55 protein-coding genes (1 of these 55 cut by a window edge) are annotated in these 52678 nt (G+C 64.3%); 15 read left to right on the top strand and 40 right to left on the bottom strand.

All coding sequences use genetic code 11. From position 1 onward, the window contains the following. Window positions 1-240 precede the first annotated feature (240 nt). From AC1RR3_RS37040 to AC1RR3_RS37030, 3 genes are read left to right on the top strand one after another with little or no spacing between them, the layout of a single operon-like run. Window positions 241-1455 carry an ABC transporter substrate-binding protein gene (locus AC1RR3_RS37040; protein ID WP_492830007.1) on the top strand — a complete coding sequence of 405 codons (1215 nt, stop codon included), beginning with the start codon at window positions 241-243 and terminating at the stop codon, window positions 1453-1455. A gap of 8 nt (window positions 1456-1463) precedes the next feature. Next, window positions 1464-3197, top strand: coding sequence for an FAD-dependent oxidoreductase (locus AC1RR3_RS37035; protein ID WP_492830005.1), 1734 nt, complete (start codon window positions 1464-1466; stop codon window positions 3195-3197). Between the two features lie 22 nt (window positions 3198-3219). Then, window positions 3220-4014: an IclR family transcriptional regulator gene (locus AC1RR3_RS37030; RefSeq protein ID WP_492830003.1), complete on the top strand. Its 795-nt coding sequence runs from the start codon at window positions 3220-3222 to the stop codon at window positions 4012-4014. A gap of 146 nt (window positions 4015-4160) precedes the next feature. On the opposite strand, the gene AC1RR3_RS37025 is transcribed toward AC1RR3_RS37030, so the two are convergent. From AC1RR3_RS37025 to AC1RR3_RS36985, 9 genes are all read right to left on the bottom strand, one after another. Continuing rightward, window positions 4161-4943, bottom strand: coding sequence for an SDR family NAD(P)-dependent oxidoreductase (locus AC1RR3_RS37025; protein ID WP_492830001.1), 783 nt, complete (start codon window positions 4941-4943; stop codon window positions 4161-4163). 56 nt (window positions 4944-4999) lie between these two features. Continuing rightward, window positions 5000-5590, bottom strand: a complete 591-nt coding sequence (locus AC1RR3_RS37020) for a thiamine pyrophosphate-dependent enzyme (RefSeq protein ID WP_492829999.1) — start codon at window positions 5588-5590, stop codon at window positions 5000-5002. 5 nt (window positions 5591-5595) lie between these two features. Continuing rightward, window positions 5596-6138, bottom strand: a complete 543-nt coding sequence (locus AC1RR3_RS37015; RefSeq protein ID WP_492829997.1) for a phosphonopyruvate decarboxylase — start codon at window positions 6136-6138, stop codon at window positions 5596-5598. 302 nt (window positions 6139-6440) lie between these two features. After that, on the bottom strand, window positions 6441-7145 hold the full coding sequence (locus tag AC1RR3_RS37010; protein ID WP_492829995.1) for a GntR family transcriptional regulator: 705 nt from the start codon (window positions 7143-7145) through the stop codon (window positions 6441-6443). A 108-nt stretch (window positions 7146-7253) separates the two neighbouring features. Next, window positions 7254-7997, bottom strand: coding sequence for an aspartate/glutamate racemase family protein (locus AC1RR3_RS37005; protein ID WP_492829993.1), 744 nt, complete (start codon window positions 7995-7997; stop codon window positions 7254-7256). A 9-nt stretch (window positions 7998-8006) separates the two neighbouring features. Continuing rightward, entirely contained in the window at window positions 8007-9272 is a 1266-nt protein-coding gene (locus tag AC1RR3_RS37000) for an NAD(P)/FAD-dependent oxidoreductase (RefSeq protein ID WP_492829992.1), read from the bottom strand. A 3-nt stretch (window positions 9273-9275) separates the two neighbouring features. Continuing rightward, the gene (locus tag AC1RR3_RS36995) at window positions 9276-10937 is read right to left on the bottom strand and encodes a thiamine pyrophosphate-binding protein (protein ID WP_492829991.1); all 1662 of its coding nucleotides are present in this window, start codon (window positions 10935-10937) and stop codon (window positions 9276-9278) included. Window positions 10938-11066: 129 nt separating this feature from the next. Continuing rightward, window positions 11067-11420, bottom strand: a complete 354-nt coding sequence (locus AC1RR3_RS36990) for a RidA family protein (protein ID WP_492829989.1) — start codon at window positions 11418-11420, stop codon at window positions 11067-11069. An 11-nt stretch (window positions 11421-11431) separates the two neighbouring features. Next, entirely contained in the window at window positions 11432-12349 is a 918-nt protein-coding gene (locus tag AC1RR3_RS36985) for an NAD(P)-dependent oxidoreductase (RefSeq protein ID WP_492829987.1), read from the bottom strand. Window positions 12350-12586: 237 nt separating this feature from the next. Between AC1RR3_RS36985 and AC1RR3_RS36980 the strand changes: the two genes are divergently transcribed. Genes AC1RR3_RS36980 through AC1RR3_RS36965 form a run of 4 tightly spaced genes read left to right on the top strand, consistent with a single transcriptional unit; the run spans window position 12587 to window position 15621 of the window. Beyond that, window positions 12587-13426 (top strand): transporter substrate-binding domain-containing protein, encoded by an 840-nt coding sequence (locus tag AC1RR3_RS36980; RefSeq protein WP_492829985.1) that lies wholly within the window; start codon window positions 12587-12589, stop codon window positions 13424-13426. Window positions 13427-13435: 9 nt separating this feature from the next. Beyond that, window positions 13436-14098, top strand: a complete 663-nt coding sequence (locus AC1RR3_RS36975; protein WP_492829983.1) for an amino acid ABC transporter permease — start codon at window positions 13436-13438, stop codon at window positions 14096-14098. Beyond that, entirely contained in the window at window positions 14095-14853 is a 759-nt protein-coding gene (locus AC1RR3_RS36970; protein ID WP_492829981.1) for an amino acid ABC transporter ATP-binding protein, read from the top strand. The genes AC1RR3_RS36975 and AC1RR3_RS36970 overlap by 4 nt, the downstream gene beginning before the upstream one ends. A 39-nt stretch (window positions 14854-14892) precedes the next feature. Beyond that, window positions 14893-15621, top strand: a complete 729-nt coding sequence (locus tag AC1RR3_RS36965) for an aspartate/glutamate racemase family protein (protein WP_492829979.1) — start codon at window positions 14893-14895, stop codon at window positions 15619-15621. 60 nt (window positions 15622-15681) lie between these two features. On the opposite strand, the gene AC1RR3_RS36960 is transcribed toward AC1RR3_RS36965, so the two are convergent. From AC1RR3_RS36960 to AC1RR3_RS36945, 4 genes are all read right to left on the bottom strand, one after another. Continuing rightward, window positions 15682-15840, bottom strand: coding sequence for a hypothetical protein (locus tag AC1RR3_RS36960; protein WP_492829977.1), 159 nt, complete (start codon window positions 15838-15840; stop codon window positions 15682-15684). Between the two features lie 127 nt (window positions 15841-15967). Next, window positions 15968-17644, bottom strand: a complete 1677-nt coding sequence (locus tag AC1RR3_RS36955) for a carboxylesterase/lipase family protein (protein ID WP_492829975.1) — start codon at window positions 17642-17644, stop codon at window positions 15968-15970. Beyond that, entirely contained in the window at window positions 17641-19140 is a 1500-nt protein-coding gene (locus tag AC1RR3_RS36950; RefSeq protein WP_492829973.1) for a carboxylesterase/lipase family protein, read from the bottom strand. Before AC1RR3_RS36950 ends, AC1RR3_RS36955 begins: the two co-directional genes overlap by 4 nt. 17 nt (window positions 19141-19157) lie before the next feature. Continuing rightward, a complete protein-coding gene (locus AC1RR3_RS36945) occupies window positions 19158-20498 on the bottom strand; it encodes an MFS transporter (protein WP_492829971.1) in 1341 nt (446 codons plus the stop codon). 206 nt (window positions 20499-20704) lie between these two features. Between AC1RR3_RS36945 and AC1RR3_RS36940 the strand changes: the two genes are divergently transcribed. Continuing rightward, window positions 20705-21352, top strand: a complete 648-nt coding sequence (locus AC1RR3_RS36940) for a TetR family transcriptional regulator (RefSeq protein WP_492829969.1) — start codon at window positions 20705-20707, stop codon at window positions 21350-21352. A 202-nt stretch (window positions 21353-21554) separates the two neighbouring features. Here the strand turns inward: AC1RR3_RS36940 and AC1RR3_RS36935 are convergent, their stop codons facing one another. The 6 genes from AC1RR3_RS36935 to AC1RR3_RS36910 form a co-directional block, all read right to left on the bottom strand. Then, window positions 21555-22340, bottom strand: a complete 786-nt coding sequence (locus AC1RR3_RS36935; RefSeq protein ID WP_492829967.1) for an ABC transporter permease — start codon at window positions 22338-22340, stop codon at window positions 21555-21557. Beyond that, complete coding sequence (locus tag AC1RR3_RS36930; protein ID WP_492830022.1) at window positions 22337-23149, bottom strand: ABC transporter permease; 813 nt, start codon at window positions 23147-23149, stop codon at window positions 22337-22339. The genes AC1RR3_RS36935 and AC1RR3_RS36930 overlap by 4 nt, the downstream gene beginning before the upstream one ends. A gap of 86 nt (window positions 23150-23235) precedes the next feature. Then, window positions 23236-24273, bottom strand: coding sequence for an ABC transporter substrate-binding protein (locus AC1RR3_RS36925; protein WP_492829965.1), 1038 nt, complete (start codon window positions 24271-24273; stop codon window positions 23236-23238). A 28-nt stretch (window positions 24274-24301) separates the two neighbouring features. Then, complete coding sequence (locus tag AC1RR3_RS36920; protein WP_492829964.1) at window positions 24302-25609, bottom strand: NAD(P)/FAD-dependent oxidoreductase; 1308 nt, start codon at window positions 25607-25609, stop codon at window positions 24302-24304. Window positions 25610-25624: 15 nt separating this feature from the next. Beyond that, entirely contained in the window at window positions 25625-26341 is a 717-nt protein-coding gene (locus AC1RR3_RS36915; protein WP_492829962.1) for an HAD family hydrolase, read from the bottom strand. Between the two features lie 35 nt (window positions 26342-26376). Further along, a complete protein-coding gene (locus AC1RR3_RS36910; RefSeq protein WP_492829960.1) occupies window positions 26377-27456 on the bottom strand; it encodes an ABC transporter ATP-binding protein in 1080 nt (359 codons plus the stop codon). Window positions 27457-27666: 210 nt separating this feature from the next. On the opposite strand from AC1RR3_RS36910, the gene AC1RR3_RS36905 reads away from it, so the two are divergent. Then, window positions 27667-28605, top strand: coding sequence for a LysR family transcriptional regulator (locus tag AC1RR3_RS36905; protein WP_492829959.1), 939 nt, complete (start codon window positions 27667-27669; stop codon window positions 28603-28605). Here AC1RR3_RS36905 and AC1RR3_RS36900 read toward each other — a convergent pair. From AC1RR3_RS36900 to AC1RR3_RS36870, 7 genes are all read right to left on the bottom strand, one after another. Beyond that, window positions 28599-29513, bottom strand: coding sequence for a lipase family protein (locus AC1RR3_RS36900; protein ID WP_492829957.1), 915 nt, complete (start codon window positions 29511-29513; stop codon window positions 28599-28601). The genes AC1RR3_RS36905 and AC1RR3_RS36900 overlap by 7 nt on opposite strands. Before the next feature lie 259 nt (window positions 29514-29772). Further along, window positions 29773-30963, bottom strand: coding sequence for a mannonate dehydratase (gene uxuA / locus AC1RR3_RS36895; protein ID WP_492829955.1), 1191 nt, complete (start codon window positions 30961-30963; stop codon window positions 29773-29775). Window positions 30964-30976: 13 nt separating this feature from the next. Continuing rightward, complete coding sequence (locus tag AC1RR3_RS36890; protein WP_492829953.1) at window positions 30977-32026, bottom strand: L-idonate 5-dehydrogenase; 1050 nt, start codon at window positions 32024-32026, stop codon at window positions 30977-30979. Next, on the bottom strand, window positions 32023-33429 hold the full coding sequence (locus tag AC1RR3_RS36885) for a TRAP transporter large permease (protein WP_492829951.1): 1407 nt from the start codon (window positions 33427-33429) through the stop codon (window positions 32023-32025). Before AC1RR3_RS36885 ends, AC1RR3_RS36890 begins: the two co-directional genes overlap by 4 nt. A gap of 4 nt (window positions 33430-33433) precedes the next feature. Further along, window positions 33434-34012 carry a TRAP transporter small permease gene (locus AC1RR3_RS36880; RefSeq protein WP_492829949.1) on the bottom strand — a complete coding sequence of 193 codons (579 nt, stop codon included), beginning with the start codon at window positions 34010-34012 and terminating at the stop codon, window positions 33434-33436. A gap of 116 nt (window positions 34013-34128) precedes the next feature. Beyond that, window positions 34129-35088 (bottom strand): sialic acid TRAP transporter substrate-binding protein SiaP, encoded by a 960-nt coding sequence (locus AC1RR3_RS36875; protein ID WP_492830020.1) that lies wholly within the window; start codon window positions 35086-35088, stop codon window positions 34129-34131. 90 nt (window positions 35089-35178) lie between these two features. After that, window positions 35179-35991, bottom strand: coding sequence for a FadR/GntR family transcriptional regulator (locus AC1RR3_RS36870; protein WP_492829947.1), 813 nt, complete (start codon window positions 35989-35991; stop codon window positions 35179-35181). 143 nt (window positions 35992-36134) lie between these two features. Between AC1RR3_RS36870 and AC1RR3_RS36865 the strand changes: the two genes are divergently transcribed. Beyond that, a complete protein-coding gene (locus tag AC1RR3_RS36865; RefSeq protein ID WP_492829945.1) occupies window positions 36135-37619 on the top strand; it encodes a mannitol dehydrogenase family protein in 1485 nt (494 codons plus the stop codon). Window positions 37620-37728: 109 nt separating this feature from the next. After that, window positions 37729-38136, top strand: a complete 408-nt coding sequence (locus AC1RR3_RS36860; RefSeq protein ID WP_492830019.1) for a nuclear transport factor 2 family protein — start codon at window positions 37729-37731, stop codon at window positions 38134-38136. 24 nt (window positions 38137-38160) lie between these two features. On the opposite strand, the gene AC1RR3_RS36855 is transcribed toward AC1RR3_RS36860, so the two are convergent. Beyond that, window positions 38161-38916, bottom strand: coding sequence for an HAD family hydrolase (locus AC1RR3_RS36855; RefSeq protein ID WP_492830017.1), 756 nt, complete (start codon window positions 38914-38916; stop codon window positions 38161-38163). A 141-nt stretch (window positions 38917-39057) separates the two neighbouring features. On the opposite strand from AC1RR3_RS36855, the gene AC1RR3_RS36850 reads away from it, so the two are divergent. Together AC1RR3_RS36850 and AC1RR3_RS36845 are read left to right on the top strand one after the other, a co-directional pair. Further along, complete coding sequence (locus tag AC1RR3_RS36850; protein ID WP_492829943.1) at window positions 39058-39906, top strand: SDR family oxidoreductase; 849 nt, start codon at window positions 39058-39060, stop codon at window positions 39904-39906. A 121-nt stretch (window positions 39907-40027) separates the two neighbouring features. Next, window positions 40028-41296 (top strand): serine hydrolase domain-containing protein, encoded by a 1269-nt coding sequence (locus AC1RR3_RS36845; RefSeq protein ID WP_492829941.1) that lies wholly within the window; start codon window positions 40028-40030, stop codon window positions 41294-41296. Between the two features lie 54 nt (window positions 41297-41350). Here AC1RR3_RS36845 and AC1RR3_RS36840 read toward each other — a convergent pair whose 3' ends face one another. Continuing rightward, window positions 41351-42238, bottom strand: coding sequence for a dienelactone hydrolase family protein (locus AC1RR3_RS36840; RefSeq protein WP_492829939.1), 888 nt, complete (start codon window positions 42236-42238; stop codon window positions 41351-41353). A 601-nt stretch (window positions 42239-42839) separates the two neighbouring features. Between AC1RR3_RS36840 and AC1RR3_RS36835 the strand changes: the two genes are divergently transcribed. Next, window positions 42840-43418 (top strand): MarR family winged helix-turn-helix transcriptional regulator, encoded by a 579-nt coding sequence (locus AC1RR3_RS36835; RefSeq protein ID WP_492829938.1) that lies wholly within the window; start codon window positions 42840-42842, stop codon window positions 43416-43418. 13 nt (window positions 43419-43431) lie between these two features. Here AC1RR3_RS36835 and AC1RR3_RS36830 read toward each other — a convergent pair whose 3' ends face one another. Continuing rightward, window positions 43432-44361: a hypothetical protein gene (locus AC1RR3_RS36830; protein WP_492829936.1), complete on the bottom strand. Its 930-nt coding sequence runs from the start codon at window positions 44359-44361 to the stop codon at window positions 43432-43434. An 824-nt stretch (window positions 44362-45185) separates the two neighbouring features. Between AC1RR3_RS36830 and AC1RR3_RS36825 the strand changes: the two genes are divergently transcribed. Next, the gene (locus AC1RR3_RS36825; protein WP_492830015.1) at window positions 45186-45959 is read left to right on the top strand and encodes a response regulator transcription factor; all 774 of its coding nucleotides are present in this window, start codon (window positions 45186-45188) and stop codon (window positions 45957-45959) included. Window positions 45960-46176: 217 nt separating this feature from the next. On the opposite strand, the gene AC1RR3_RS36820 is transcribed toward AC1RR3_RS36825, so the two are convergent. The 11 genes from AC1RR3_RS36820 to AC1RR3_RS36770 all read right to left on the bottom strand — a co-directional run. Continuing rightward, window positions 46177-46635, bottom strand: coding sequence for a hypothetical protein (locus AC1RR3_RS36820; protein ID WP_492829934.1), 459 nt, complete (start codon window positions 46633-46635; stop codon window positions 46177-46179). Further along, on the bottom strand, window positions 46632-47144 hold the full coding sequence (locus AC1RR3_RS36815; protein WP_492829933.1) for a flagellar biosynthesis protein FlgN: 513 nt from the start codon (window positions 47142-47144) through the stop codon (window positions 46632-46634). Before AC1RR3_RS36815 ends, AC1RR3_RS36820 begins: the two co-directional genes overlap by 4 nt. Before the next feature lie 39 nt (window positions 47145-47183). Further along, a complete protein-coding gene (locus AC1RR3_RS36810) occupies window positions 47184-47660 on the bottom strand; it encodes a rod-binding protein (RefSeq protein WP_492829931.1) in 477 nt (158 codons plus the stop codon). Continuing rightward, window positions 47657-48076 carry a hypothetical protein gene (locus AC1RR3_RS36805; protein ID WP_492829929.1) on the bottom strand — a complete coding sequence of 140 codons (420 nt, stop codon included), beginning with the start codon at window positions 48074-48076 and terminating at the stop codon, window positions 47657-47659. The genes AC1RR3_RS36810 and AC1RR3_RS36805 overlap by 4 nt, the downstream gene beginning before the upstream one ends. A gap of 6 nt (window positions 48077-48082) precedes the next feature. After that, window positions 48083-48835 (bottom strand): flagellar biosynthesis protein FliR, encoded by a 753-nt coding sequence (fliR, locus tag AC1RR3_RS36800; protein ID WP_492829927.1) that lies wholly within the window; start codon window positions 48833-48835, stop codon window positions 48083-48085. Beyond that, window positions 48832-50913: a flagellar biosynthesis protein FlhA gene (gene flhA / locus AC1RR3_RS36795; RefSeq protein WP_492829925.1), complete on the bottom strand. Its 2082-nt coding sequence runs from the start codon at window positions 50911-50913 to the stop codon at window positions 48832-48834. Before flhA ends, fliR begins: the two co-directional genes overlap by 4 nt. 77 nt (window positions 50914-50990) lie before the next feature. Next, on the bottom strand, window positions 50991-51257 hold the full coding sequence (gene fliQ / locus AC1RR3_RS36790; RefSeq protein ID WP_492829924.1) for a flagellar biosynthesis protein FliQ: 267 nt from the start codon (window positions 51255-51257) through the stop codon (window positions 50991-50993). Beyond that, window positions 51254-51676 (bottom strand): flagellar hook assembly protein FlgD, encoded by a 423-nt coding sequence (gene flgD, locus AC1RR3_RS36785; RefSeq protein WP_492829922.1) that lies wholly within the window; start codon window positions 51674-51676, stop codon window positions 51254-51256. Before flgD ends, fliQ begins: the two co-directional genes overlap by 4 nt. A gap of 16 nt (window positions 51677-51692) precedes the next feature. After that, on the bottom strand, window positions 51693-52103 hold the full coding sequence (flbT, locus tag AC1RR3_RS36780; RefSeq protein ID WP_492829920.1) for a flagellar biosynthesis repressor FlbT: 411 nt from the start codon (window positions 52101-52103) through the stop codon (window positions 51693-51695). Next, on the bottom strand, window positions 52103-52447 hold the full coding sequence (gene flaF / locus AC1RR3_RS36775) for a flagellar biosynthesis regulator FlaF (RefSeq protein WP_492829919.1): 345 nt from the start codon (window positions 52445-52447) through the stop codon (window positions 52103-52105). The genes flbT and flaF overlap by 1 nt, the downstream gene beginning before the upstream one ends. A gap of 69 nt (window positions 52448-52516) precedes the next feature. Further along, a protein-coding gene (locus AC1RR3_RS36770) for a flagellar hook-associated family protein (RefSeq protein ID WP_492829917.1) crosses the window boundary here: on the bottom strand, window positions 52517-52678 show its end. 885 nt of this gene lie beyond the right edge of the window; the window shows 162 of its 1047 coding nt (coding positions 886-1047); its start codon lies beyond the right edge, outside the window — the gene reads right to left on this strand; the stop codon is at window positions 52517-52519.

Genomic DNA, 52678 nt, shown 5'->3' with positions numbered 1-52678 from the left:
GTGTTGTCTCGCATCGGAATCCTCCCTGAACAGGATGAATTCGATCAGCGAATTAGTGAACATGCACAGCAATGACGGGTGTTGAGGCGGTTGCGCGCAAGTTTCCGCAATGTCTTCCCGGCGGTCACGGAACCCGCCCCAGAACTAGTTATTCGCTATTGACAAATTTATTCGTTAATATCTAACTTGCCTCACAATAACTAACCGCGCCAAGCGGCCCATAAAAGAGAGGGAACGACGATGAGAGGGCTTTTGGCCTGCGCCATGCTCGCGGCCATGACTTCGGTTGCCATGACCAATGTTGCGCGCGCGCAGGTCTCGGACGATGCGGTGCGGATCGGCGTGCTGACCGATCTGTCGAGCTGGGGCCGCGACAACAGCGGGCCGGGATCGGTCGAGGCAGCCAAGATGGCGGTGGAGGAGTTCGGCCCGACGGTGCTCGGCAAGCCGATCGAGATCATCAGCGCCGATCACCAGATGAAGACCGACGTCGGCGTGCAGATCGTGCACGGCTGGTTCGACAACGGCAAGGTCGACGCCGTGGTCGACATCCCCAATTCAGGCATCGCGATCGCCGTGCACAACATGGTGCGGGAGCGCAACAAGATCGCCCTGCTCTCGGGTCCCGGCGCGAGTTCGCTGACCGACGAGCTTTGCAGCCCGAACACCGTGCACTTCACCTATGACACCTACGCGCTGTCGAAGGTGACCGCGTCCGCCGTGATCAAGGAAGGCGGAAAGTCCTGGTACTTCATCACCGCCGACTACGCCTTCGGCCAGCAGCTCGAGAAGGACGCAACCCGCTTCATCAACGAGATGGGCGGCAAGGTGCTGGGCGGCGTCAAGCACCCAACCAACACCGCGGACTTCTCCTCCTTCGCGCTGCAGGCGCAAAGCTCGAAATCCGACGTCGTCGCCTTCGCCAATGCCGGCCAGGACACCGATAACGCGATCAAACAGTCCGGCGAGTTCGGGCTCGTCCAGGGTGGCCAGAAGCTCGTCGGCCTCCTGATGTTCGACACCGACGTGCACGCGATCGGCCTCAAGGCCGCGCAAGGCACCTACATGACCACGGCATCGTACTGGAACATGGACGAGGCCACACGGGCCTGGTCCAAGAAGTTCTACGAGCGCACCAAGGTGATGCCGACCATGATCCAGACCGGCGTCTATGGCTCGGTGCTGCATTATCTCAAGGGCATCAAGGCCGCCGGCACCGACGATCCAGCCAAGGTGATGGCCAAGATGCGCGAACTGCCGATCGAGGATGTCTTTGTCCACGGCGGCAAGTTGCGCGAGGACGGCCGCGTCATCCGCGACATGTATCTGGCCAAGGTGAAATCGCCCGAGCAGTCCAAAGAGCCCTGGGATTACCTGGAGATCATCAAGACCGTGAAGGGCGAGGACGCGTTCCGCCCAGTCTCCGAGTCCAAATGTCCGCTGCTGAAGAAGTGAGGTGAGAGATGACCGGCAACGAGCATAACGCAATGGAGACTTACGAGTGCGATGTGCTCGTGGCCGGATCGGGCGCCTCCGGCATGTCGGCCGCGATCACCGCGCGTTATCGCGGCCTCGACGTGCTGATCGTCGAGAAGGAACCGCGCTTCGGCGGCACCACCGCCCGTTCCGGCGGCTGGCTGTGGATCCCCGGGACGTCGCTCGCAAAAGCCTACGGCATCGCGGAGACACCGGAGCAGGCCCGCACTTACTTGCGGCACGAAGCCGGCAACAACTTTGACGCCGCGCGAGTCGATGCATTCCTGAGCGCCGGTCCCGAGGCGGTGGATTTCTTCACCAGCAAGACCGCGCTGCGCTTCGATATGCCGCTGGTGTTCCCGGACTATCACGCCGAAGCACCTGGTGGCGCGCAGGGCGGCCGCTCGATGGTGACGCGGCCATTCGACGGCCGCGAGCTTGGCGACCAGATCAAGACGCTCGGCATGCCGCTGCCGGAGCTGACCGTGTTCGGCATGATGCTGGGAAGCGGCAGGGAGATTATCCATTTCATGCGAGTGACGAAGTCGCTGACGTCAGCGGTCTACGTCGCAAAGCGCCTGTCTCGCCATTTGATGGATGTCCTGCGTTACGGCCGCGGCATGACGTTGACCAACGGCAATGCGCTAGCCGGGCGCCTCGCGAAATCCGCGCAGGATCTGAATATCCCGATGTGGCTGTCCTCACCGGTGCGCGAGCTGACGGTCGAGAACGGCACCGTCACCGGCGCGATCGTCTCGCGCGAAGGCCACGACGTCCGCATCCGTGCGCGCGCGGGTGTCGTGCTCGCCTGCGGCGGCTTCCCGCATGATGTCGAACGCCGCAAAAAGATGTTTCCGCATGCGCCGACCGGCAATGAGCATTTCTCGCCCGGCCCCATCGGCAACACCGGCGACGGCCTGCGCCTTGCGGAAAGCGCCGGCGGACATGTCGAGGGCCGCCTGCCGAACGCGGCCGCCTGGGTGCCGGTGTCGCTCACCACGCGCAAGGACGGCTCGAAGGGCGTGATGCCGCATTTCATCGATCGCGCCAAGCCCGGCGTGATCGCGGTGATGCGCGACGGCAAGCGCTTCGCCAATGAGGGCAATTCCTATCACGACTTCGTCCAGGCCATGGTCAAGTCCGCAATGCCCGGCGAGGAGATTGCCGCCTATCTCGTCTGCGATCACCCAACGCTGCGCAAATATGGCCTCGGCTGCGTGCCGCCGTTCCCGATGCCGCTGGGTCACCACCTCAATACCGGTTACCTCATGCGCGGTGATACGCTCGAAGCGCTGGCGGCGAAGGCCAACATCAATGCCAAAGCCTTCACCGAGACGGTCAAGCAGTTCAATGCGACCGCGCCGCTGGGCCACGACGCCGCCTTCGGCAAGGGCTCAAAAGCCTACAACCGCTACCAGGGCGACGCCATGCACGGCCCGAATCCCTGCGTGGCACCGATCGAGAACGGTCCATTCTACGCCATCAAGATGGTGATCGGCGATCTCGGCACCTATGCCGGCATCGTCACCGACGAGAACGCCCGCGCGCTCGACGCCGAAGGCCGGGTGATTCCCGGGCTCTATGCCGCGGGCAACGACATGGCGAGCATCATGGGCGGCAATTATCCTGGCGCCGGCATCACGCTTGGGCCGGCGCTGACCTTCGGCTACATTGCCGGCCGTCATCTCGCCGACAGCGCCGCCAGGCGCGACGCGGCCTAAGCGAGCCCACGCCAGGAGGCGCATGAAGAGAGAAAGCCGCGGCATCCAGTCGATCGAGGTCGGCGGAGAATTGCTCCGGGCACTTGCCCGCAGCGGCGAGCCGATGATGCTGCGCGATCTCGCGCGCGAGGCCGGGATGACGCCGGCCAAGGCGCATCCTTATCTCGCCAGCTTCTCGCGGATCAGGCTGATCGAGCAGGACGAAACCACCGGCCGCTACGAGATCGGCGCACTCGCACTGGAGCTCGGCCTGATCAGCCTGCGCCGCCTCTCCGGCGTCCGTATCGCCGGACCGAAGATCTCTAGCCTCGCAAGCCAGATCGGACACGCGGTCTCGCTGGCCGTCTGGGGCACGCACGGTCCGACTGTGGTGCAGCTCGAAGAGCCGGGCCAGCCCGTGCACATCGTGATGCGCGCCGGCTCGGTGATGGCACTGCTGGAGACCGCCACGGGGCGCGCCTTTGCAGCCTTCCTGCCGGAGAAGACGATCAATGCCGCACTCGAAAGCGGCCTCGATCGCCACGGCGTCGGCTACAATCCGAAGCGCGCCGTGAAAGGCGCGAAGGTCGCCGACATGCTCACGGAGGTCCGCAAGCACGGTCTCGCCCGCGCGCTGGGCGATCCCCTGCCCGGCGTCAATGCGTTCTCCGCGCCGGTGTTCGATCATTCCGGCCATGTCGCGCTGGTCATTACCGCGATGGGACCGGAAGGCACGTTCGATGCCCGCTGGGACAGCCCGATCGCCCACGCCTTGCGCGATTGCGCCGGCGGCATCTCGAAGCGGCTGGGCTACGGCATGACGATCGCGGCGGAGTGAGGGGAAAACTGCCCGCCTCACAACGACTGTCATTCCCCGCGAAAGCGGGGAATCCAGTACGCCGCAGCCTATCGGTCGAATTACAGGCGTCTCGGAGTACTGGATCGCCCGGTCAAGCCGGGCGATGACAGCGAGAATGGAGCCCCCTACTTCTCCTTCACCGGCACCGTGTAATTCAGGATCAACCGGCCGCCATCCGGATAGATCGTCTGCCCGGTGATATAGGACGCATCGTCGCTGGCGAGAAACGCCACGACGGAGGCAATCTCGCTCGGCTCGCCGCCGCGGCCGGCCGGCGTGCGTGACATCACCGTCTTGCGGGCATCCTCCGAGGTGTAGATCGAGGACGCCACCATATCGGTCAAAATCGTGCCCGGCCCCACCGCCACAACGCGGATATTGTGCGGGGCGAGTGCGACGGCGGCTACCGATGTGAGCTGCTTCATGCCGCCCTTGGACATCGCGTAGGTCGCAAGCGCGGGGATCGCCAGCAGTGCATTTACCGAGGACATGTTGATGATGACCCCGCCGCCGCTCCCTTGCGCGATCATCTGCTTCGCGGCGGCCTGCACGCCGAAGAACGCGCCCTTCAAGTTGATACCGATGATTTCGTCGAATTCCTCCTCGGAAATCTCCAGGATGTCCCGGTTGCGGGCGACGCCGGCATTGTTGACCATGATGTCGAGCCGGCCGAACTCCTTCACGGCGGTCGCAACGAGTTGGTCGACGTCGGCGCGCTTCGCGACATTGCCGACCACGGTGCGCAAGGCATCGGGCCGTCCCAGCTCGGCGGCCGTCGCGGCGAGCCCCTCGGCGTCGACATCCGAGATGACGACCTTGACGCCGTCGTCGAGAAATCGCTTTGCGCAGGCCTTGCCGATACCGCGCGCCGCGCCGGTGATGGCTGCGACCTTGCCGGATAGTTTCATAGTCTCACTCCAGGATAGCTGCTTAAGCAGCGAGCTATCCCAGAGATGATTCCAGTTCAAGCCGCCGCAAAGCCGAGATGAGCACGGAACCGGTTCTTGATAAAGACGGCATCGCGCGAGGGCAGCGAGCGCGGCGGATTTTCTGCCAAAACCTTGATGACGAAGAGTCGCGGGCCCCCGGCCGGCTCGGCGATTTGCGCGGCAAGGCGCACCACTTCCTCGAGCGTCCGCACGGTCGCGGTGGCGGTAAAGCCGCAGGCCGCGGCAATCGCCGTGAGATCGACGCCGCGCCCGGTATGGCTCGCCTGCATGCCGGTCTCGCCAAAATGCTGATTGTCGATCACGACGATGTCGAGATTGCGCGGGCGCGCGACGCCGATGGTGGCGATGCCGCCGAGGCCCATCAGTTGTTCACCGTCGCCCGTCAAAGCGAGGACGCGCTTGCCCGGCTGAGCCTGGGCGAGGCCAAGGCCGATCAGCGCAGCGCCGCCCATGGCGCCCCAGAGATAGAAATTGCCGTCGTGGTCGCCGACGGAATGCAGATCGTAGGTCGGCGAGCCCAGGCCGGAGACGACCAGCGTATTCTCGCGGTTCTTCAGGAGAGCCGCGACAGCGGCACGGCGATCGAGCTGAGAGGACATGGACATCGATATCACCACTTCTTCTTGCCGATCAGGCGCTGCCCGATCAGAACCGCAATCTGCTGGTCGGATTCATAGGCGAGCGAGGCCGCGGATTCGACGGTCTCTACCAGATCCTCCGGTGTCTCCGCGCGCATCACCTTCAGGCCGATCGCCTCCAGCGAGGGCTGCGTTGCCCGGCTCATCGGCACTTGCCATGGATTGAACTCGGCCCATTCGCCGCGCATCGTCACCAGCATCAGCAGCGGAAAGCGGCCGATCGCCGACAGCGACAGCATGTTGATGCAATTGCCGACCCCGCTCGACTGCATCAGCAGCACACTGCGCTGTCCGCCAAGCCAGGCACCCGCGGCGATGGCGATGCCCTCCTCTTCCGTCGTCAGCACGTTGGTGGTGACGTCACGGTCGGCCGAGAACAGGCGGATGAGCTGGCTGTGGCCGGCGTCCGGCACGTACGACATCTGCCTGACGTCGGCGGCCTTCAAGATGCGATAGAGCCCGGACGGCCAGTCATCGCTTGAGCGCGTCTCGGGATTGGATTGAGGGCTGTGCACCGCGTGTCTCCGTGAATTTCGAACGGCACGCTAGCGATGTTCTGATACGAATGCTCTGACCGTCTGGCACGATCAGGTATTGAAGGATTGTATAGCTGAGGGTCGCGAGCGGCGATGCGTATGACTGCGCCCTCTCCCCTTGTGAGAGACACCGCAGGTTGACACGAACACACTGGGGTGAGGGGTTGTCTCCGCGCACTCAGACGCATTTGTATTTGCGGAGAGATACCCCTCATCCGGCGCTTCGCGCCACCTTCTCCCACAGAGGGAGGAGGAAGGGCACCGTCGCTGCGGCATGCAGACTAATTCGCCGCAGATCTCGCCACCGCTGGCATGTAGATCTGCGCGTAGCCCTCCTTGATCGCGGACGTAATGCGATCGAGGCGGCGGTCGATGTGCTTCTCCAGCACCGACACGCAGGCCTCTTCATCGCGCGCCTTCAATCCTTCGATCACCGCACGGTGCTCGGCCTGGGTGTTGGACCGATTGATGCTGTCCATGTCGATCCAGCGCACGAAACGGATGCGGGCGTTGACGTTGCGCAGCACGCGCAGCATCTCGGCATTGTTGGACATGCCCATCAGCCGCTCGTGAAAGGTCTCGTCGAGCTCGACGAGCTCCACCGAAGTGCGCTCGCCGGGATCGGGGCCGGTGGCTTCGAGGAATTTCAGCAACGCGTCGATGTCTTCATCCTTGGCGCGCTTGATGGCGAGGCGAACCGAGGCGACCTCGATCGACTTGCGCAGCTCGTAGAGATCGAAGATCTCGTGCGCGTCGAGCTCACGGCAGAAGAAACCCTTGCCCGGCGTGAAGCGCAGAAAGCCTTCGGTGTTGAGACGGTTGAGCGCTTCGCGCAGCGGCGTGCGGCTGACACCGAGCCGTTTGGCCAGCTCACCCTCATTGAGCCGTTCGCCCGGCTTGAACTCATAGCTCACGGCCATCGCCTTGAGCTGTTCATAGACGCGATCGACGATACTATCGGAAGCCAGTTCCACGTTGCTCATCATCAACTGCATTCATGCCCGAACACAGCCTAATATACCGGGGTTGTGTAGACGATGGCAATGCAAACCAGAGTTTAGCAGAGCTTGTTCAGAGCTTTACGCCTCCCGGGATCAGGCGAAGGCGCGCGGGCGCAGTCCAGCATGAAACCAGGTGATCATGGAATAGATATCATAGACCGGCAATCCAACCTCGGCCTGCAATGCGGCCGCATAAGGCGGCATGTTGGTGCATTCGAGCACGATGGCGCCGACATCAGGGTTTTTGGCGACAAGCTGCTTGCCGGCCTCGACCACATCGCGCTCGGCCAAGCCGACGTCCATGTCGTCCTTCTCGGCCTTGATCAGGACGCGGAAGAACTCCTTGCCGTGCTCGGTGCCGACCAGGGGCGTATCGAGCGGCACGCCGGCGCCTTCGAGGTGGGCCGGCGTCAAGGTCGAGCCCGACACCGTGACCAGCCCGACGCGCTTGCCGGGCGGCAAGGTCGCCTGCACCCACGGCACCTGCATTAGCGACGAGGTCGCGACCGGCACGCCAACGGCCGCCGCGATCTCCTTCTGGAACAGCGAGAGAAAGCCGCAATTGGTGGTGATGGCTTCGGCCCCGAGCCGCACCAGATCCTTCGCCGCATCGATGAAGTCGGGCAGCAAGCCGGCCGCGCCCTTCAGCACCACCTTCTCCGGCGATGCCCCGCTCACCACGCGATAGAGCACGGGGAAAGGCCAGGTCGTGCCATTGCCCATGTCGCCGGGAATGCGGGGAAAGCGCGCTTCCAGCATCAGGATGCCGAGCGGTGCGCCGTAGATGGCCTTGCCGCCACGGGCAATACGAGAAGGCGTGTTGGCAGAAGTGGTCATGGTGCGATCTCAGAGGAAGCGAGTGGGTGCGAACGGCGCGAGCGGAATTTCGGGCTGCTTGCCGCTCAGCAGCTGGGCGACGAGACGGCCGGTGCGGGCCGAGCCGACCAGGCCGACATGGCCATGGCCGAAGGCGTAGACGATGTCCTGCGAGGCGCGTGCGTGGCCGATGCAGGGAAGGCCATCGGGCATGCTCGGCCGATGACCGAACCAAGTTTTGATGCGCGAGGCCGGAATGTCCTTCGGCAGTTTCGGGAACATGCTGAGGAGATGATTGCGCAGGATCTCGGCGCGCTTCCAGTTCGGCGCGGCCTCTAAGCCGGCGATCTCGACCGTGCCGGCGGCGCGCAGGCCCTTGTTGGTCCAGTTCACCACCATCTTGGCGTCGGACGCCATCATCGAGCTGCGCGGGCCCGATTCCGGACTCTCGATCATGACGTGATAGCCGCGCTCGGTCTCGAGCGGCAGGGGATCACCGACCGATGCGGTGAGCTGCTTCGATCGGGCACCAGCAGCGACGACCGCGGCATCGCAGGCAATCTCGCCGGTCTCGGTAATCACGGCTATGAGCTTATTGCCGTCGAGCTTGAGGCCTGTCGCCTTGGCGCGCACGTGCCTGGCGCCGCTCGCCAGCGCATGCTGGGCCAGGGCCGCAACATATGCACCGGGATCACGGCAGCGGCCGGCCTCTTCCACCACCACGCCAAAGGTGTAGCGCGGATGCAAATCCGGCTCGCGCTGACGCATCTCGTCGGCGTTGAGCTCCAGCCATTCGACGCCGACCTTCTTGCGCAGGCGCCAGCCGAGATCGTTGTCGAAATTGCCGCGGGACGGAAACACATGCATCACGCCGTTGCGCTCGACCAGGTCAGGGACGCCCGCCTCTTCCGCAAGCGTCCGATGCAGCAGCGGCGCATCCTTCAGCAGATCGCGCAGCGCGAACGCCGTCTTCTCCACGCGCGCCTCGGTCCAGCCCGAGAGCAGATATTTGATCAGCCAGGGCAGCACCTTCGGCAGATAAGACCAGCGGATCGCGAGCGGGCCGAGCGGATCCATCAGATAACCCGGCACCTTCTTCCAGACGCCTGGCTCCGCCGGCGGGATCACCGAATGCGACGACAGCCAGCCGGCATTGCCATAGCTTGCCGCCTGTTCGCCACCGGGCTCGCCGGGATCGATCAGCGTGACGCGATGACCCTCGCGCAGCGCCTCGATGGCGCTGATCACGCCGACCGCGCCGGCTCCGATGATGGCGACGTGGCGGCCTTCAGGCATCGCTCAAGCCTTCACCGCGGGCGTAAAATCCTTGCCGACCGAGATCGCGCGCGGATCGATGATGCAGTGGAGGATCGACGGCTTGCCCGAGGCCAGGGCGCGCTCGAACGCCGGCGCGAAATCCTCGGTGCGCTCGACCCGCTCGCCATGACCGCCGAACGCTTTTGCGTACATCGCAAAGTCGGGGTTCTTGAGCTGGGTGCCGACGACGCGGCCGGGATAGTCGCGCTCCTGGTGCATGCGGATGGTACCGTATTGCGAATTGTCGACGACGATAACCACCAGCGGCGCGTCGTACTGCACGGCGGTCGCGAACTCCTGGCCGTTCATCAGGAAGCAGCCATCGCCGGCAAAGGCGACGACGGTACGATCCGGAAATTGCCGCTTGGCGAGCACAGCCGCCGGCACGCCGTAGCCCATCGAGCCCGAGGTCGGCGCAAGCTGGGAGGCAAAGCTGTGGAAGCGATGGTGGCGATGGATCCAGCCGGCATAATTGCCGGCGCCGTTGCAGACGATCGCGTCCTTCGGCAGACGGTCACGCAGCCAGGTCATGACCTGGCCGTACTGGAACGTACCCGGCAGCTCGCGGGCCTTGTCGGTCCAGGCGAGATAATCGGCATGCGCCTTGGCGGCCTCGCCCTTCCAGGCAACCGCGCCCGCGGGCTTCAGCGCCTCGACGGCGGCGGCGAAGGCGGCGGGCGTCGCCTGGATCGCGAGCTCCGGCTGATAGACGCGGCCGAGCTCTTCCGAGCCCGGATGCACATGGATCAGCTTCTGCTTCGGCGTCGGAATGTCGAACAGCGTGTAGGACGAGGACGGCATCTCCGACATGCGGCCGCCGATGAGCAGGATCACGTCGGCGTTGTCGATGCGCGCCTTCAGGCCCGGGCTCGGCCCGATGCCGAGATCGCCGGCATAGTGCGAATGGTCGGCGTCGATCAGAGAGGCCCGCCGGAACGAGGTCGCGACCGGCAGGTCGAACCGCTCTGCAAAGCGAGCGATGCTCTTGGTGGCGTCAGCGGTCCAGCGCGAGCCGCCGAGGATGACGAGCGGCGCCTTGGCGCCGGCAAGCATGGCGCGGACGCGCTCGATATCCGCCGGCGCGGGCCAGCTCACCGCCGGCTCGATCCGCATCGCATCGGCGACAGCGGCAGTTTCGGTCAGCATGTTCTCCGGCAGCGAGATCACCACGGGTCCGGGGCGGCCCTGCATGGCGACACGGAAGGCGCGCGCGACCAGCTCCGGAATACGATCCGGACGATCGATCTCGACCACCCATTTCGCCATGGTGCCGAACACCGCCTTGTAGTCGAGCTCCTGGAACGCCTCACGCTCGAGCATGCCGGTGTCGACCTGGCCGACGAACAGGATCATCGGCGTCGAATCCTGCATCGCGATGTGGACGCCGTGGCTGGCATTGGTCGCGCCAGGGCCGCGGGTGACGAAGCAGATGCCGGGCCGTCCGGTGAGCTTGCCATAGGCCTCCGCCATCATCGCCGCGCCGCCTTCGGCGCGGCAGATCATGACGTCGATTGGGCTGTCATGCAGCGCGTCGAGCGCCGCCAGATAGCTCTCGCCCGGCACGCAGGTGACGCGCTCGACGCCCTGGGCGACAAGCTGATCGATCAGGATCTGGCCCCCGGTGCGGGTGTTACGAATGGTCATGACAGCTCCCTGCAGGCTTTGGCGATGCGCATCACGGCCTCGCGCAAGTTTTGTTCCGAGGTGGCGTAGGACAGGCGGAAATAAGGTGCAAGGCCGATGCAAACAGTGCTGAGGGCATCGGCACGCATGTCAGCTGCGCGCGGCGATCGCGATCACTTCGATGCGGAAGGCGGGATCGGCGAGCTCGACCTTGCCGCAGGCACGCGTCGGCGCGTTGCCGGGCACCACCCAGGCGTCATAGACCGCGTTCATCGCGTCGAAATCGTCCATGCTCTTGAGCCAGACCTGCACGCTGAGCAGGCGCGACTTGTCGGTACCGGCGCGCGCCAGCATGTCGTCGACCTTCGCCAGCGCCTCTTTTGTCTGCTGCGTGATATCGGCGGTCTTGGTGTCCGCGACCTGGCCTGCGAGAAAGACGAGATCGCCGAACACGGAGGCGCGGCTGCGGCGGGCGTTCTGGTCGATGCGAGTGATGTCCGACATGGGATGTCCTTTTACTTGCCGGTGGCGATGATGCGGCGGCAGTGATCGAGCGCAGCACCAATGAGATTGTCGCTCGCCTCGGGCGTGCGGAACGCGGAATGCGCCGACAGTGTCACGTTGGGCAGCTTTGTGAGCGGATGACCTGATGGCAGCGGCTCGACGGTGAAGACGTCAAGCCCGGCATGGGCGATGTGACCGGAGCGTATCGCATCGAGCATCGCGTCCTCGTCCACGACGGCGCCGCGCGCCGTGTTGATCAAAATGCTGCCGGGGCGCATCTGCGCGATACGCTCACGCGACAGAAAACCCTTGGTCTCGTCGTTGAGCAGCAGATGCAGCGAGATGACGTGACTCTCGGCGAGCAGCTGCTCCAGCGAGACGAATTCGACGCCCGGATGCGTCTTCGGCGTCCTGTTCCAGGCGATCACCTTCATGCCGCAACCCGCCGCCATGCGCGCGGCTTCCGCGGCGATGCCGCCGAAGCCGATCAGACCGAGCGTCTTGCCGGTGAGCTGGACCGCGTCGCGGCGCAGCCAGTTGCCCTCACGCATGCCGCGATCCATCTCGCCAAAACTCTTGGCGGACGCCCACATCAGCGCAATCGCGCATTCGGCGACCGCGGTGTCGCCATAGCCCTTGATGGTGTGGACGGAGATGCCGCGCTCAGCCAGCTCCTCCGGATTCATGTAGCTCCGCGCGCCGGTGCCGAGGAAGACAACATGCTTCAGCTTGGTGCACTGCTCGGCAATCGCTGATGGCACCGCGGTGTGGTCGACGATCATGATCTCGGCATCGCCGAGCAGGCCGGGCAGATCGTCCGGCTTGATCGAGGGGTTGCGGTTGATGCTGACCGGCAGCTTCTGCGAGGCCAGCAGCTTGTCGGTCACCGCCGCCAGGGTGTCGTTCGCATCGACAAATAGAGCGCGCACAGGCCTCTCCTTCAGATCACTTCAACATTGCGTTTATTTTTGTATTCAGACTTGCATACCATTGACAACCCCCGTGCGCAGGGAATTTTGCGCAATCCTGCCAAGATATTGGGCTCATCTCTGCCTTGCCGCACAAATGGTCAGCAAGATGAAATACCGTATTGCATTTTATCCTGAATACAGAAATAGTCCAGTCGCCGGAGACGACACGACCCAAATTCCAGGGAGACAGAGACCATGAATCGCAGGGATGCTCTCACCACAGTCGCGCTGGCAGGCGCAGCGATTGCCGCCGCCAGCAGCTCGGCCAGGGCCGACACCGCACCGACCTCGACGCTCGACCGCATCAAGAAGAGCGGCGTGCTGCGGATCACCGTCATCGTCGGCCAGGAGCCCTACTTCCACAAGGACCTCGCCACTGGTCAGTGGTCGGGCGCCTGCATCGACATGGCCAACGACATCGCTGGCAAGCTCGGCGCCAAGGTCGAGACGCTGGAATCGACCTGGGGCAACCAGATCCTGGACCTGCAGGCCGACAAGGTCGATCTCACCTTTGCGGTGAACCCGACACCGGAGCGCGCCCTCGTCATCGACTTCTCGACGCCGATCCTGGTGCACTCCTTCACCGTCATCACCAAGAAGGGCTTTGCCAAGCCGCAGACCTGGGCCGACCTCAACAAGCCCGAGGTCAAGATCGCCGTCGACATCGGCTCGACCCACGAGACGATCGCACGCCGCTATTGCCCGAGGGCGACCATCCTCGGTTTCAAGGCGCGCGATGAGGCCATTCTCGCGGTGTCCACCGGACGTGCGGACTGCAACGTCTCGCTCGCGGTGCTCTCGGTCGCGACCCTGAAGAAGAACCCGACGCTCGGCGAGCTCGCCGTGCCTCGGCCGCTGCTGACGCTGCCGACCAACATGGGCATCCGCGCCGACAGCGACCGCCGCTACAAGGACTTCCTCAGCGCCTGGGCCGACTACAACCGCGCGATGGGCCAGACCCGCGAATGGATGCTGAAGGGTTTCGAGGCCGTCGGCCTCGCCGCCGACGACATCCCGGGCGAAGTGCAGTTCTGATCCTCGACGATGTATGTCTGGGAGTTCGCGGCGCTCAAGCCGTATTGGGGCCTGATCTGGCAAGGGCTCCTGGTCACCTTGTTCTACACGGTGATCACGGTAGCCGCGGGCCTCCTGATCGGACTGATCGTCGGCATCCTGCGCACGACGGCGCCGCGCTGGGTCTCGGTGCCGCTGCGGCTCTATATCGAGATATTCCGCTGCACGCCGCTCCTGGTGCAGCTGGTCTGGATGTACTACGCCCTGCCCGTCCTGATCGGCGTCGACATGTCGCCGGCGATGGCCTGCTTCGTCGCGCTGTCGCTCTATGCCGGTTCGTTCTATGCGGAGATCTTTCGCGGCGGCATCGAGGCCGTTGACGTCGGACAATGGGAGGCCGGGCGTGCCATCGGAATGCGGCGCGGAAAAATCTTTCGCCGCATCGTGCTGCCGCAGGCAACCCAGGTGATGATCCCCTCCTTCATCAACCAGACCATCATGCAGCTGAAGAACACCTCGCTGGTGTCGGTGGTCGCGGTCGGCGACCTGCTCTACCAGGGCTCGGTGATCACGGCGACGAGCTACAAGCCGCTCGAGGTCTACACCACGATCGCCGTGCTCTATTTCGTCGTGCTGTTCCCGCTGACACTGGTCGCCGACCGGGTCGAGCAGAAGATGGGAGCGCATCGATGAGTGCTCTGATCGCAAGCAATATCCACAAGGCGTTCGGCGACCATGAGGTACTGAAGGGCGTCTCGCTGTCGGTCGAACGCGGCGAGGTCGTCACCCTGATCGGCGCCTCCGGCTCCGGCAAGTCGACCTTCCTGCGGTGCCTGAACCTGCTCGAAATGCCGCAGCGAGGCGAGCTTGCGATCGGCACGCATCGGTTCGCATTCGGCAAAGGCCCGCGCGCGCCGAAGGATGCACAACTGGCGCAGCTGCGCGAAAATGTCGGCATGGTGTTCCAGCATTTCAACCTGTTCCCGCATATGTCGGTGCTCGCCAACGTCACCGAGGGCCCGGTGCAGGTGAAGGGCATGGCACGCGCCGAGGCCGACGCGCTCGGCCGCGACCTCCTCGCCAAGGTCGGCCTCGCCGACAAGGCCGACGCCTTTCCAAGCCGGCTGTCCGGTGGCCAGAAGCAGCGCGTCGCGATCGCACGTGCGCTCGCGATGAAGCCGGACGTGATGCTGTTCGACGAGCCGACCTCAGCGCTCGATCCCGAGCTGGTCGGCGAAGTGCTCTCCGTCATCCGCGGCCTTGCCGCCGAAGGCATGACCATGGTGCTGGTCACGCACGAGATGGCGTTCGCCGCCGACGTCTCGACCCGCGTCGGCTTCATGAACAACGGTGTCATGGCCGAGATCGGCACGCCCGAGGAAACCATCCGCCAGCCGCGCAGCGAGCGGCTGAAGGCGTTCTTGAGCCGATTTCACGAGACGCACTAGACTGCCGGCCACGACCATCCCAAATCGATAGGCAGACTTATGAAACTCCGCGGCGGCTTCACGAATTACGGCGAGACGATCGGCATCCTGATGCTCGATACCCGCTTCCCGCGCCCGCGCGGCGACATCGGCAACGCGCTCTCCTACGATTTCCCGGTGCGCTACAAGATCGTGCGCGGCGCGCATGCCACGAGGATCATGGGCGATCAGCCCGATCCGGCCCTGCTCGAGCCGTTCATCGCCGCGGCCCGCGAACTGGAAGCCGACGGCGTCAAGGCGATCACGACGAGCTGCGGCTTCCTCGCGCCGTTCCAGAAGCAGCTCGCGGCCGCGGTGAACATCCCGGTCTTCACCTCGAGCCTGATCCAGGCGCCGCTGATCCACGCCATGCTGCCGCCGGGCAAGGTGATCGGCATCTTCACCGAACGCGGCCACCACATGAACGAGGGCCATTTCCGCGGCGCCGGCTGGTCGCCGGACGAGATCGCCGTCCAGATCCAGGGCATGAAGCCCGATGCTCAGTTTCCCGCGACCTACATTCTCGGCCGCGAGGAGCTGGATACCGACGTGCTGCGCGCCGAGATGATCGAGATGACGCAAGCCTTCATGGCATCCTGCAAAAATCCCGGCGCGATCCTGTTCGAGTGCACCAACATGTGCCCGTTCTCGCGCGACGTCGCCGAGGTGTCTGGCCTTCCGGTGTTCGACATCAACACCCTGATCAATTTCTTCTATCGCGCGGCCCATCCCGTACCGTTCCTGCGTTGAACCAGCCGGGACCGACGCCGAGACGCGTGCCGGTCGACCGCGCGGTGAATTCGCAGGAGTTCAAAATAGAGCGGCGTTGAGAGCCTGTCCGTAGATCATTGCGGCGACGAGCGAGAGCAGCAGGCCCGCCGCCGAGAAGATGACGACGATCTTCAGGGTCTCGACATCGACATTGGTTCCCGTCGCGCGGGATATTGCTCTTGCCAGTGCAGCAATCATCGCCAGCTCCGAACTGGACCGCGCGGAAGCGAGGCCTCACTTCATCTAACGTTACTCGCCGCATTCGCGTGTGAAGCAGATTACAGGCGATTGTGCCGAAGCGGCCTTATCGGAAGTCGGCTCCGCCCTAGTCTCGCGACACCCGCGGCGTCGAGGGCGTGACGTTCGCCGGCGTGTGGAATTCGAGCCGCGCACGGTTCTCCTCGCGCACGCCGGAATCATCGCCGAACTCGACATAGTTTTGCGTTCCCTCAGCCCATCGCGGCCACGGCGTCGCTGGCGTACCCGGATTTCCCGTGCGCGCAAATGCGACCAGCGTGTCCATCATGCGCTCCGACAGCGCGCGGTCGAACCCGGTCCAGACGCGCGTGGTGCGGAACTTGTTGAAGGCGTCCTGCGTGCCGAACCAATAGGGCACGTCGGAGGTGTGGTAGGCGCCGATCTTCTGCGGACTGTCGAAGAATTCGACACCGGGTGCGAAGGGATGCACCCGCGAGAACATGTACATGTAGAACGGCGCCTTGCCGGTCTTCGCTTGCGCGACGGCCCAGTTGCGTGTGCCGATCTCGACCAACCCCTCGCGTGCGGCTGTTAGCCCCATGGCCTTCGCCTCGCCGTCGGTCTTGGCGGGATAGAGCGCCAGGAAGCGATCCGCCTGATCGCCATAGAGCTTCCGCGCAGCAGCGATGTAGGCTTCGAGCGTGCCGGCAGTACGCAAGTCGTTCGAGCTCTCGTCACTCGTGAAGCCCGCAACGGTCGCAACATCGTTCTGTTTGCCGGCGGCGAAGATGTTCGGGACAGTGTCGGGCAGCACGTAGCCATCGATATCGGGGGTGACGGAGATGGTGCCGGCGCAGCCGAGCTGGCAGTCCTTCTGGATCGCCAGGATCTTGTCGGCCTGGATCAGCCGCATCTCGGCGAGCGAGGACGCGCCGAGCGCCGACTGCACCTCGATGCCGATTTTCTCCGCGGCCGGCAGCGCCGGGAATTTGAAGCGGCTGTCGAACATGCTGAGACTCATCGCGAAGCCGCGATGGAACAGGCCATTCGCCAGCGGGCTCGCCTCCAGCGCCGACACCGACATGGCGCCGGCGGATTGCCCGGTGATGGTGACGTTGTCGGGGTCACCGCCGAACTGCGCGATGTTGCGCTTGACCCATTGCAGGGCCGCGACCTGGTCCATCAGCCCGTAATTGCCGGAGGCACGGTGCGGCGATTCCGCGGTCAGTTCGGGATGGGCCAGATTGCCCAAGATGCCAACGCGGTAATTGAAGCTGACGAAGATCACCCCCTTCTTCGCGACATTCTCGCCGTCATACATCGCCATGCCGCTGGAGCCGAGCGTGAAACCGCCGCCATAGATCCAGACCACGACCGGCAGCTTCGCGCCTGGCTTCGCGTCGGGGCTCGCCCAGATATTCAGATAGAGGCAGTTCTCGCTGGTCGCCTCCTCGCCGAAATAATGATTGAGATTGTGCCGACGCAGCACCTGGATGCACTCCGGTGCCAACCTGTCCGCGTGATAGGTGCCCTGCCACGCCTCGACCTTCTGCGGCACGCGCCAGCGAAGATCGCCGAGCGGTGGCGCAGCATAGGGAATGCCGAAATAGGCCCTTACGTTCGACGTCAGCACCTTGCCGGAGACGGCGCCGCTATCGATGCTGACGGGGTCGCCGGGAACAGGCGTCGCGACGATCTGCGCCGCCGCGGGTGAGGCCGTCAGCATCGCGCATGTGCCAAACAGCGAGAGGATCGCAATGGCGGAGCGCCACTGAATGCACGCGGCGCTTCTCAAGATGCTCATCCGGCCTCCCTCATTTTCTTCTTGTCGTTGGTGCCTGCGCTCAGCTCTACCCACACGCGGGCGCGCGCACCTTCATTCAGAGGCACAATATGGAACGGCTGGTCGAAGATTGCGAGCGGCTCCCTGGCCAGCTCAAATCGCGGCCAGGCTTCGGCGATGTCGGGCGCGCCTGATGTGACGAAGCGCAGCAAGCTCGCCTGGAACCGCGCGGCGACGTCGATGTCGGCATGCGTCATCGGACCGCCCTTGCGCTTCAGGATCGGGCGATCGACGAAATTTGGCAGATGCGCCCACAAGCACGCATTGTCGGCGCCGTGGGTCGGCCCCTGCGACAGGAACGGCTCCAACGCGGGGCGATGATCGAACCGGCTCAGCCATACCGCGCCGCCGGCGGCCGCGTGAAGCCGCGCGAGATCGGCCATCGGGCGGTGCCAGAACGCATCCGACAGCAGCGCTTCGTAGGGATCCTCGTCGACACGCGCCGTGCCGCGGTAATACGCCAGCAGACGCTCCCAGCCGGCATCGCCGAGAGCAGCGCGCACCTGCCGCTCGGTGGTCCGGATCATCGCGGCCGGCGGCGTGTTCTTCAAAAACATCACCATCTCGTCGCGGCAGGAGCCGAGCCAGAGCGGAATGTCGCGCAAGCTGCCGTCGGCGAAGACATCGCGCGGTTCGCGCGGGATCACGGTGCCATCGAGTACCGGGCCGAACACGGTGCCTGAGGCGGTGTCATCCGCGATCCTGCGGCCCACGCGCTCTACCGCCGCGAAGAGTCTTGGCAGCGCCACAGAGGCGATCTCGCCCGGCTCATCTGCCAGCTCGAGTTCGGCGAGCACGCGGGCTGCGACCTCGTCGGCATGATCCGCGCTCATGATGCTCCGCCCGGGCGCGCTCAGCGCAAGCGCGCGAATGAACTTGCCCTTGGCCCGCGGCAAGGTCGCAAGCGCGATCACCATGGACGCGCCGGCCGACTGGCCCGACAGCGTGATCGCATCCGGGTCGCCGCCGAAATTCGCGATGTTGTCGCGCACCCAGTCGAGCGCGGCGAGCCCATCAGAGATCGCGAGGTTGTTCGCCTCACCGAGAGCGTGACGATGCAGTTGCAGGAAGCCGAGCGGACCGAGCCGGTAGTTGATGGTGACGATGACGGCGGGGCCGTGCGCGGCGAGGAATGCGCCGTCATAATCTGCGCCGCCGCCGGTGACGAAGGCGCCGCCATGAATGAAGAACAATACCGGCAGCGGGCGCTCGGCCCCCGCCGGTGTCCAGATGTTCAGGCTGAGACAGGCAGTCTCGTCGACATGATCGAGATGACCGGGCTGCGGCGCGTAAGCGCCGTAATCCGTGCAGCGGCGCAGCTCCGTCCACGCTGTCGGCGGCGTCGCCTTGGCGAAGCGCCGCGCGACCGCGAACGGTATGCCCTTGAAGGCGCGCACGGTGCCCTGCCCGGTGCCGACGACCGGACCGCTCGTGGTCGGAACTGCGTTGGTCAGCATGCGTGCCTCGTCTTCACTCAAGCGCGCCGCTTGCCGAGATCGGCGATGTCCACGGTGTGGGTTTCGCGTGCAGTCGCCGCAGCGGCGGCCGAGATCACGCAGCAGCAGGCCACGAAGATCGCGACGGAAACCCAGCCGTTCGGCCCGTCGCCGACCAGGCTCGCACTGATCAGCGGCGTGAAGCCGGCGGCGAGGAAGCCGAGCTGCGTGCCAATCGCCGTGCCGGAATAGCGCACGCGGGCCTCGAACATCTCCGCGTAGAACGACGGCCAGATCGCGTTCGGCGCGGCGTAGACGACACCGGACAGGATCATGGCGGCGGCGAAAATTGCTGGCGTGTTACCCGATGTCACCAGCATAAAATAGGGGAACAGCAGTATGGCGCAGCCGAGCACGCCGCCGATGAACACCGGCTTGCGGCCAATCCTGTCGGCGAGCAAGGCCCAGAGCGGCTGGGTGATCAGTGCGGTGACGTTACCGAGCACGCCGGCCCACAGCATGGTGGGGCGCGCCACGCCGAACTTGCTGGTGGCGTAACCGAGCGCGAACACGGCGGTCATCGTGCTCACTGTCGCGATCAGCGCGCAGGTGATCACGCGGAGCACGTCCGGCCAGTAGTCGCGCAGCAGCGCGACGACGGGGAAACGCGCCACCTGCGCCTTGTCCTTGATGTCTTCGAACACGGGCGTCTCCGGCATGGTCCGCCGCACCAGATAGGCGACGACCAGCACGAAGAACGACAGCAGGAACGGAATGCGCCAGCCCCAGCTCAGAAGCTGATCCTCCGGCAGGCTGGACACCGGAATGAACACCAGTGTCGCCAGGATCGCGCCGGCTTGCGTGCCGCTCAGCGTCCAGCTCGTGAAGAAGGCGCGGTTGGAATTGGCGGAATGCTCCAGGGTCAGCGAGTTCGCTCCGCTCTGCTCACCGGCGGCCGACAGGCCCTGCAACAGGCGCAGCAGCGTCAGGATGACAGGCGCGGCATTGCCGATCGATTTCGCGTCCGGCAACAAGCCGATCGCGAGCGTCGAGCCGCCCATCAGGACCAGCGTGAACAGCAGCACCGTCTTGCGGCCGATGCGGTCGCCGAAATGGCCGAGGATGACGGCACCGACGGGGCGCGCGATGTAGCCGATGCCGAAGGACAGCAACGCGAGCAGCGTTCCGGTCGCGGGATCGACATTGGCGAAGAACACTTTTGGAAAGATCAGCGCCGCCGCAGTGCCGTAGATGAAAAAGTCGTAGTATTCGAGCATGCTGCCGACGAAGCTGACGAGCGCGGCACGCTTGGGCAGCTTGTTCGGTGTGGCGTCCACGGCTGTTGGCCCGTGCAGCGACGCGGTTGACGTCAACGTCATCTGAATCTCCTCCCCAAGTGTCCGGTGCGGCCCGCGTCAGGCGGTTCGCCGTGCGCGTTTTGTTGTTGTGGTTGCCGCAACCTTGGTTTGGAGCCATAATGTACGAACTAGTACGTTTATGCAATACGCGTTGGATCAAGGCTTTGGCGGGTGAAATTAGCCTTCACCTTCAAGGTGATCCGTGGAAACTGGCGGGAGAAACAGTGATGCTCGAGCGCATGCCGCCTCCATCGAAGCGCACCAACGACCCCGAGCGCACCAAGCGCGACATCCTCGAAGTGGCGATGGCCGAATTCGCCTCGGAGGGCTATTCCGGCGCTCGCGTCGATGCGATCGCGGCGCGCACGCGCACGTCGAAGCGCATGATCTATTACTATTTCGGCGGCAAGGAGCAGCTCTATCTCGCGGTGCTGGAGGAAGCCTATCGCAGCATCCGCGCGCTGGAGGATCAGCTCGACATCGCCAGCTGCGATGCGCGCGAGGGATTGCGCCGGCTGATCGAAGCGACCTTCGACCATGACGAGCGCAACCCGAACTTCATTCGCCTCGTCTCAATCGAGAACATCCACCACGGCAAGCACCTGAAGCAGAATTTGCAACTGCGCCAGCTCAACGCCAGCGTGATCGCAACCCTCGACGGCATTTTGAAGCGCGGCCGCAGCGAAGGCGCTTTCCGCGACGATGTCGACGCGATCGACCTGCACCTCGCCATCTCCTCCTACTGCTTCTTCCGTGTCGCCAACCGACACACCTTCGGGGCACTGTTCGACCGCGACTTGAGCGAGCCCAGGGTGCTCACGAAGAGCCGGACGCAGATCGTGGAGATGATCTTGGCGTGGCTGGGAAAGGTGTGACGGTCGAGAAAGCGGAGATCGTGGCCGCGCCACACCCTCTCGTGTCCCGGACGCGCTGCAACGCTCTTGGCGTTGCTGCGCAGAGCCGGGACCCAGATAGCGGCACAGGAACGGTCGGAGCGATGGGCCCCGGCTCTGCAGCGCACCGCTGAAGAAGCGCTGCGCTGCGTCCGGGGCACGCGACACCGAAACCGGAGCCCCCTCACCCACCCTTCTTCTGCCGCGCGCTCGCGGCGAGCACCAGCATGAACGACGCCGCCGTCATCAGCGTCGAGATCGCGGCGATTGTGGGATCGATCTCGTCGCGGAGCGCGGTGAACATGCGCTTGGTCAGCGGCTGATACTGGCCGCCGGAGATGAACAGCGCGACGATGGTCTCGTCCATCGCCGAGATGAAAGCGAAGATGCCGCCCGCGACCACGCTGGACTTGATCTGCGGCAGCGTCACCGCGAAAAAGCTGCGCAGGCGGTTCATGCCGAGGCTGCGCGCCACCATCTCCTGCGCGGGGTCGAAGCTCTGCAGGCCCGCCAGCACCGAGATGACGACGTAGGGCAATCCCAGCATCACGTTGGCCAGCACGAGGCCGGGCAAGGTCGCGACCAGCCCGACCCTGGCATAGACGAAGAAGATGCCGACCGCGGTGATGATGATCGGCACCACCAGCGGCAACAACAGCGCCATATGGATGACGCGCATGATGCGCAGTTTTGATTGGCTGATGGCGTAGGCGGCGGCAACGCCACACGGCGTCGCGATCAGAACCGTCAGAAACGCGATCGTCAACGTCACCCGCGTCGCCTGCATCCAGGCGGGGTTGGCGAAATATTGCTGATACCAGCGCGTCGAGAACGACGGCGGCGGGAAGGTCAAAAAGCGCGCGCTCGAAAAGGAGATCGGCGCGATGACCAGCACCGGCAGGATCAGATAGACCAGCACCAGCGCGCTGATCACGTAGAGGGCGATCCGGGCCAGGGACACGCGCATCATTCCTGCCCCAATATGCGATCGAGCGCGATGAAGCGGCTGACGGCGAAGAAGATCACGAACACGCTGAGGAGCAGCACCACCGCGACGGCGCTCGCGGCGCCAAACTGGTTGTAGAGCTCGACATTGCGGCTCACCAGCATCGACACCATCACGGTGCGGCCGCCGCCGAGCAGCTCCGGCGTGATGTAGAAGCCGAGGCAGAGCACGAACACCATCGTGCAGCCGGCGAGCACGCCCGGCAGTGACAGCGGCAGGAAGACGCGCATGAACGTCAGCGACGGGCTCGCACCCAGGCTGGCGCCGGCCTGCATCAGGTCGCCGGGAATCTTCTGCATGGTTGCGTAGAGCGGCAGCACCATGAAGGGCAGCAGGATGTGCACGGTCGCGACCACGGTCCCAAAAGTGTTGTGGACGAGCGCGAGCGGCTCGGAGATCACATCGAGATAACGCAAAAACTGGTTGATCACGCCGGTGCGCTGGAGCAGCGCCAGCCAAGCATAGGCGCGCACCAGCACGCTGGTCCAGAACGGCAGCACGACCAGCGAGAGGATGAGGATGCTCCAGCCTTTCGGCACGGAATTGGCGAGATAGGCCACGGGATAGCCGAGCAGCAGCGCGATGAATGTCACAGCGAGGCTGATTTCGAAGGTCAGCGCAAAACTGCGCCAATAGATGTCCTCGGTGAAGACGCGGCGATAGTTCTCCAGCGTAAAGCCGTCATGATAGATCGACTGCCAGGCGAGCCAGCCGACCGGCAGCACGATCAGGAGCAAAATCACGAGCAGCGCGGGCGACACCAATGCCAGCATCAGCGCATGCTCGCGGCGCTGATGCTTTTGGGAGGGATCTGGCACTGAGGTCGTCAACGCTGGCCTCGCTTCGCTTAACTCGCTGCCTACTTTTGCATGAACGACGCCCAGCGCTTCTCGGCGGCCTCGCCCGCGGGCGAGGACCACCAGGCGTAGGACATCAGCGCCTGCCTGGCCGCGTTGGCGGGCTCGCTCGGCAATTGCGCGGCGCGCTCGGGCTTGATCACGTTGGTCTCGAACGCCTTGGGATTACCCGGGCCGTAGTCGATTTGGAGCGGCAGATTGGCCTGGTGCACGGGATCGACGGCTTCATTGAGGAACTTGACCGCCGTGTCGAGATTGGGCGCGCCCTTGAGGATGCAGAGCGAGGTGCTCTGAAGGATGCCCTGGTTATAGGTGAAGGCAACCTTGGCGCCTTCCTTGGCGACCGCGCTGACGCGGCCGTTCCAGGCCATCTCCATGTCGACCTCGCCGTCATTGAGCAGCTGGGCCGACTGCGCACCCGAGGTCCACCACACCGTGATGTGCGGCTTGATCTCTTCCAGCTTCTTGAACGCGCGGTCGACGTCGAGCGGGTAGAGCTTGTCCGGCGCGACGCCGTCGGCCATCAGCGCGGCCTCGAGCGTCGCGAACGGGTGGTTGCGCAGCGCGCGGCGGCCTGGAAATTTCTTCACGTCCCAGAAATCGGCCCAGCTGTTCGGCGCGTCCTTCGGAAAGGTCTTCTGGCTGTAGGACAGCACGCTGGAATAGAACTCGTAGGACACCGAATAGGGACTGCGATACGCCTCCGGCATCGCCGCGCCGTTTGGAATCTTCGAAAAGTCGAGCTTCTCGATCAGCCCCTGCTCGCCGCCGCGCAGGCAGTTGCCGGTCGGGGTGTCCACGACGTCCCAGATCGGCTTGCCGCTGCCGACCTGCGTCTTGATCGCCGGCCAGGCGTCGGGGATGGAATCCTGGTTGATGGTGATGCCGAGCTTCTTGGCGGAGGGATCGAGGATCGCCACCGTCTGCGCCTGCTGATAGGCGCCGCCTTGCGAGACAAAGGTGATCTGCTCGGCTGCGTTCGCCGCGGTACCACTGAGCGCGACCGCGCCCAACAAAGCGTAACCAAATTTCGTAGTCATCCTCGCCTCCTCCATCGCCAAAATGATCTCATTGACCGATCGCATCGAGAAACTGGTACCAGCCGGCGACCATGCGCACGGCGGGCTCACGCAGCGGATAGAACGGAATGGGTTTCATGCGCCGCGCGTCGAGCAGCCCGACATCGGGCGTCTCGCCGCGCACGAAGGCGGCGAGATAGCGGCCCATCAGGCTCGACATCGCAACGCCGGCGCCGTTGTAGCCCATCGAGAACAGCGTGCGGTCGTCGAACCGGCCGATATGCGGCACCGAGTCCATTGTCATCGCGACGAGGCCCGACCATTTGTATGCGAGCGGGACATCGGCCAGATCCGGGAAGATGCCGACCATCGCCTTGCGCAAGGCATCGAACGCGGATTCGGAGTCCTGCTTGCCGAAAGCGCCGCGGCCGCCGAAGATGACGCGATTGTCGACCATCCGGAACCAGCGCATCATGCGCTTGGTCTCGGTATAGGTCCGCCCCGTCGGCATCAGCTTGCCCGCGAGATTGCGCGGCAGCTGCTCGGTCGCGATCAGCGCGCTGCGGAACGGGATCAGCGTGCGCTGCATCTGCGCGGTCGCGCCGGTGAGATCGGAATAGCTGTTGGTGGCGATGATCGCCTGCTTGGCCCGCACCGCGCCTTTCGGCGTCTCGGCGACGACAACGCCGTTCTCGCGCCGGAGTTTTACGACCGGCGACTCCTGGAAGATGGGAACGCCGCGGCGCGCGACGCCGTTGGCGAGGCCGCGCAGATAGTTCAGAGGATGAATACCGCCCGAGCCGGGATTGAGCACGCCGCCGACGAAGATGTCCGAGCCGGTCTCCTCGCGCACGCCGCGCTTGTCGAGGATGCGGACCTCGGCATCGCCCATCTCGCGCGTCATCCAGTTGGCTTCGTCGATCGCGGCCTTCAGCGTCGTCTCGTTGTGGGCCGCCTTGACCTGGCCGGTCCGGGTCAGCGCCGCGCTGGTGATGCCGAATTCGGAGACCAGCTCCTCGACGATATCGGTCGATTCATGCGCGATCTCGTACATGCGCCGCGCCATGGCGCGGCCGTGCACGGCGTCGATCTCGCGGAACGAAAGACGGAATTTTGCGGTGATCACCCCACCATTGCGGCCACTGGCGCCCCAGCCGGGACGGTTGGCCTCGAGCACGATCGGCGACAGGCCGCTCTTGGCGATGTGGTGAGCTGCGGACAGGCCGGTATAGCCTGCACCGATGATCACCACATCCGCCTGTTGCTCGCCGGACAGCACGGGACAATCGCGCGCCGGCTCCGCCGTGGCTTCCCACAGCGAGTTGGCCGATGGCAGCGCGCGCCAGTCCCGTGTCATGCCCGCGCTCATCCGTTACGCAGCCGGTCCGATGGCCGCGTCGGCGAGCGCCTTCAGCGTCGGGAAATGGAAGTCCGGCTTGGTCAACGCCTCCACGGCTGGCGTGCCGCCGAAACCGGCGATGCCCTGGCGGCGCTCGATCCAGCACACCTTGTAGCCGAGCTTCCGCGCGATCCCGATGTCGTGATACTGGCTCTGCGCGACGTGCAGGATGTCGGACTGCTTGTAGCCGAACGCGGACTGGCGCCCCTTGTTGTAGGCGAAGAATTCCGGGTTCGGCTTGGCGACGCCGGTGTCGTCGGCGCAGACGGTATCGTCGAAGGGATTGCCGAGCGCGTGCGCGTAGCAGGACAGTGCGACGCGGTCGGCGTTGGTCATCGCAACCAGACGGAATTTCGTGCGCAGGCGCTTGAGCGCCTCGACGGAATCGGAGAACGGCCCCCAGCGCAGCACGGCGAGCTGGAACACGTCGCAGGACGCGTCATCCGCCGGCAACCCGAGCTCGGTGGCGAGATAGCGATAGACGTGAAACATCACCTCGCTCGAGCGCTCGTAATGCTTGTCGCGGCCGCGCTTGTAGGATTCGAAGATCTTGTCGTCGCTGAGCTCTGAAGGCGACTTGCCCGAGATCCTGCGCACCGCGGAGAGCACGCCGGTCTCGAAATCGATCAAGGTGCCGACGACGTCGAAGGTGAGGACCTTGAAATTGCTGAAGGCGGCTTGGGTCGACATATCAGGTTCTTCTCTCGGTTGGATGGAGCTTGGGTTCAGTCCACCCTGGGCACGACAATCGTGTCCTCGGGGTGAAGGGTGACGGTGAGGCTGCCGCCGAGCGGCGGGATGCGGCTGTAGGCCTGGTGGTAAGCCGGCTGACGCAGGCTGAGCGCGATGCCGCCTTCGAGCGAAAGGAAGATGCGCAGGCTCTCGCCCTGGTAGACGATGTCGGTGACCGTGCCGGTCAGCCGGTTGCAGGCGCCGTCCTGCCCGCCGTCGTCGATCAGCAGCTTTTCGCTGTGCACCGCGAGCATCAGCGCGTCACCATCAGGAATGGCGCGGGCACTGCGCAGCAGCGCGTTGCCCAGCGCAACGCTGGACGCATCGACACGGCGAACGGGCAACATTGTCGCCTCGCCGATGAAACTCGCCACGAAGGAATCGGCGGGGTGATCGTGCAGGCGCGCCGGCTCGTCGATCTGGATCAGCCTACCGTCCTTCATCACGGCGACGCGGTCGCTCATGGTCAGCGCCTCGCGCTGGTCATGGGTGACATAGATGATGGTAGCGCCGATGCGCCTGTGCAGCGCGCGCAGCTCGATCTGCATGGATTCGCGCAGCTGCTTGTCGAGCGCCGAGAGCGGCTCGTCCATCAGGATCAGCTGCGGCTCGAAGATCATGGCACGTGCGAGGGCCACGCGCTGGCGCTGACCGCCGGAGAGCTGCGCAATGCCGCGTTCCTCATAGCCGGCGAGGCCGACCATGCTGAGGGCCGCGCGCACCTTCTCGGGCCAGCTCGCTTTGGGCAGGCGGCGCGCGCGCAGGGGAAAGGCGACGTTCTCGCCGACGCTCATATGCGGGAACAGCGCGTAGTTCTGGAACACGACGCCGATGTCGCGCTTGTGCGGCGGCATCCAGGTGACGTCGCGGCCACCGAACAGGATTGTGCCCGACGTCGGCAGGATGAAGCCGCCGAGAATGCCAAGCAGCGTGGTCTTGCCGGAACCGGACGGGCCGAGCAGCGAGACGAATTCACCGGCGCCGACATTGAGGGAGACGTCGTCGAGGGCGCGAACCGCGCCGTAGGCCTTGCTCGCGGACCTGATCTCGACGCTTTCCGCTCGTTTGTCCAACGATCGCCCTCGCCATGCCCTGCAACGGCGTGCCTCACTGCGCGCCATAAGCCTGCTTTATAGACAGGGATTTGGAGCACTCACGGTCAAAGCGTGCGCCGCACCAAATCTTCTCGCGAAGCCCCTGTGTTTAGGCTGTCATGCCAATGACACCAGACTTGGCAAAACTGGGCAATTGCCAAATTCTCACGCATCCCATAACATGACGTTATGCCCGAGCTGCGTCGCATGCTGCCCTCCAGTAACGCCCTGTTCGTCTTCGACGCAGCGGCGCGCAATGGCAGCTTCACGGCGGCTGCCGCCGAACTGAACGTCACGCAGCCGGCCGTGAGCCGCATGCTTGGCCAGTTCGAAGAGCATCTCGGCGTCCGCCTGTTCGATCGCAAGGCGGGCCGCGCGGTGCTCACCGAGGAAGGCGAGCTGCTGTATCGCCGCGTGCTCGAAGGCTTTCGCAGCATCGAGAGCGGGCTGGTCGAAATCGAGCGGCGCCGCAAGGGCACCGAGACGGTGACGCTGTCGGTGTCCTCCGCCTTCACCACGCACTGGCTGATGCCGCGCATCGACAAGCTCCAGAAACAGTTTCCGCAAGTCGATCTGCGCTTCCAGCTGATCTCCGGCGCGCTGCGCGGACCGGTGGAGAATGTCGATCTCGGCATGCGCTTCCGCGACCGCGACGAGCCGTCATCCGGCGGCACGCTGGTGATGAAGGAAGTGATGCTGCCGATGTGCAGCCCCGGCTATCTCGGCGAGACCGATCCCGCCGAGGGCAACACCATCATCCGCCTCGCCGAGACACCCGGCGATTGGGCCGCGGATTATGAATCGCTGCTGACCGGGCGCCGAGGTGCGGCCAAGGCGCTGAGCTTCACCGACTATGCCGTCGTGATGCAGGCTGCCCTGCTCGGCCAGGGCATCGCGCTCGGCTGGCTCACTGTGGCCTCGCACTGGCTCTTGACCGGCGCGCTGGTGCCGGCGTCCGACAGGCTCACCACCACGCGCCGCATCTGCGAATTCCTGCCGCCGCGCAACCGGCCGATGCGCCCGATCGCCACCGAGATCCGCGACTGGATCATCGCGCAGATGCGGAGCGAGATCGCGGCGATCGACAGGCTCTACCCGAAACTCGGCGCGATGGCCGCCTGTTACTGAGCGGGCGTCAGCGCGGCGCAGTAACGATCGGGCAGGTGATCGCCGATCCCCGCCGGCAGCAGCACCGTGAGCCTGCCGACGACATCCGACCGCGTGTTCTCGGATACGCCGCTGAGGAGATTGCGGACCTGCTCGCCAATTCCAGCATTCGCCATTGGCTCATCCGAACCAACAGCTGCGGTGAGCTGGCTGGCGCTGAATTTGGCGCCGCGTGCACAGGCGAGATAACGGCCGACGTGATGAAAGCCAAGCCCGGGCGGAGGCACTGTCGGGACGATGTCGGTGCCGTGCACGAGACGATAGGTCGTCCTGCCGAACGTACCGTTGTAGAGGGCGACGAAATCGTCGCGGCCCACACGCGGACAGCCGTATAGATAGATCTGCGCGTCGGCGAGCTGGAGCTGCTCCCGCGCGAAGTCCGCAGTTGCCACCGCGATCGCGGCGCCCAGGCTGTGTCCGGTGATGAAGATCGGTGATTTGCGCGCCAGCGCTGCCGTCAATGCGCTCTTCACCTCGTCCCACACGGCCGCCGCCGCATCGACGAACCCCTGGTGCACGGGCGCCTTCGGCCGGCCGAGCGTGAAATCGCTGACCCAGTTCAGGAGATGAAGCGGGTCGGTGCCGGCGAAGGCGACGATGGTCGCGTTGCCCTTGTTGGCAACGATCCCGCGCGTGTCGGTCAGCGGCAGCGTCGACTGCGCCGGCTGGCTCAGCAGCTTGACGCCGGACAGATCCCAGAACGGAGAGACCCGGGTGATCGTATCCGGCACATGGGTCTCGTACGCGAGTTGCGACATCCACATCATCGCGCGAGCGATGTCGAGATCGAAGCCGGCCGACGTCTCGCTGAATTTTGCAAATGCCCGCCGGTCATATTGATCGGGAGGAAGCTCGACCAGGATGCTCACATCAAGCTCCTAAATGGCTTATGCTGCAATGCGTCGATCGAAAGCGGAATGGCGCCAGTCTCGCATATGGCTGGAGCTTTGACAATCTTTGCGCGTCCCCGGAACGTATTCTGCCTTCCCGCTTAAGAGGATAAGGTTGAAACGAGGCACCTTTCCCTCCACGTCATTGCGAGCGTAGCGAAACAATCCAGAGTCTTTCCGCGGAGGAATTCTGGATTGCTTCGCTACGCTCGCAATGACGTGGATAGAGCTTTTGTCTCTAACGATGCTCGATCGCGCGGATTGCGCCGCGCAGCTCGGCGAGACCGCGGAGACGGCCGATGGCGGTGTAGCCGGGATTGGTGCGCTTGGTGGCGGCGAGATCGTCCAGCATGCGGTGGCCGTGATCGGGGCGGAACACGATCCTCTTGTCGGTCGAACGCTGGGCGTTCTCCTTCAACAGCGCCTTCAACACCGCGACCATGTCGACGTCGCCATCGAGATGATCGGACTCGTAGAACGACAGGCCATCAGCCTCGCGCTTGGTCGCGCGCAGATGCGCAAAGGCGATGCGCGGGCCGAAGCGCTCGGCCATCTCAGGCAGATTGTTCTCCGCGCGCACGCCGAGCGAGCCCGTACACAGGCAGATGCCGTTGGCCTTGGACGGCACGGCATCGAACAGCGCCTGGTAGTCGTCTGCAGTCGAGGCAATGCGCGGCAGGCCGAACAGCGGCCGCGGCGGATCGTCCGGGTGCAGTGTCAGCGAGACCCCGAGTTGTTCGGCCACTGGCGCGACACGTCCCAAAAATTCGGCAAGATGCTGCCGCAGGATCTTTGGCGTGATGTCGCGATATGTTTCCAGCCGGTCGCGGAATTGCGGGATGGTCATCGGCTCGGTGGTCGAGCCGGGCAGCGCGCTGGCGATGGTCATGATGAGGTAGTCGATATCGGCCTGGCTCATCTTGTCGAACAGCTTTTTCGCGCGCGCCTGCTGCTCCGACGAATATTCCTGCACGGCGGCCGGGCGCTTGAGAATATGCAGCTCGAACGCCGCAAAGCGGTCCTGGTCGAAGCGCATGGCGCGGGCGCCGTTCGGCAGCTCCCATTCCAGATCGGTGCGGCACCAGTCGACCACAGGCATGAAGTTGTAGCAGATGATCTTGATGCCGGTGGCCGCGACCGCCTCCAGGCTCGCGATCCATGCCTCGATCGACTTCGTCGCCTTTCCGCCGAGACGTTTGACGTCATCGGGAATCGGAATCGATTCCACCACCGACCATGTCAGTTGCGAGCGGCCGGGTTGACCGTTCTCGACGAAATTCTTGCGCTCCTCGACCGCCTTGCGCGTCCAGGCCTCCCCGATCGGCATCTGATGCAGCGCCGAGACGATGTCGCTCGCCCCGGCCTGCCTGACATCGTCGAGCGAGACCGGATCGTCGGGCCCGTACCAGCGCCATCCCTCAAGCATCATGGGTTGTCTCCAATCAGTTGGCGGTGAGCACGACCTTGACGCTCTGCGAGCGGTCGAGCGCCAGCCGCAGCGCATCCGGCGCCGTCGACAGCGGCCGCTCGGCGGTGACGAGCGACAGCACGTCGACACTGCCTGAGCCAATCAGCTCCACCGCGGTCATGAACTCGAAGCCAAAACGGAACGAGCCACGCAGGTCGATTTCCTTGGCCATCACCGCATTCGACGGCGTCGGGATCTGGCCGCCCGGCAGATTGCCGATCTGCACCACGACGCCACCGCGCCTGACGATGCCGATGGCGCTAGCAAGACCCGCAGCCGTGCCTGAGACCTCGAACGCGACGTCATAGGGGCGCGCGGCCGCCTGCGCCTTCAGTCCCTCCTCGCCGCCCACGACGTTCTCGACGTGAGAAGCGCCGAGCCGCGTCGCAAAGGCGAGCGGCGCCGAGGCGATGTCGGCCACCGTGATGTCGGCCATGCCGGAACGGTGCGCCGCGAGCATGGTCAGAAGCCCGATCGGGCCGGCACCGAAGATGATGCCGCGCTTGCCTTCGATGTTGCCGGCGCGCGCGACCGCATGCAGACAGACCGCGAGCGGCTCGGCCAGCGCCGCAGCCTGATAGGAGACGTGGTCAGGGATCTTCACGCACTGTGCAGGGACCGCGTCGAAGTAATTGGCGAAGCCGCCCTGCATGTGCGGCGTCTTCGAGGCCGAGCCCATGAAGTAGATGTTCTCGCACAGATTCGGCCGGCCCTCGCGGCAGGCGACGCAATGGCCGCACCAGCGCGACGGGTTGACGGCGACGCGGTCACCGACCTTCAGATTGGCGGCAGAGCCTGCGATCTCCACGACCTCGCCCGAGATTTCATGTCCCAGCACCAGCGGCGACTTCACCACGAAATCGCCGGTGCGGGCATGGCGGAAGTAATGCATGTCCGAGCCGCAGATGCCGCCGGCGCCAAAGCGGATGCGCACCATGCCGGATGCCAGCTTGTCGAGCGGATGCTCGATCATCCGCAGATCTTCGGGGCCGAACAGGGTTGCGGCGAGAGCAGTCGAGGTCATTTGGAAAGTCCCATGTATTTTGGCAGCCAGAGGGTCAGTTCGGGAATGTAGGTGATCGCGATCAGCGCGATCATGAGCGGCACCAGCCAGGGCAGGATCGCCACCGTCGTGCGCTCGACCGAGAGTTTTGCCACGCGGGCGAGCACGAACAATACCATCCCGAGCGGCGGATGCAGCAGGCCGATCATCAGGTTCAGCGTCATGATCAGGCCGAAGTGGATCGGATCGATGCCGAGCTTGAGCACGATCGGCAGCAGGATCGGCACCAGAATGGTGATCGCCGCCGTGGTGTCGATGAAGCAGCCGACGAACAGGATCAGGACGTTGGCGAGCGCCAAAAACACCCATTTGTTGTGAGTGATGCTGAGCATCCAGTCCGACAGCATCTGGGCTGCCTGCGACACCGTGAGCAACCAGGCGAAGATCGAGGCGGCCGTGACGATGAACAGCACCGAGGCCGTGGTCTCGATGGTGTCGAAGGTCGCCTTCGCCACCGTCTTCAAGGTCATGGTGCGGTAGCGCACGAGGCCGAGGAACAGCGACCAGATCACCGCGGCGACGGCAGCCTCCGTCGGCGTGAACCAGCCCAGCGTCATGCCGCCAATCAGGATCACCGGCGCCATCAGCGCCATCACCGCGGAGAAGTCGAAGTACCAGTCGATGGCGAGCAGCGCGCCGAGCCCGATGACGACCGCCATGTTGGTCGACATGCCGGCAACCACCATCAGCCAGATCGCGAGCGGGAAAGCCAGCACGATGGCGATCTCGAGGCCGGCCGAGCCGAGCTGCGGCCAGGAGAACGGCGTGTCGCTGCCCCATTTGTTCTTGTGCGCGAAGTAGGTGACGGTCGCCATCATCAGCAGCGTCATGACAATGCCGGGAATGACACCGGCCAGGAACAGCGCACCGATCGAGACGTTCGCCATCATGCCGTAGATCACGAAGGGCAGCGAGGGCGGAATGATGGGCCCGAGCGTCGCGGAGGCCGCGGTGACGCCGACCGAGAACTCGGTGGAGTAGCCGTGGTCCTTCATGGCCTTGATCTCGATGGTGCCGAGGCCGGCAGCATCCGCGATCGCGGTGCCGGACATTCCTGAGAAGATCACCGAGCCGATGATGTTGACGTGGCCGAGACCACCGCGCATCCAGCCGACCAATGCGACCGCGAATTTGTAGATGCGTCCGGTGACGCCGGCGATGTTCATGAGGTTGCCGGCCAGGATGAAGAACGGCACGGCGAGCAGCGGAAAGCTCTCGACGCCGGCGATCATGCGCTGCGCCAGCGTGACGTCGGGCGTCACGCCGCTGACCAGGATGTAGAGCAGCGACGACGCGGCCATGGCAATCGCCACGGGAACGCCGAGCAGCATCAGGACGAGAAATCCACCAAGCAACAGCAACATGGCATTACCCTTCAAAACCGTCGTAGGCGCCGGGACGTTCGAGGATCGAATAACCCTGTCGCAAATGTTGGATGGCCACCTGCACCGAGCGCACGAACATCAGCACGAAGCCGGCCAGCACGGCGTAGTAGACGTAGTCCTTGGGCAGATTGATCGTGGTCATCGATTCATCGCCGATGATCTGGATGTAGACCCAGACCAGCTTGATCGCGTAGCCGAAGAACGCGATCCGGATCAGGTCGATCGCCGTCGACAGCGCGCGCGCGACGAGATGCGGCAGATAGCGGTAGATCAGGTCGACCTGAATGTGCCGCGACAGTCGCACGCACATCGAGGCGCCGATGAAGACCACGCCGATCAGGCAGTAGGTCGCGATCTCTTCGGTCCAGGCATAGCTGTCGTTAAGAACGTAGCGGGTGAAGAACTGGAGGAAGACGGCGAGCGCCATCACCCAGAAGATCGCCAGCGCCACCCAGTCCTCGAAAGCGTAGACGCCGAGATCGACCTTCGGCGCTGCCTCTTCCTCGAAGGTATGGGCGATCTCGTCCGCGGTGATCTGCCGGTGTATTTCGGCGATGGACATGGGGGGACTCCTCAAACTGGATCACGTCGTTCCGGGATGGTGCGTAAGCACCAGACCCGGAACCTCGAGATCCCGGGTTCGGTCCTGCGGACCGCCCCGGGATGACGACGACGTCGTCACTTCACCGCCTGGATGCGTTCCCAGTCGGCCTTGCGATAGCCGAAGGTCTCGAACGGGACGTTCTTCAGCACGATGTCGCGGAACTCGTTCTTGTCGACTTCGGTGACGGTCAGGCCCTTCTCCTTGAAGAAGGCGACCAGCTTGGCCTCGTTCTGCTTGATCTCCGCGGTCGCCTTGGCGGCGGCTTCCTGCGCCACGTCGGTGAAGATCTTCTTGTCTTCGTCGCTCAGCTTCTTCCAGAGCGCGCCGGCGACCACGGTGTTGAGGTGGTCGACGATGTGGCCGGTCAGCACGATGTGCTTCTGCACCTCGTAGAACTTCTTGGCCTCGATCGTGGTCAGCGGGTTCTCCTGCGCCTCGACGGTGCCGTTCTGGAGCGCGAGGTAGACTTCGGCGAATGCGATCGGCGCGGTGTTAGCGCCGCAGGCGCGCGGCATCGCGAGATAGGCCGGAACGTCGGGCACGCGCATCTTCAGGCCCTTGAGGTCGGCGCAGCTCTTGATCGGCTTGTTCGACGAGGTCTGGCGCACGCCGTAATAGGTCACCGCGACGATGTGGTGGCCGCTCTTGTCCTCATAGCCCTTGGCGAGCTCCTTGAAGATGTCGCTCTTGGTGTAGGCGAGGAGATGATCGGCGTCGCGGAAGGTGTAGGGATAATAGGTCACGCCGATCGGCGGGAAGCTCTTGGCCGCAAAGCTCGAGCCGGAGATAATGATGTCGACCGAGCCGAGCGAGAGGCCCTGGTTGATGTCGGCTTCCTTGCCGAGCTGCGAGGCCGGATAAACGTCGACCGTGTAGCGCCCGTTGGTGCGCTTGCCGATCTCCTGCGCGGCCCACACTGAGGCGGTGTGGAACGGCTCCGAGGTCTCGTAGACATGGGCCCATTTGAGCTTGGTCTGCGCCATGCCAACCTGGGTGGTCGCAAACATTGCCGCGGCCGAGACCGCGAGCATCATCGTCATCTTCTTCAACACTGATTTTTCCTCCATCTTCTAAGTCTGCTTCTTGTTCACCCGCCGCCGCTCGCGGAGACGGGCCGCCCAATCTCATCGCTTTCGCGCGCTGCCGCCCTTTGCTTGCTTCTTCGACGCTCGTTCTGGTTTTGCCGGCTTTACCGGGGATCGCGCTGTCCGACCGCGCGCCGGGGACGGTCCTGTCGCGGTCTCAGCCCCAAAGTTCTGCGCGAAGCGCTCCTGCGAGCGCGCCAGATGTTTTCGCATGGCATCGCGGGCTGCTTCGGGATCATGCGCCGCAATCGCATCACGCACGGCGCGGTGCTCGTCGAGCGCGGTTCGCCAGGTGCCCGGGCTCTCGAAATAATGCGCAAGCTGCGCGAAATAGGGGTTGAGGCGCTGGTCGAACAGCTCGCCGACCACGCGCACCAGAACGGCATTGCCGAGGCTTCCGGCGATCGCGACGTGGAAGGCGCGGTCGTGCACCATCGAGGCTTCGCCGGGATGCTCGACATTCTCCATCGCGACAAGAGACGCGTCGATGCGGGCGATATCGTCCTTGGTCGCGGCGCGCGCGGCCTGCTCGGCGATGGCGCCTTCCAGGAATTCGCGGGCACGCAGCAGCTCGAACGGGCCTTCGATGACGGCAGCTGCGGGCGCGGGCGCAGCATCCGCCGGCTCGATCACATAGATGCCGGAGCCGACGCGGATGCGGACGCGGCCTTCGACCTCGAGCGCGATCAGGGCTTCGCGCACCGTCGGCCGCGACACCTTGAGTTGCTCGGCGAGCTCACGCTCGGTCGGCAAGCGGCTGCCGACCGCGTACTCGCCGCTGTCGATCAGGCTTCGCAATTGATCGGCGATTTGGCGATAGAGCCGTCTCGCCTCCACAGCTTCCAGCGGCACGCTGGCCTCCCCGCAAAGGGTCTCGCGGGATCGTCCAGACCCGCGGCCCGCCAATTTTGGAACATTGGCCTTACCAATTGACCAGAGCATTGACCTGATACGGTCGCCATGTCAAGCAACGGCAAAGCAAAGGGGAGACGTCCATGCGGCTTGATTCAGTGCGCCTTGGCCGCGCCAATCTCGACCGGCTGCCACCTGGCATCCGCCGCCCGGCCTATGACCGTTCGCGCGTTACGCCCGGTATCGTGCATCTCGGCCTCGGGGCCTTTCATCGCGCCCATCAGGCCGTCGTCATCGACGACTGCCTTGCCGCGGGCAGCACGTCCTGGGGCATCATCGGCGCAAGCCTGCGCAGCCCGGATACGCGCGACGCCCTCGCCCCGCAGGACCATCTCTACACCGTCGCCGTACGATCAGCCGAAGGCACCGAACACCGCGTCATCGGTGCGCTGCTCGACAGCGTCGTCGCGCGCGAGAAGCCGGCAGCACTGGTTGACCGGATGGCCGATCCCGCCATTCGCATCGTCTCGCTCACCGTCACCGAGAAGGGCTATTGCCACACGCCGCAGACCGGCGATCTCGACGAGCGGCATCCCGATGTCGTGCACGATCTCAACAATTTTGACGCGCCGCGCTCAGCGCCGGGCTTCATCGTGGCTGCGCTGGCGCGGCGGCGGGCGCAGGGGCTGGCGCCTTTCACCGTGCTGTGCTGCGACAATCTGGCCGCCAATGGCCACACCGTGCAGCGGATCGTGACGCAGTTCGCGGCGCTGCGTTCGAAGGACCTCGGCAAGTGGATCGCAGATCATGTCGCCTTCCCCTCAACCATGGTCGACCGCATCGTGCCGGAAACGACGGATGCCGATCGGGACGCGGTCTCGAATGCGCTCGGCCTGCGCGACGCCTGGCCGGTGATGACCGAGCCGTTTACCCAATGGGTGGTCGAGGACCGTTTCACGGCGGGCCGGCCCGATCTTGCCGCCGCCGGCGTCGAGCTCGTCACTGACGTCAAGCCGTTCGAGCTGATGAAGCTGCGGTTGCTCAACGCCAGCCATTCCGCGCTGGCCTATCTCGGCTATCTCGCGGGCTACGAGACCATCGCCGACACCATGCGCGATCCGAACTTTGCGCGCCTCGCCGCGCAGGTGATGGAGGAGGCCGCGGTGACGCTGACGATGCCCGTTGGCACCGACCTCGCCGCCTATCGCGCCTCGCTGCTCAAGCGCTTCGCCAACCCGGCGCTGCATCACCGCACCTGGCAGATCGCGATGGACGGCTCGCAAAAGCTGCCGCAGCGCCTGCTCGGCGCGATGCAGGATCGCCTCGCCAGGAACCTGCCGATCGCGACACATGCGCTCGCGGTGGCCGGCTGGATGCGTTACGTCACCGCAACAGACGAACTGGGCGGCGCCATCGACGTGCGCGATCCCCTTGCCGCCGAGTTCGCAGGCTTGGCGCGCGAGGCGGGTCCGGTGGCCGAACGGCTCGCGTCTGCGTTGCTCGGCGTCGAAAAAGTGTTCGGACCGCTGGGCGCCGAGCCGCGCCTGCGCGAGGCCGTGACCGCAGCACTCGGCCGTCTTTATAAGGATGGCGCGCGGCGGGCAGTGGAGACGCACGTCTCGGCGTGATCACAAAGTGGGCAACAGCGTCTTGAATGCTGCACTGCGGTCAAACTCGAACACAAATCGAACGGAAGTCGCGCTTGATTTTTGCCTGCCATTGCCCCACCCGAGAGGCATGGCAAAGGACAACAAGGTCATCGCCGCAAACGCGGCTTTTTACACCGCCTTTTCGACCGGCGACTTCGCCGAAATGGAGCGGATGTGGGCGGATGACGACGCTATTTCCTGCATCCATCCCGGCTGGCCGGCGATCATCGGCCGCGCCACGGTGATCGGAAGCTGGCGCGATATCCTGCAAAATCCGGAAAGACCGCAGATCGTCTGCGCCGAACCGCAGGCCATCGTCGACGGCGACAGCGCGCGCGTGCTCTGCATCGAGATCGTCGACGGCACCGCTTTGGCTGCCGCCAACCATTTTCGGCGCGTCGGCGACGGCTGGCGCCTGGTGCATCATCAGTCGAGCCCAATCGCCCAGATTGTCGAGCAGGCTGAGGATGATAGAGCGAGCCACCGCGTCCACTGACGACGACCCTCACGCCGGCGTGATCTACTGTGCATGGGGTTGTTTTTCAGTTTTTTGTTTTGGGCCTTCGGATTCCGACAGATCGTCCAGCACGAACCGCGCCTCGGCGAAGTCATCATCCCGGAAGAACATGCTTCGGATGATGATGACCGGAATGTTCGCCCGCGAGGCTGAGATCAGCCCATTAGCGGAATCCTCGATCGCGACACACTCCGAAGGCTTCAGCTTCAGCCGCGCCAGGACCTCGAGATAGACGTCCGGCGCAGGCTTCTTGTGCCTGACGTCATCGCCGGCAACGATCGCATCAAAATCGGCAGCCCAGCGTGCCCCCAGCGCCTGCGACAGCAGTGCATCGATGTTGCCGTGCGCGGTGGTGGTCGCGATCGCGAGCCGCTGACCGCGCGCCTTCGCCGCAGCCAGCAGCTCCGCTATGCCGGGCCTTAAGGGGCAGCAGCCTGTCTCGATCAGCTCGGCGTAGCGCGCCGTCTTGATGCCGTGAATCTCGGCGATGTCCCCGTCTGACAAGGGCGGCGCGATCCACTGCCTCGCGTGGCAGGCGCGGATGCGTTCCTTTCCGCCGGTGACCCGCAGCAGGTCCTTGTAGGCGGCACGATCCCAATGCCAGTCGAGACCGTGACGGGCAAAGGCGTGGTTGAAGGCCTGCCGATGCAATTCCTCCGTCTCGGCCAGGGTGCCGTCGACATCGAAGATCAGCGCGGCAGCGCCCCGGATCAGTCCGGTGGCACCGGATGGCGCTATGGTCGCCGCTTCTGCCCGCATGATCGACGCCTCCCTGGTACGACCATCGCCTGGGGCGGCGAGCCAGTAAAATCGCAATATCTTTTGCCGGACCCAAAAATCTCTTATGAGCGGAGGGCGCGCAGCTGGCGCGAGGGGAACTCCGACCTCCACGGGAGACGCATGCGGCTCTTCATCCTTGGCCTCGGCTACAGTGCCCGGCATTTCGTCCGCAAATTCGGCGGCGCCTTCTCGCACATCGCCGGCACGGTGCGGGATCCCGCGCAACGGAACGGCCTTGCGGACATCGAGCTGCACGCCTTCTCCGGCAATAGTCCCGCACGCGAGACGGTCGAACTGGTCCGCGATGCCGACGTCCTTCTCGTATCGATCCCGCCCGGCAGCGCCGGCGATCCCGCACTCGCGGCCTTCGCGGACGTGCTGGCAGCGGGCGATCGCAAGATCATCTACCTGTCCACGATCGGGGTGTATGGCGATCACGCAGGCAGCTGGGTGGACGAGAGCACGCCGCCGCAGGCCGTCTTCGAGCGCACGCGCATGCGGCTCGCGGCGGAGCAGGCCTGGACCGACACGGCGCGTGGCGACGTCACGATCCTGCGGCTGGCCGGCATCTACGGCCCCGGCCGCAATGCGCTGGTGACGCTGCGCGCCGGAACGGCCCGCCGCATCATCAAGCCCGGGCAGGTCTTCAACCGCATTCACGCCGACGACATCGCGAGCACGATCATGGGCGCGGTTCGTCACGAGGGCAGCGGCATCTTCAACGTCTGCGACGACGAGCCCGCGCCGCCGCAGGACGTGATCGCCTATGCCGCAGAACTCATGGGCGTGGCGCCGCCGCCGGAAGAGGCGTTCGAGACCGCCGAGATGTCGGCGATGGCGCGCAGCTTCTATGCCAGCAGCGCCCGCGTCTCCAATGCGAAGCTGAAGCGCGAACTCGGCGTCACGCTGGCTTATCCGACCTACCGCAACGCCCTGGAGGCGCTGTGGCGCGAGGGCGAAGGACGCTAGGGTTCCGGCGCCTCCCGCGCCATCCAGACATGCCCTGCCCGCGCTTGACTTCGCCCCGGTGCGGTCGTGATCTAGGCGTCGCGCGAGCCACTCGTACAACGAGCTCGCCTGGGAGGATGCAATGAACAAGACGATCGCCACGATCGCGGCGGCGGCTGCCGTCATCACGTTAGGCACAGCGCGCGCCGCACCGCTGCCCGAAGCCAATGCCGACGATGTCGGCTTCTCGAAGCAGGGCCTTGCCCGGCTCGACAGCTTCTTTGCCCGCGAGATCGCCGCCAAGCGCGTGCCCGGCGCCGTCGTTGCGGTGGCGCGGGATGGCAAGCTCGTGCACTACAAGGCCTATGGCATGCTCGATCCCGACAAGGGCACGCCGATGCCGGTCGACGCGATCTTCGCGCTGGCCTCGATGACCAAGCCGATGGCGGCGGTCGCCGGCCTGACGCTGATGGAGCAGGGACGGTTGCCGCTGCAGGCGAAGCTGTCCGATTACTATCCCGGCTTTGCCGACATGAAGGTCGGCGCAACCGGGGCCGACGGCTCGCTGAAGCTCGAGCCGCAGGCCTCGCCGATCTTCATCCACGATCTCTACCGGCACACGTCCGGATTGATGTATGGCGGCCGGCCGGACTCATCGAGCCCGGTGGCGCGGCTCTATCCGGACGGCGTCGCGCCGGCGATCGAAGGTGACACCCAGGCCTTCATCGAGCGCATGACAAAGCTGCCGCTGGCGCATCAGCCCTCCACCGAATTCGAGTACGGCTTTTCCATCGACGTGCTCGGCGCCGTTGTCGAGAAGGTGAGCGAGCAGCAGCTCGGCGAGTATCTCGCCGCCAATGTCTGGCAGCCGCTCGGCATGAAGGACGCGACCTTCCACCCCTCAGACGCGCAGCGCCCTCGCCTTGCCCGCCCGTTCGCCAACGATCCGCTGACCGGCAAGCCGCAGGCCATCAAGCTGCTGGACACGCCAACCAAGTTCGATTGCGGCGGCGCCTGCTCGTTTGCGACGATGGGCGACTACATTCGCTTCGGGCAGATGCTGCTCAACGGCGGTGAGCTCGACGGCCAGCGCATCCTCTCTCCGAAGACCGTGCACCACATGACGACCAATCACCTCGGTCCCGAGATCAAGAACAATGTGGCGAACATCGAGCCGCATCGCGCCGGCTTCGGCTTTGGCCTCGCGGTCGCGGTCCGAACCGGCGAAGGGCTGTCGTCGGTCCCCGGCAATCCCGGCGAGTTCACCTGGAACGGCGCCTACGGGACGCAGTTCTTCTGCGATCCCAAGGAACGCCTCGTCGTGGTGGTGGGAACGGCCGCGCCCGGCGAGCTCAGGAAATACTATCGCGAGCAGGTGCAGGACATCGTCTATGGCGCGATGGTGAAGTGAGACCGCGCTGAAAGAGAAAGGGCGGCCACTCGGGCCGCCCTCCAAAATCCGGCATCAGCTCAGGACGCCGTATTTCTTGAACCAGGCCTCCGCCTGCTTCCAGGCATCCTCTGCCGCATCCTTGCGGTAGCTGCCGCGATAATCGGCATGGAAGCCGTGCGGCGCTTCGGGATAGATCTTGAATTCGGCCGTCTTCTTGTTCTCCGCGAGCGCCGCTTTCATCTGCTCGACCTGGGCGACGGGAATGCCGGTATCGGCACCGCCATAGAGGCCGAGTACCGGCGCCTTCATTTCGGGGGCCAGCTGCATCGGGCTCTTCGGCCACAGCGGATTGGCCGGGTCGACCACCGTGCCGTAGAAGGCGACGCCGGCCTTGAGCGCGCCGCTATGGGCAGCGTATTCCCAGACGGTGCGCCCACCACGGCAGAAGCCGATGATACCGAGTTTGGCGGTGTCACCGCCCTGCGCTGCGGCCCATGCCACCACCGCATCGAGGTCGGAGAGCAGCTCGGCGTCCGGCTTGGAATTGACGATCGGCAGCAAGTCCTTGATCTCGGTAATCTTGGTGAGGTCGGTGCCCTTGCGGAAGTAGTAGTCGGGCGCGATGGCGAAAGCGCCGAGCTTGGCGAGGCGCCGTGTTACGTCCTTGATGTATTCGTGCAGGCCGAAGATCTCCATTGCCACGATGATCACCGGCGCCTTGGTGTTGCCGGCGGGGCGGGCGAAATAGGCAGGCATCTCCTCCGCGCCGACCTTGATCTTGGTCTCTCCGGCCTGGAGGCCGCTGGTGTCGGTCGCGATCACCTCGGCACGGACCGGCCCGGCCGCGAGCGTATATCCAGCGGCGACGGCCGCGGTGGCGCTCATGAATCCGCGGCGCGAGACCGGGGCGACTTTTGTCAGCCCGACGACGTCGGATGTCATGGTGGTTTCAAAGCTCATCGGTCTATCCCTTCCTGCTGCCTATCATGGTACCCCCCTGGGGCGACGCATTCGCCAATAGTTGCCGCGGAAACGCAAGTCACCAGCCTGCGAGGACGCGGCGGTCGGCCTCATCCCTTCGTCGGCGTGGACGCTGGCTTCTGATCGTGTGCGGGATTTAACCGCATAGCGGCGCTGCGGCGCAACATCCATTAACTGACAATTGTGGTTCTGCGGCAGCAACTGCGCGGTCGGAAGTTGCAGACGATCCGCCTGTTCGCGCAATTCGAAACGCTCCGCCGCAACAAATGGGCTGCGCAGTGGCTGCAACGACACATCATGTTGCCCGCATGTTGCGCGCTATCGGAATCCGGCACGCGAACCGCGGTCATTTGACTGTAATTTTCAGAAGAGTTGAGCCGTGCGATTTACTCGAACTTTCTTTGTGACGCTCTAGTTCCACGGCCGGAAGTTCCATCTCCGGAAACGGAAGAGGCATCTTCCCACCCGTGCTCCGCCGTCCGGCCAAGGACGAAGGATCGCCCGGGAGCTTCATTGTCGTCCACCAGATTGCGCTACCCAAGGCTCAATTGAATAAAACTTTATCCGACCTGGAATTGAAATGAATTTGCCCCGCGAATCGATTGAACTGTTGGAGCAGGTCGCGCGAATCCTTTGGTTCGAAGGCAGCAAGCACGGCTTGCGCGACCGTGAGTGGATGGCGCTGCGCTTCCTCTCCCGCGCCAACCGCTTCTCCCGCACGCCTTCGGCGCTCGCGAGTTACGTCGGCACCACGCGCGGCACCGCCTCGTTCATCATCGGCGAGCTTGAGCGTCTCGGCCATATCGAGCGAAAGCGCTCGGCCAAGGACAAGCGGTCGGTGATGTTGAGCGTCACGCAGCAGGGCAAGAAGTTCCTCGCGCGCGACCCCGTCAACGTTCTGGTCGAAGCCATAGCCGTGCTCGACGACGAGGCCAAGATCCGCTTCCGCGACGCGCTCCGCCACGTGCTGGATCAGTCGGACGCCGCCGAGCAGCGGCACCATACCGACGTCTGCAAGCGTTGCATCTTCCTCCGCGAGGACCGCACCACCGCGGACGGCAAGACGACGGTCGAGTTCAGCTGCCGCCTGTTCCGCGCGCCGATCGCGGAACCGGAGGTCGACCTGCTATGCACCAGCTTCGAGCATCACCGCCAATAGAAGGCGTCGTCGATCAGGGCGTTGCCTTGCGTGACGAATAGATGACGCCGCCGCTGGACTCCACCACCAGGCGCCCGTTCTCGCTCCTGATCTCCTCGATGCGGCCAAGGCCGGGCACCTGCTGTCCCAGCACGGCCTCGATGACGCCGTTCGGGCTTTGCAGGATCGCGATCCCCTCATAGGCTTGGCGCACCGACCAGCCCTTGACCACTTTTCGCGGCGCTGGCGGAGCCACCGAACCCGTGATCTCGGGCGGTGCGAGCGAAGCCATCATCGGCGCAGCCTGTGACGGCTGCGATTGCACCACCGCCGGCGCCGGAGCCTGGGTCTGCGCGAGGGCGAGCTTGTCGAGCTTGGCGGTCGAGGACGAGCTCACCCGCTCGATACGATCCAGATTCTCTCCGAACCTGCCGAAGCGATCATTGGTCGCCTTGCTCGATTGATCGACCGCGGTGCGCAGGCCATCGAGATTTTCGGACACGCCCGCCACCTGCTTGCGCAGCTGCGCGACCGTCTCGCGCAGATTCCTGATCTCGGTATTGGCCGCGACATTGTTCTGGGCGGGCTGCGTGGTGAGATAGGCGATCACACCGGTGCAGGCGCAGACCACCAGGATGGCAGCGACCGCCAATGTCGCGAGCGGCGCGACCCATGTCGGACGAGGCGGCGGCGGCTTGGCCACGATCACGGCCGGCTTGATCACGACCGGCGCAGGCTTGGGTATCGCCATCTTGTCGAGACGCGCCTTGGCGCGAATCCGCTTCAACCCCTCGAGCGCTTCCTTCGCCAGCGTTTCGTCGTTCGTCGCTGCCGACATGCGCTTTGCACTTGCTGCGGGCTTGGCCGCTTGCGGCGCGCTTGTATTACGTACTTCCGGAGCCGGCTTCGTTGCCGCAGAAACATCGGCGGTCGCGCCGGGACGAGCTTGTCCATCGGACAACATGTGAGAATGCTCCGTTCGCTTCGATCTATCGAACTACGAATTTATTCGTCGAAGCTTGCCCGAAACGTGCGCATCAAAAATTTTTCAGCGCGAACGATGCGACGTCGCATGAGTCAAACGCGCCACGCACGTGGCAAGAGTGCGACTCGAAAGACACACCCTCGCCAAGATTTCGCCAAGCTGGAGTCGCCTTGCCGTACATGAGTCGAATTGTCGCATGTGGACATCCGGTGGAAAGAGTCAATCCGGGGTTGAAAACCCCTCCCTGTGCATGACCGGCAGCACCACCCAAAATCGCTGTGATTATACGGAGATGCGGAACCATAGAACCGTCACGGCGCAAAACTAGTTCGGAATCCATATCAACTGATGCGATTGAATATATTAAGAAACAACTCGAAACAAACCAACAGCATCAAACACACATAGCAATCGCTTTGTTGCGCGCGCTTGATCGGAAATCGGCAATTGTTACGGTCCTACTCAAGTGATTCTCGCCAGTTGGCGAGGAGATCGGCAAAGTTCAGTAGCGTTCGGACGCGATAAGCAACTTGGCGCAACTGTTCTAGGTCGCTGTCTCAATCCGCTCCGCGAGGTGATCCGTAAGACACCCGCCGAGCCTCACGCAGTAAGCGTTCAGTATCGAGTCGAAGTAACAGGCCCGCGGAAAACGCAGGCACTGAATGCGTAGGGCTGCCCGCGAATATCGAAACCATAACAACGGTTCGCGGGATGGGAAATATCGTCAAACAGCATGGTCGCTGAGCCGGTGCATCACAACAACCAGCCGGCCGCGACAAGTGCGAAACAGGGGCGAAAGACTGATGTATATTATCGTTGATGATCGCGAGAGCGTCGCGAACAGCTACGTTGGAGGGCTCGTTCGCGAAGGCGTATCGTCGATCGGCTTCTCCTCCGGAGAATTCTGGGACTGGCTGCAATCTGCGAGTGAATCCGACCTGGCAGCGGTCGACGCCTTCCTCCTCGGGGATTGCGATGCCCGCGGAAGCCTGCCGCGGGCGATGCGCAAGCGCTCCGCGGCACCTATCATCGCCATGAGCGGCCAGAAGATGCTCAAGAACACGCTGGAGCTGTTCGAATCGGGCGTCGACGACGTCGTGCACGTGCCGATTCACCTGCGCGAGATCCTCGCCCGAACGGCCGCAATCGCGCGCCGCCGGGTAGGCGAACTGCCGAGGCCCTGCGAGACCAGGATCCAGGTCTTCTTCAACGGGCGTGACCCCGAGATCGCCGGACACGCCCTCACCCTGCCCCGCCGCGAACTGCGCATTCTCGAATATATGGTCAGCAACCACGGCAAGTGGATCACCAAGACGCAGATCTTCAACGCGGTCTACGGCATCTTCGAATCGACCTTCGACGAGAGCGTGATCGAGAGCCACGTCAGCAAGCTGCGCAAGAAGCTCCGCGACCGCCTCGGCTTCGACGCGATCGTGGCCCGGCGCTACGTCGGATACCGCCTCAACATCCCTGCCGGCGAGACCATCGACGTGCCGATGCAGGAACTCGACGAGGTCGGCATCCTCCTCAACAGGGCGCACACTGCCCCGGCGGCGGCATACCCCGCCGGAAACTGACGCGGCACGACGCTGCGGCGAAACCGACAACGGCCTCTGCGGAGCATCTTCCGCAGAGGCCGTTGCACTTTGAGAAGCCGAGACAGCAGAATACGAGCCCGGCCGCGCGGCCGGGGCCCTGGCGCAGCACGGTGCGGCGCGATGAGGATCGCGCTTCAGCCTTTCATTCGGGCATGATCATTCCGGAACGCCGTATCACCCGTGTCCGGGCGATGCCTTACGGCTTCGACTGGAATTCTTCCTTGGAGACGTAGTTGAAGTCCTCGACCAGAACGTCCTGGACGACGTCGGCCTGCATCCGCTCGTTGACGCGCTGCTTGATGCCAGTGGTGAGGATGGAGAGGTCGTAACGGGCGAGCTTCCTGAAATCGAGGCGGTCGTCGGCATAGATCCTGCGGAAGGCCTCGTCGACGACGAACGGCTCCGGCGGGACGTTGAGCTGGTGCATGGTCCGCGCCTCCACGGTGTAGACGAAGCGCGCGACGATGTAGCCCTGCACACTGCCATTCTCGACCATAGGCACGCTCAGCGCCCTCGTCTTCTGGTATTGAAGCCCGTCGAGATACGCGTCCTTGGCCGGCAGCAGGCTGCCGTTTTCCTTCCAATAGGCCACGGCATAGCTCGTGCCTGCCGTGAGGATGCAGACCCAGAGTCCGGCCAGCACGAGTCTGATCATTTTCCGTCCTGCGCTGCGCGACCGGTATAGGTGCCGTCCGACTCGGCGTCCTTGATCGCCTTGACGATGATGGAGGCGACCTCACGCACGGCGTCGTAATGCATCTCGAGCAGGGAACGGTTGCGCTCGAGCTTCTCGCGCAAGCGCTGGATTTCCCCTGTGACCTCGACCTCGGCGCCGAGGTGCATCCGCGCCCGCATCAGGCGGACGAATTCAAGCATGCTCCGGCTCTTCCGGGCGCTGAAGTCATCGAAATCGATCTTATTGCCCGTCGCAAGCGCGGCCGTCTCCTCCTCGACGATGTTCCCGAGCCGGCGGATCGCCGCCAGCAGGCCGCTCACCTCATCCGATTTCGCCGCCTCGGTGGCTTCGATCACCGCCTCGCCGCCGACATTCGGCAGCAGCACCGGCAACAGCGCATCACCCGATGCGGCGTCCATCGGCATCATCTCCGTGTCCGCGACCGGCTGCTCCATCACCAGGGCCGCCGTGCTTTCTTGTGCCTGCATTGGAAATTCACCCCTCAACTTCTGTCACCCATTCCCGGATCATGATCCGGCCTTCCCCGTAACGTCCGGGCCCGCCGGATGCGCGGCAGCGAGCTGCTTGGCAATGCCAATGCCCTTGCCCTTGGCCAGCTGAGCACCGAGTTGCTCCGCCAGCATCGACTTCCAGACGCCGCCGGCCGTCCCCTTGCCGAAGACCTCCTCGGACTCCTTCGGCAACATCGTCTCGACGAAGGTCTGCAGGATGAAAGCCTCGAACTTCCGGTAGACCTCGCCGGAGGCCGGCGCCTTGATCACCTGCACCGGCGGCCCATTCACGGCAGTCGACTGCGTCTCCGCAACCTTCGCCGCGGATTGATCGGCAGCCTTGGCCTTGCCGACTTCCGCGTCCATCGTGGCGGCGAAATCGGCGTCCGATGATTTCAGCGCATCGAGCTTCGCGGTCGCCGCGCGCTGTGTCACAGGGTCGGCGGCATCGAGGACGTCGAGAACGAGGTCGGGCGTCGCTGTCACGATCATGTCTTATTCCGACTGGCTGGCCGTGGCGTCCAGGCGCGCACGGTAAGGCTTGTTCCCGTCATTTCCTCGAGCGAACGCTTTTCGGCGTCGCGAAGCTTGTCCGCGAGCGCCGCCTTGGCGACTTCCTCGAGCTGTTTCACACGGCGGGTCTCCGAACGGACCTGGTCGAGCTGCCGCGTAGCCTGCTCCTTCACGGTCCGCGCGCCGACGCTCGTCCTGTTGAGACGCCGCGCGATCGACTGGCTCGAGGATCCCGCCGGCGGCTTGCCCTCGTTCAGCGCGCCGACCAGCCATTCTTGCTCGTCCTGCAAGCTTTGCTCCTGCTGCCGCAAATGCGCGAGCTGCCATTCGGCCAGCCGGAGCTGAAGCTTTACCAGCGAGACCATCCGACCGAGCTTGTCCGCGCGCGACTTCATGACCGTTCATTCCGCCAGCCACGACGAGACGCCGAGCATGAATTGCGTCAAGAGCTCGTCGCTGGTGAGATAGAGCAGCAGGAAGCCGCCGGACAGCACGAACGGCACCGAGATAAAGTAGACGGGAATCGCCGGCGTCAGCTTGTTGATCAGGCCGACCGCCAGATTGACGATGACGGAATAAACGATGAAGGGGCTGGTGATCCGCAGCGTCAGCACGAACGCTTCCGAGAGGCGGCCGAGGAGCTGGTCGAGCGCCATGCCGCCGCCGAGCCTGTCGCCGGGATGCCAGACGTCGTAGGAGTTCATCAGCCCGCGCAGCACCTGCCAGTGCTGGTCGGTGATGAAGAACAGCGTCGTGACCGACGCCATGATCAGCGGCACCAGGGCGGGCGCCGGATCGGTGTCGCCGACCGGCGTGCCCGGGATGTTGCTGAGCCCGATCGCACTCGCCATCACGGTTGCCATGGTCTGGAGCGCCAGGAAGAACACGCGCCCGCCGAGACCGATGACGCTGCCGACCAGGATCTCGGAGCCGATCAGCAGTGCCAGCGTCAGCGGCGCCGCATTCTCCGTCAGAGGTTTCAGGACCGCGATCAGGATCGGCGTCAGTGCAAACGTCGTGACGAGTGCGATGAACAGCCGGATCTGGGCCGGGACGTTGACGCTGGAATAGCCGGGCACGAACATCAGGCAGGCGCCAATACGGCAAAACACGATGAACGTGACCAGTACGCTGTCGGCGAGGCTGCTGATCACGATATGGCTCCAAGGGCCCTGATCTCGGCGCTCCGCGCGACTTCGACATGCGACAGGATCGGCAGTGTCGGGAACACCCGCTCCAGGATCATCCGGACATAGGGACGGGCTTCGGGGGTCACCGCCAGCACCACGCTGGTGCCGTTCTCGGTGAACTTGCGGATTGCGGCGCTGGCTTCCGTCGCGAACTGCTCGATCAGGCGCGGATCGGCGTCGAACTCGACGACGTCGCCCTTGGCGTCGCGTTTCAGGCTCTGGTGGAATGCGAGATCCCAGCGATTGCCGAGGCGGACCACGTTGAGCACGCCGTTGTCGGAGAGATCGCCGCAGATCTGCTGGGCAAGGCGCGTGCGCACATGCTCTGCGACCTGTTCGGAGCGCCGCACATGGGGCGCGATCTCGGCGATCGCCTCGAGGATCAGATGCAGGTTGCGGAGCGAGACGCGCTCGGCCAGCAGGATCTTCAGGATCGCCAGCAGGCCGGAATAGGAGATCTGCGATGGGCAAAGATCCTCGACCAGGCGCTTGTATTCAGGATCGAGCCGGTCGAGCAGCCCGCGCATGTCCTTGTACGACAACAGCTGGGCGAGGTTCGCCCGGATCACTTCGCTCAAATGCGTGAGCAGAACCGACAGATTGTCGACCGGCTTGCACCCCTGCCGCTTGACCTCGTCGGTGAAGGCCTCGGTCACCCAGAGCGCCTTCATGCCGAAGGCGGGTTCGATCACCTCTTCGCCCGGCACGTCGGGCTTGCCATCCTTGTCGACCAGCACCAGCACCTCGCCGAGCCTCAGCTCGCCATGGGCAACGCGGGTATCGTGGATCCGGATCTGGTATCCTTTCGGATCGATCGACAGATTGTCGGTGAGCTTGATCTCGGGAATGACGAAGCCGTATTGCTTGGCGAACTTCTTGCGGATCTTGGCCACGCGGTGGCCAAGCTCGGTGCGCGAGCCCAGCATATGGACCGAGAGGTGACCGCCGAGCGACAGCTCGATCTCCGCCGTCTTGAGCGATTCCTTGACGGATTCCTTGGCGTCGGCCTGGGCGCGCTCGTCGGCCTTGCGCGCATGCTCCTTCTTTTCCCGTGCCGCCTGCCGCCGCGGCAGCGAGTAGCCGACAAAGGCCATGACGCCGCCGAGCAGCACGAAGGGTGCCATCGGCAGCCCAGGCATCAAGGCGAGCACGAACATCATCAACGACGCCGCCGACACCGCGCGCGGGTAGCCACCGAGCTGCCGCAGCACGGCCTGCTCCGCCGAACCCCTGGTGCCGCCCTTGGAGACCAGGAGGCCCGCCGACAGCGACACGATCAGTGCCGGCATCTGGGTGACCAGACCGTCGCCGACGGAGAGTTTTGTGTAGACGTCGGCGGCGCGCGACAGCGTCAGACCGTGATGGGTAACGCCGATGATGATGCCGCCGAAGATGTTGATCGCGGTGATGATCAGGCCGGCGATGGCATCGCCGCGGACGAATTTCGACGCACCGTCCATCGCGCCGAAGAAGGAGCTCTCCTCTTCGAGTTCGCGGCGCCGACGCTGAGCTTCCTTGTCGTCGATCAGGCCCGCGGACAGGTCCGCGTCGATCGCCATCTGCTTGCCCGGAATGGCGTCCAGCGTGAAACGTGCGCCGACTTCGGCGATACGCGTCGCACCCTTGGTGATCACGACGAAATTCACCGTGACCAGAATCGCGAAGATGATCAGGCCGATGACGAAGTCGCCGCCCATGACGAACTTCGAGAAGCCGGCAACGACGTGGCCCGCGGCGGTTTCACCCTCCCCGCCGCGCGACAGGATCAGGCGTGTCGTCGCGACGTTGAGAGCCAGCCGCAGGATCGTCGCGATCAGCAGCACGGTCGGGAAGGCGGAGAAATCGAGCGGCCGCTGGATCCACAGCGCGACCATCAGGATCAGCGCCGACAGCGCGATCGAGAAGGCGAGGCCGAGATCGATCAGGATCGGCGGTATCGGCAGGAACAGGATCGTGAGCATGGCCACGATACCGCCCGCGAAAAAGGCGTCCGCCCCGAATCGGCGCGGGGTTGGCAGGCTAGCAGCTAACGTATCGGCCATGGGTCACCGGCAGAGGGTCCGCCCCGTAATCTGCCGTGCAAAGCTTACGCGAGGGTGGTGGCCGATGTCCGCGCGGGTCAGAAGCCGCGCTCGATATGCGAATAGACCATCTCGGTGAAGGTGGAGAGATGGGCACCGATGAACGAGCCGGAGACGGCGACGACCACGAGAATGACGATGATCTTCGGAACGAAGGTCAGCGTCACCTCCTGGACCTGGGTCAGCGCCTGCATCAGTGCGATGAGGGTGCCGACCAGCATTGCAGCACCGACGGCCGGCCCGCAGGCCACGATGATCGTCCAGATCGCCGCCTGGACGATGTCGAGTGCGTCCCGCTCATTCATGACTGGCTGATCGTGAGACCGGGTCCGACGGCGACTTTCGTGCCGTCCTCGAGGGTCGCGATGGAACCATCGCTGTTGATGGAGATCGACGCGACCTTGCCGCTGAAGGTCGCTCCGGTGGAGTCGGTGAAGCTCACGGTTTTCCCGATCAATCCGTCGGCCTGCGACAGCGATTGCGAGGACAGCAGCGAATCCAGCTTGTTGTTGGTCTGCATCGCCTGCTCGACCGACGAGAGCTGGGCAAACTGGCTCATGTATTGCGACGTGTCCATCGGGTTGGTTGGATCCTGGTTCTTCATCTCGGCGATGAGAAGCTGGAGAAACGTGTTGTAGTCGACGCCGCTGCTCGACGTGGACGAGGTCGAGCTGGTCGAACTGGACAAGTTGCTGGTGCTATCGGTCGCGCTGGTGACGTTCATTTTTACCTCTCCGCTGTCAGGCAGCCTCGAATGGGGAATCGATCGTGGCGCCGGCCAGAATGGCCTGCTCCACCGGGAACAGCGCCCGAATTCGCTTGAGCGCCTCGAAGTAACGAGTCGTCTCGACCAGCTCGCCCACCGCGGCAAGCCCCTCCAGCATCTCGCGGCTTTCGCACACCGCGACCAGCGCCGCGTGGTGCTGCGCGTAGAGCGCCAGGGCATCCCGGATGTCGGTCGGGTTCATCAGCATCAGCTGGACGATGAAATAGAGCTGCCGCAGCGCCGTGGTGGCGTCGGCGGCCTGCATGACCTGCCCTTCGAGCAGGAACATCACGTCGTTGACGAGTTCGAGCGAGACCTTGCGGTCCACGCGCAGCACCGCGCCGTTGATGTAGACCCGCTCGCCCGCGCGCAAGGAGATTTTCATCAGAGAGCGTCTCGGATCATGCGATTGATTTCGATCAGCTGCACCACGTCGTTCGACTTCTCTTCGCGAAGGCGATCGGCTTCCTTGACCACCCACAGGCCGATCGAGATGATGTCGGCGCGCAGCTTCTCGGGAAGCCCGTTTTCCGGATGCGCGAGATCCTCGATGAAGATCGTCCACAGCCTCCGCACATAGAGCAGGCTCTGGACCTGATCCTCGAAGCTGAAGCGTCCCTTCTGGAGCCGCTCGAGCCGATCGATGCCGAGGCTGAGCGCCTGCCGCTCGCGGCCCCTCGCCTCATAGCCACTATCATCGACGACCGCTTCATAGGCTTCAAACGTCATCAGGACCACTCTGCGCAGAAAAATCGAAGGACAAGACGAAGGTTACGGGTCTTACAAAGGAGCCTTGGCTCAGAGATAGTTGATGAGGCTGATTTTCTGGAGCTGCGACGTAAGCGCGAGCGCGGTCTGGATCTGGGTCTGCAAGGTGTTGACACGCACCGCCGCTTCCGACGGATCGACCTTCTCCATACCAACGATCTGATTGTTCAGAATGTCCTGCTGCGCCTTGAG

It is taken from the genome of Bradyrhizobium sp. GW821-FHT13H05, assembly GCF_058804065.1.
This window is presented reverse-complemented; position numbering and strand designations above follow the sequence as displayed.

What these genes read in the sequence shown, in the direction of transcription:
- AC1RR3_RS36840 (WP_492829939.1), bottom strand. Translation starts at nt 42,238, where the DNA reads ATGAGCTTTGAAACCACCATGACATCCGACGTCGTCGGGCTGACAAAA.
- AC1RR3_RS37030 (WP_492830003.1), top strand. Translation starts at nt 3,220, where the DNA reads ATGAAGAGAGAAAGCCGCGGCATCCAGTCGATCGAGGTCGGCGGAGAA.
- AC1RR3_RS36975 (WP_492829983.1), top strand. Translation starts at nt 13,436, where the DNA reads ATGTATGTCTGGGAGTTCGCGGCGCTCAAGCCGTATTGGGGCCTGATC.
- AC1RR3_RS36835 (WP_492829938.1), top strand. Translation starts at nt 42,840, where the DNA reads ATGAATTTGCCCCGCGAATCGATTGAACTGTTGGAGCAGGTCGCGCGA.
- AC1RR3_RS36820 (WP_492829934.1), bottom strand. Translation starts at nt 46,635, where the DNA reads ATGATCAGACTCGTGCTGGCCGGACTCTGGGTCTGCATCCTCACGGCA.
- AC1RR3_RS36960 (WP_492829977.1), bottom strand. Translation starts at nt 15,840, where the DNA reads ATGATTGCTGCACTGGCAAGAGCAATATCCCGCGCGACGGGAACCAAT.
- AC1RR3_RS36885 (WP_492829951.1), bottom strand. Translation starts at nt 33,429, where the DNA reads ATGTTGCTGTTGCTTGGTGGATTTCTCGTCCTGATGCTGCTCGGCGTT.
- AC1RR3_RS36925 (WP_492829965.1), bottom strand. Translation starts at nt 24,273, where the DNA reads ATGACTACGAAATTTGGTTACGCTTTGTTGGGCGCGGTCGCGCTCAGT.
- flbT (WP_492829920.1), bottom strand. Translation starts at nt 52,103, where the DNA reads ATGAAAATCTCCTTGCGCGCGGGCGAGCGGGTCTACATCAACGGCGCG.
- AC1RR3_RS37020 (WP_492829999.1), bottom strand. Translation starts at nt 5,590, where the DNA reads ATGTCCATGTCCTCTCAGCTCGATCGCCGTGCCGCTGTCGCGGCTCTC.
- AC1RR3_RS37010 (WP_492829995.1), bottom strand. Translation starts at nt 7,145, where the DNA reads ATGATGAGCAACGTGGAACTGGCTTCCGATAGTATCGTCGATCGCGTC.
- AC1RR3_RS37000 (WP_492829992.1), bottom strand. Translation starts at nt 9,272, where the DNA reads ATGCCTGAAGGCCGCCACGTCGCCATCATCGGAGCCGGCGCGGTCGGC.
- AC1RR3_RS36805 (WP_492829929.1), bottom strand. Translation starts at nt 48,076, where the DNA reads ATGAAGTCGCGCGCGGACAAGCTCGGTCGGATGGTCTCGCTGGTAAAG.
- AC1RR3_RS36935 (WP_492829967.1), bottom strand. Translation starts at nt 22,340, where the DNA reads ATGATGCGCGTGTCCCTGGCCCGGATCGCCCTCTACGTGATCAGCGCG.
- AC1RR3_RS37035 (WP_492830005.1), top strand. Translation starts at nt 1,464, where the DNA reads ATGACCGGCAACGAGCATAACGCAATGGAGACTTACGAGTGCGATGTG.
- AC1RR3_RS36950 (WP_492829973.1), bottom strand. Translation starts at nt 19,140, where the DNA reads ATGCTGACCAACGCAGTTCCGACCACGAGCGGTCCGGTCGTCGGCACC.
- flaF (WP_492829919.1), bottom strand. Translation starts at nt 52,447, where the DNA reads ATGACGTTTGAAGCCTATGAAGCGGTCGTCGATGATAGTGGCTATGAG.
- AC1RR3_RS36920 (WP_492829964.1), bottom strand. Translation starts at nt 25,609, where the DNA reads ATGACACGGGACTGGCGCGCGCTGCCATCGGCCAACTCGCTGTGGGAA.
- AC1RR3_RS36865 (WP_492829945.1), top strand. Translation starts at nt 36,135, where the DNA reads ATGCGGCTTGATTCAGTGCGCCTTGGCCGCGCCAATCTCGACCGGCTG.
- AC1RR3_RS36880 (WP_492829949.1), bottom strand. Translation starts at nt 34,012, where the DNA reads ATGTCCATCGCCGAAATACACCGGCAGATCACCGCGGACGAGATCGCC.
- AC1RR3_RS36830 (WP_492829936.1), bottom strand. Translation starts at nt 44,361, where the DNA reads ATGTTGTCCGATGGACAAGCTCGTCCCGGCGCGACCGCCGATGTTTCT.
- AC1RR3_RS37005 (WP_492829993.1), bottom strand. Translation starts at nt 7,997, where the DNA reads ATGACCACTTCTGCCAACACGCCTTCTCGTATTGCCCGTGGCGGCAAG.
- AC1RR3_RS37025 (WP_492830001.1), bottom strand. Translation starts at nt 4,943, where the DNA reads ATGAAACTATCCGGCAAGGTCGCAGCCATCACCGGCGCGGCGCGCGGT.
- flgD (WP_492829922.1), bottom strand. Translation starts at nt 51,676, where the DNA reads ATGAACGTCACCAGCGCGACCGATAGCACCAGCAACTTGTCCAGTTCG.
- AC1RR3_RS36980 (WP_492829985.1), top strand. Translation starts at nt 12,587, where the DNA reads ATGAATCGCAGGGATGCTCTCACCACAGTCGCGCTGGCAGGCGCAGCG.
- AC1RR3_RS36825 (WP_492830015.1), top strand. Translation starts at nt 45,186, where the DNA reads ATGTATATTATCGTTGATGATCGCGAGAGCGTCGCGAACAGCTACGTT.
- AC1RR3_RS36845 (WP_492829941.1), top strand. Translation starts at nt 40,028, where the DNA reads ATGAACAAGACGATCGCCACGATCGCGGCGGCGGCTGCCGTCATCACG.
- AC1RR3_RS36810 (WP_492829931.1), bottom strand. Translation starts at nt 47,660, where the DNA reads ATGATCGTGACAGCGACGCCCGACCTCGTTCTCGACGTCCTCGATGCC.
- flhA (WP_492829925.1), bottom strand. Translation starts at nt 50,913, where the DNA reads ATGGCCGATACGTTAGCTGCTAGCCTGCCAACCCCGCGCCGATTCGGG.
- fliQ (WP_492829924.1), bottom strand. Translation starts at nt 51,257, where the DNA reads ATGAATGAGCGGGACGCACTCGACATCGTCCAGGCGGCGATCTGGACG.
- AC1RR3_RS36915 (WP_492829962.1), bottom strand. Translation starts at nt 26,341, where the DNA reads ATGTCGACCCAAGCCGCCTTCAGCAATTTCAAGGTCCTCACCTTCGAC.
- AC1RR3_RS36970 (WP_492829981.1), top strand. Translation starts at nt 14,095, where the DNA reads ATGAGTGCTCTGATCGCAAGCAATATCCACAAGGCGTTCGGCGACCAT.
- AC1RR3_RS36875 (WP_492830020.1), bottom strand. Translation starts at nt 35,088, where the DNA reads ATGATGCTCGCGGTCTCGGCCGCGGCAATGTTTGCGACCACCCAGGTT.
- AC1RR3_RS36855 (WP_492830017.1), bottom strand. Translation starts at nt 38,916, where the DNA reads ATGCGGGCAGAAGCGGCGACCATAGCGCCATCCGGTGCCACCGGACTG.
- AC1RR3_RS36940 (WP_492829969.1), top strand. Translation starts at nt 20,705, where the DNA reads ATGCTCGAGCGCATGCCGCCTCCATCGAAGCGCACCAACGACCCCGAG.
- AC1RR3_RS36945 (WP_492829971.1), bottom strand. Translation starts at nt 20,498, where the DNA reads ATGACGTTGACGTCAACCGCGTCGCTGCACGGGCCAACAGCCGTGGAC.
- uxuA (WP_492829955.1), bottom strand. Translation starts at nt 30,963, where the DNA reads ATGATGCTTGAGGGATGGCGCTGGTACGGGCCCGACGATCCGGTCTCG.
- AC1RR3_RS36930 (WP_492830022.1), bottom strand. Translation starts at nt 23,149, where the DNA reads ATGCTGGCATTGGTGTCGCCCGCGCTGCTCGTGATTTTGCTCCTGATC.
- AC1RR3_RS37040 (WP_492830007.1), top strand. Translation starts at nt 241, where the DNA reads ATGAGAGGGCTTTTGGCCTGCGCCATGCTCGCGGCCATGACTTCGGTT.
- AC1RR3_RS36955 (WP_492829975.1), bottom strand. Translation starts at nt 17,644, where the DNA reads ATGAGCATCTTGAGAAGCGCCGCGTGCATTCAGTGGCGCTCCGCCATT.
- AC1RR3_RS36965 (WP_492829979.1), top strand. Translation starts at nt 14,893, where the DNA reads ATGAAACTCCGCGGCGGCTTCACGAATTACGGCGAGACGATCGGCATC.
- AC1RR3_RS36860 (WP_492830019.1), top strand. Translation starts at nt 37,729, where the DNA reads ATGGCAAAGGACAACAAGGTCATCGCCGCAAACGCGGCTTTTTACACC.
- AC1RR3_RS36815 (WP_492829933.1), bottom strand. Translation starts at nt 47,144, where the DNA reads ATGCAGGCACAAGAAAGCACGGCGGCCCTGGTGATGGAGCAGCCGGTC.
- AC1RR3_RS36995 (WP_492829991.1), bottom strand. Translation starts at nt 10,937, where the DNA reads ATGACCATTCGTAACACCCGCACCGGGGGCCAGATCCTGATCGATCAG.
- AC1RR3_RS36850 (WP_492829943.1), top strand. Translation starts at nt 39,058, where the DNA reads ATGCGGCTCTTCATCCTTGGCCTCGGCTACAGTGCCCGGCATTTCGTC.
- AC1RR3_RS36990 (WP_492829989.1), bottom strand. Translation starts at nt 11,420, where the DNA reads ATGTCGGACATCACTCGCATCGACCAGAACGCCCGCCGCAGCCGCGCC.
- AC1RR3_RS36890 (WP_492829953.1), bottom strand. Translation starts at nt 32,026, where the DNA reads ATGACCTCGACTGCTCTCGCCGCAACCCTGTTCGGCCCCGAAGATCTG.
- AC1RR3_RS36905 (WP_492829959.1), top strand. Translation starts at nt 27,667, where the DNA reads ATGCCCGAGCTGCGTCGCATGCTGCCCTCCAGTAACGCCCTGTTCGTC.